Below are 54,424 nucleotides of genomic sequence, written 5' to 3'. Positions count from 1 at the left end.
TATTGCCGTGGTAGCCGCCGTGGAAGCTGTCATGAAAATCCTCCAGAATGTCCTCAACGCCCCTCGTTCCCTGGGACGGCGAGATGACCCGGCTATTCTCGGTGATGCCGCGGGCAATGAGATAAACGCCGTTGAGGAAATCTTCGTATTCGTCGAGTGCCTCTTTCTCCCTTTTGAGCATGGGCAGGTTGACGCTTTGCCATTCGCTGGCGTTGTCGATGCGCTCGGCAAAGCGGCGTCGCGTCTTCTTCCTATCGCCTTTACGTTCGAAGTAATCCCCGGCACCGCGGTCGGCCTCCGGCGTATTGTACTCGATGTAGTAGGTGGCCAGGCCGATGACGCCTTTGGTGTCGTGGTGGATGACGGGGCTGCCGCTGTTGCCTTCCACGAATTTGGCGTCGATTTCCACTCGAACCGGGCCAACGCCGTTGACTTCTCCGCTTAGTTGGGTGACCACGGACGCACCGGCTTCGTTGCCATAAACGGTAACGGCGTCGCCAATTTTAATGTCGTCGAAATTCTCCGGAAGCTTCAGGTATTCGCCTTCATGATTGATCGGAAACAGGGCCAGGTCACGGTCCTTGCAGGCGAAAAATGCTCTGGGTAAATACAGCTCGTGTCCATTGCTGGTCTTGGCCGTCAGGTAGTCTGCGCCGGTAACGACGTGGGAATTGGTCACCATGAACGTGCGGCCTTTCATCTCCATGAGAAAGCCGGTGCCGGAGCCCTTGTCTGACTGAATGATGACGATGGAACCGTAGGATATATCGGGGGCTTTCGAGAGCACCTTTGATTTGGTTTCCGCTTCCGGAGTGGGTTGCGGCCTGGAGGCACCGGCGATGCGGTCTTTGGTTTCCGGCTCGTCATCGGCCTCGAAGACTTCTTCATCCGTCTCTTTGATGCCCCCTTGCTTGGCCTCGATGTATTCGCGAGTGCGGTTGGGGGTGATCTGCTCGTACAAGGTTTTGCCCTCGTAGATTATTTTTAGTTGTACGGCGGACAAATACACATTGCTGGGGGTGTCATCATTACCATTCAGCTCAAACGGTTCACCAAACAGACGAATCCAGTTAAACGGCGGCATGGTGCTGATTTGGTTGCGGGTTTCCATTCTCAGGACGCTTTCCGCAAAGAGCTGCTTCTCGGAGGTTGGGCCTCTGCTGCCGTTGAGGCTACTTAGCTTGTAGGCGTGCATTCCATTTCCCTGATCTTCGAGGTCGAAGCTGAACCGATAAATCTTGGTGCTGATCTGGAACGCTTCCGGAAAAATAAATGCGGACTGGTTGTCGACGACGATGTCGTATCGTGCCAGCTCACGGCCTTGCCTCATCTCCCGGATGGCGGTGTAGCGGACATTGATGTTTAGCTTACCCTTCTCAATGAGGTCCTGAGTGGCCCATTCGATCAGCTTAAATCGGGTATCGGTAGTCAGCTGCTTCAGTTCGAGAACCTCAGCATCGCCGGATACGAGGTTAAAGAAATGCACCGAATTGCCGACCATTTTATCCACCTCGACATCGATTTCATCCCCGTTTTCCAGTTTCAGCTTCTCCGGTGCCGTAATGTCTCCGGCACTGGCCAGAGCGGACGTGACCAGGAAGAGCAACAGACTGATCAATACACGTGCTTGCATGCTTAATACAATTTATTGACTTGATTGAGTTCGATGCAAGGCAATTGATTGATGTAAATTATTCTGGCTGGATTAACTGGTGGACGAAGCGCAGCTTTTCGACTACGGCGGGCGGTAGCACGAACGGGTAAAGATCGGGCTGGCCCATGCCGCGGTTCAGGCTGTTGACCGCAAAGGTGATCGGCAGGCAGGCGTTGAGAATCGGCTCGAAATCGGGCTGGTTATACGGATCGAAGTCTGCCTGCATCTGCACGGTGGCCGGCGACTTTAGCTGGGCATCGAGGCTCATGCCAAAGGAGTAAGCCGTCTCCATGGTGTCCATTACGTGCAGGTAGTGGGCCCAGGTTTCGGCCCAGTCTTCCCAGGGGTGCATGGTGGCGTAGGCGCTGACAAATGTTTCCGACCAGTTCGCCGCCGGGCCATTCTGGTAATACGCTTCCAGCGCTTTGCCGTAGTCGAGCGTGTTGTCGCCAAACAAAATGCGGAACTTCTCCAGCGCTTGGGGATTATTGGCCACGAGCACATCCCAGTAATAATGGCCCACCTCGTGGCGGAAGTGGCCGATCATCGTGCGGTAGGGCTCATGCATGCTCTTGCGCGTGGCTTCGCGGTGGACAGAGTCCGCCTCGGCAATGTTCAGCGTGATCAGGCCGCCGTCGTGTCCGGTCATTATTGGGTCTTCGCCCTGAACATTGGCCAGGAAGTCGAACTGGAGTCCGCCCTCGGCATCGTCTTTTTTGCTGACGAGGGGCAGTTGCAGGCGCAGCAGGCTGTAGACCAGCCGGTGCTTGGCGTATTCCAGCTTCCGCCAGTCGCGGAGGTTCTCCGGAATGCTGAGATCCGGGATGGTGCTGTTGAGCTCGCACGCACGGCAATACGGGTCTTCGTTTGCTTCCGGCACGAGCCAGTTGCAGACGTCGTGCTCGCGGTTAGCGCAGAACTTATACCGGGCCTTGGGGCTGGCGACGGCCTCCAGTGCGCCGTCTTTTTCGATGACCGCGCTGAGCATATTCTGTCGCCACAGGTAGCCCAGCTGGCTCCCGCAGGAGCCGCAGTGGGTGTTTTCGAAAAAGAGCAGTTGGCCACATTCGTCGCACTGGAAAATCTTCATGCCGCAAATAGTATCGACAGTTTTTGGCCTGAGAAGATTATTCTTGTTACGGTTTAGGGAAAGATTCGTGAGCCACCAAATCATTGACTTCACGCGTGCTGTGTGCGATCTCGTGGGGTTTGCAGATATGGACCAGACCACCGAGCAGACGCACATCGCCGCGCTTTACCACTTCTTCGATTTTCAGGATTTCGAGGCGTGGCAGCCGCGCTTGCAAACCCTCTGCGACGAGGCCGGGCTGCGCGGCATCCTGCTGATCGCCCATGAGGGGGTTAATGGCACCGTCGCCGGGCCCGAGGCTGGCATTGGCCAACTGCTGTCCACGCTTCGCGCGGACGAGCGCATGGCCGGGCTGGTCGCCAAATTTTCCTATGCCGACCAGAATCCTTTTCGCCGGGAGACGGTCCGCGTCCGCCTGAAGAAGGAAATCGTCACCATGGGCGTGCCGGGGATTGACCCGCTGACCCAGGCCGGTGAATACGTGGGCCCCGAGCGCTGGAACGAGTTGCTGGCGGACCCGGAAGTCGTCGTCATCGACACGCGCAACGACTACGAGACGATGCTGGGTAAATTTAAGGGTGCCATCGAGCCCAACACCGAAGACTTTCGCCATTTCCCGGAATGGGTCGCGCAAAACCTGGACCCCAAAAAGCAGCCCAAGGTGGCCATGTATTGCACGGGCGGCATCCGCTGCGAGAAGGCCACGGCGCTCATGAAGCGCGAGGGCTTTGCCGAGGTTTACCACCTGGAAGGCGGCATTTTAAAATACCTGGAAACGACCCCTAAAGAGCAGAGTAAGTGGGAGGGCGAGTGCTTCGTCTTTGACCAGCGCGTGACGGTCGACCACGACCTCAAGCCCGGCAAGTTCGAGCTCAACTATGCCTGCGGCCACCCTCGCCCAGCAGGCGACACCTCGGCTGAGTGTTCCATCTGCGCCAAGCGCACGTAGTCAATTCAGTTGGCCGCCGCCTGCTCTTGGGCAGACCGGATCATCGTGTCAAAATTAGGCATGGCGCTGTCGCGCTTGGAATTGAGCGTCCAGGTGATGACCTGATACATGTTTTCCACTCCGTCCAGGATGTAGCATTTGTAGACGATATTCAGGTCGTCGATCTCGCCGGATAGCTCGGTTTCGAAAACGTCCATGCCGTTGACCTGATATTCTTTGCGCTCGCCGACAACGGGGTCGCCCAGATTGGCCTCCAGTTCGAAAATGGTGTTATCGCTCAACTGGCTCGCATCGATGAAGAAGTCCGACTTCGCATTGGCGTAGGCCATGACGTATTCTTCTTTGTAGAGGTTGCCCATTTGCAGGCTGGGGTCCCCATCCATGAGCTTGAGCATTTTCCAGTGGTCCGGGATTGCGAGCATCAGTGGAGATTCCAGCACCTGTACGACGCGGTCCTTCCCCTCGATCTGCTCTTCGGCGATCGTGTTCTGGACGTTGGTGAAGCCGATATACATGCCATAGCCAAACAGGCCGACGAAGGCCAACAGCGGCAGGCCGCATAGAATCGCCAAGACCAACCAGCCGGCGCTCTTCGTCTTGAAGAACTTGACGATGGAAACCACCATCAGGATCGGCACGGCGAGCAGGATGATGACCATCAGGGCGACGCCGACCATGTAGCCAATGTTGTAGCCGATATCGTAGGCGGAGCTATTGGTGTCGACTTGAGCGAGGAATTGAAGTGCGTTGGCAAGGTTCACGGTTTCAGCCTGCCAGTGCCGCGTGCAGTTGCCAGCATAATATAATGCGTTCTGGCTTTTATTAATGCAGTGATAAAAGCACCGCGAAATTGTAATTTGCAGATGCGCGCAAGTGCGCTATGGTGTGTTTATGTCAAACGCAGGACAAGGATCAACGGGCAACGTGATTGCCGCCGTATGTAGTTTTTTCATTCCCGGTCTGGGGCAGCTCGTCCAGGGCCGCATGATGAAGGCGCTCGTCATGTTTGTGCTTGCCGCCGTGCTGTGGGTCTTCTGGCTGGGCTGGATTATCAACATCTGGTCGATCATCGACGCCGCCATGTTTAAGCCGCAGAACGGCTAGGGGGCTCGCTCGAAAGATTTGTTGTCGTGATGTAGGGCTCACGCTTGCGTGATGCCGCCATTGCCACAACGCCAGCTACGGCATCACGCAAGCGTGAGCCCTACATCACAAACGGGTAAATTTATCTCAAACCGGCCCTTCCGGTAAATGCGTTGGCCTACCCAGCGCGCCTACAGATAATACGCGGCCTGGCGGTCTTCCTCACTGGCACCGCGCAGGCGGTAGCTGAAAAAGTGGTCGTAATGCGCGGCGCGCCATTCGCCGTCGGCTGAGTCGTTGTAGCTCAGGAATATTTGGCGGCGGAAGCCATTGGTGTTGTTCGGTCCGGCCTCGTGCGGGGTGAAGCAGCCAAAGAAAATCACGTCGCCCGGCTCGGCGCAGACGACATCCGGCTCGACGCCGTCGACGACCTTGGGGTCGAGGAACGTTAGCTCGCCGGGTTCGTTGATGAGGCCGTTCTTATGCAGGCCGGGGTAGAGGGTGGTCGCGCCGTTTTCGATGGTGGTATAGTCCACGGCGATGCAGACGGAGATCGCGCTCGTCGGCAGGCCCTGCCACCAGGTGTAGTCCTGGTGCAGCTTGTTGCCGTGGGTGTGTGGCGGCTTGTAGATGAGCTTGTCTTTCATCAGCCGTGGTTCGCGGCCCTCGTAAATGGTGGCCAGCACATCGCAGATACGGCGGTCGCGCGTCAAGCGGCTCCAGAAGGGATGCAGGTCGGTAAAGGGATCGATTTTCCAGATGACTTGGTTTTCGCCCGTGCGCTCGAGGCGGAGATTGTGCGCGCCCTGCAGCTCTTCCATCGCCAGCAGGTCGTCGGCCTGCGCTTGGAGGGAGCCAGCGAGATCCGCCAGCAGGCCCTTTTTCACCAAGTAACCTTGCTCTTGGTATTGGGCGAGCTCGGCGTCGCTCAGGCCGAACTGTAGTGGCTTGCGCGCAGCAGCGCTCGCCGTCCAGGAAAGCTTTTCGTCCAGGCTGCGGGCCGGGGTGTGCATGGTGGGGGTGACGGTGCTAATGGTGTTCATGCCGACCATTATAACATCGCCAGATGACGGTTTCGCGCCAATTATTGCCATAATTGTGTCATTTAATGACTACAACGAGGCCTTGCATGACTGTATCTACGGTGGACCGATCCCGGTGGACGCCCTGCAAGCGTGCCTGGCGCAGGCAGGTTTGGGCTTTCCGGTGCAGACCACGGTCGTGCCGGACACCAACACCACGGCGCGGCTGGATTGCTGGGATTTTCGTCCGGGTGACGGGTTGATCTACCGCACCGCGGCGCGAAAGGGAGCGCTGGGCAAGGATTGGCGAGAGGCCTGTGACGCCGCGCAGTGGCAGCGCAGCCTGCAATTGCGCATCCTCGAACTGCGCCGACGCGCGCTCTCCACGGCACAACCGGTCAACGCCGAGGACGAGGCCCGGCTGCGGCAATTGGCGCTGCATCACTGCCAGGCGCTGCTGCCGGATTGGCGCGAGGCCGTCGACTATTGGGTGGACGCCGTGATTCAGCGCACGCAGGCAAAAATCCACGATGCGCATCGGGCTTGCCTGGCCTTTTTATTAGAGGCGGCCGAGCCGCTGCCGACCATTGGCTTTGCCGGGAGTCGCTACCATCACGCGATGCAGCAGCTGCTGGCGTCGTTTACGGCGGAGGGCATCCGGCATTGGCTGCTGCAGGGGTTGGAGGTCGTGGGCGAGCAGCTCGCCGGAGATCAGCGCCGGCTGGATACCAGCATGCGCCGCGCGCTCAACTATATGGAACAGCGCTTGGCTGAGCCATTTAGCCTGGACGAGATTGCTGTGGCGGTCGGGATGAGCCCGGCGGCGTTTTCGCGGAAATTTAAGGCCTCGCTCGGCCAGACTTTCACCAGCTACGTGCAAGCCCTGCGGCTGGAGCGGGCAATCCCGCTACTGCTGCATTCCGACCGCTCGGTGCTGGATGTCGCGCTCGATGCCGGCTTTGGCTCGGTGGAGCAATTTCACCGCGTCTTTAAGGCCCAACTCGGCGTGACCCCGCTGGCGTATCGCAAGGGGCGGATGGGAAAATGAAAGTGCGTTGGGCGTGATTAACGGCGACGGCGTCGCAGCCAGACACAGCCGGCAAACGCGGCCGTAGCCATGCCCAGAGCGACGGTGGCAGGCTCGGGGACGGCGGTCATTTCCACGACGCCAAGGTAGATGAAGCCGCTGCTGTTGTTGTTCGCGGCATCGGGTGAAATGGTCAGCGTAATGAGGCCGCCCGCCGTCGGTGTGATGTCGCTAACGGTCACCGTGGAGGTGATGTTGCCAGTGGCGTTCAGCGCGGCCGAACCACTGTTCTCCCCCTGTAGCGTGTAGAGCGAGGATCGGTTGTCCGATGGGCCAATACGTGAGGCATAGAGGGTGAAACTGTAGGTCTTGCCAACGTCCAGTCCGGAGAACTCCAGCACGGCCAAGTCGTTGCCGCTGCCGCTGCCCCAGGTGCTGTTGGCATCGTAGAAGGAATTACCCGTCGCCGAGCTGGGGTAGGGGGCTGACGCGGAGGTGGTGCCATTGCCGTTGATGCCATAAAAGGCGTCGGTCGTCTCCAACTGAATGCCGGTGCCAGTGCCGGTGGTGTCTAGGAGGTCGCTACTCAGCACGGCGAGGTCGGTTTCCGAAAAGTTGTTCCACGTCTCGGGCTGCCCCGTGGTGGAGCCACCAAAGTTAATCAGGACGGTTTGCGCCAACAACATGGACGGCGCGACGAGGGTCGAAACGAGCAAAGTTTTAAGGAGCATTTTTGGGTGGAGCTAAAAGTATTAATGGGCACGCGCCCGCGTGCTTTGTGCGGTTATTAGTAACCCATGTGCGTAATGGGTGTCAATGTTATCGGCTCAGTCTGCCGCGACTTTAGGGCCTGGCGCTACTGAGCCGTGCCTGAATTTTCCCAATGCATCGCCGCACCAAAGCACGCCAACCGAAGCACCTGAGCAAAAAAGTGCGTTCCCCTGCTGGGTGTTTTTCAAAAAGCCCTATGCTTCTTTTCCGAAAAGCCTACTGCTTCTTTTTGAAAAAGCCCTATGCTATGTTTTGAAAAAGACGCATGCTGTGTTTAGGAAACAACACTACTGTTGTTGAGGCAACATAGCCACTGTTGTCGTCCCAACAACAGTAGTGGCTTTTTGGAATCTTTCCATGGGGCTTTAAGACATCCTTCGCAAACCACCTCCAACAACCCAGGATGGTCGCGAACTCGTGGTGAAATGGTTTCATGTCTTGCAGGATTATTCGCCTAAATAAAAATCATTGTTAGTTTGAAAATATTTAGGATCGTGCATGAAAGATTGCATGTATAGCTTAAGTTCTGTTCAGAAAATGAATATCCCAAAGGAAAGATACAACACTATCGGTGCATTAATTGCTGTATTGTTCATTTTCTTATCGATGGGAACCTTATCGCACTACCAAGAAAAATTGAGTAGTGAAGTGACAGTCCTTTTGGGTGGTGGAATATTCTTCGGATTCTTCCTCATACATGCCGTCGCTCAAATGTTGAGTGGTTATACATGGAAGAATCTCGTCCCTTGGAACAATGGAGTATCGAGAGAGGATGCTCCTGTTAAGTTCTGGACAGAAATCGCATTGGAGCTCGCCTTTGGCGGGTCAATTTTCGTCTTGTGTATTATATCGGTCGCAAATGGCTGGACGCATTAACCGAGGCAGAACCAGTCGCTAGACTCAATTCCGCTAGCGCTTCATCGAGTCAGCTCAAACGTTAGGAGAAAGAATATGACACACAAGATTTTAACCCTACTTATATTTTTCAGTCTGTTCCTCTTGTTGGGGTGTAACCAAAAAAAAGAGTATTCAGTAGAGGACTTCACACTTGATGATAATGGAGCCCCATCTATGGATCTATCCGGAGATTGGGCAGCCGAATGGATTGATCCTGAAAGAAAAACAAAAGAAACATTTGTGATGTCCATTGAGCAAATGCAAGGAACTCTAAGTGGGCGTGCGGCTTTCAACGATGGAAATGAAACCAAGGCAGACATAACCGGAAGAGTATCAGGTTCTCATCTCTTAATTCAGATGAACCCAAAACCGACTGCTCCATACATCTCATTACCGGAAACAACTTGGACAGGAGAAATCACAGAAAATGGCATTATTGGAGAATGGTTTTTAAACGGAAGACCGTATTCTGGGTATGCGAACACAGGCCCTTGGTCGGCCAAGATCGTAAAATGAGACTATGAATCCCAACCAGACGGGAGATGACAACTCCGAGTAGCACTGTCGCGCTACTTTCCGCGCATTCCCTTTACGGTATCTCAAAGATGAAATGCCCAGTCCACGGAAAGGCTCTGATCATTTAGGCAAAGCCTACAGACTACAAAGATGATTGGAGTCCAAGCGGAGAGGCCGTACGGCTTTGGGGCAGTATTCACGGTCTATAGATTTCGACCATAAGCTCACAAAGGATGAGTGGTACACTCAATAATCAGAAATCTGGTATTGTCCTGAATGCGAACCCCAAGCACGATTGGAAGGTGTATAAGATAACCAGTCAGGATATGTGAAGGAAAACGCTGCGCCTTTTTCGTCCATACCCTTGACGGCGACATTTGCCGCGTTAACTCTTAACATTACTAACATCCATGGAAACCAGCTCTACTGCACACGGTAAAAACACTGCGAAAAACGGCGTCATTTTATTGGTCGTTTCAAATATAGCGCTTTTCTTAATTGTTTTACTTGGAATACAGATTCCGCAAGGGGCTTTCGCGCTACTTGGCGGTCTCTCAACGATAGGTTTGATTATGGTTTTTGTTGCGATTACCAAACATCACTATCGAGCGAAGTGGCTATTTTGGTTTTTGATTGCCTACTCGTTGTTACTGCTGATCAGCCCGCCGATAGGAACGGCCATTGCCCTCGTAGTTTTTATTTTCTTAGCCGTGAAAGGTAAGTCATTTTTCGCGAGGACGGTTTGAGCACGGCACAAAACGCAGCGGCGATTGCGGAGAATCGCCCTCCAGTTTAGAGGTAGGTAATCTAGGCCGTTGCCACTTCGGGGATGCTGCCGTTGATGATCTCCAGGAAGGGTGGGAGGATGCTGCGGGCTTTGCCGGGGCCGATGCCTTTGATCGACATGGCTTCCTCGGCGGTGGCTGGCTTGAGGGCGGCCATTTGCTGGAGGACGGTGTTGGGGAAGATCGTGTAGGCGGGCGGGTTGCCGCGCTTGCGGCGCATCTCGTTGCGCAGTTTGACGAGCTGCTCGTAGAGGGCGTCGTCGGGCTCGGCGTGGGGGGCGGTTTCCAACTCGGGCCAACTGAGACGCGGCATCGTTTCGCCAAACATCACCTTGCTGCCGGTTTCGGTGAGCTCGAGCAGGGGATACTCGCCATCGGTCACGGTCAGGTAGCCGCTGTTCTCCAGCTCGTCGAGCAGCTTGCTGACGAACTCCGTGCCGTGCTTCTTGAGCAGGCCGTGGGTGGAGAGCTTGTCGAGGCCGGGCTCGAGGATCGTCTTGGCTTGGCTGCCGGTGAGGCACTTGACCACGCGGTCGCGGCCGTAGCGCGCGCGCCATTGGTGGCGGCCCTGGCGATCGCTCATGCGGGCCACGCCGCTGAGGGCCTTTTTCACGATGAGGGCCTGTTCGTCGTCGACGGGTTTCACGTCGCCCCCGCGATGGCGGCAGCGGTCGCACTGGCCGCACTCGGCGGCGTCGGCGTCTTCAAAGTATTCGAGAATCCACTGCTGGCGGCAGCTCTTGGCGTAGGCAAATTGGATGAGACGGCGAAGCTTGTCCTCGTCGCGCTGCCGCTTGATGAGCAACGCGCGGGCGTCGAGGCCGAGGTCACCCGCGGTGCGCGCTTGTTTGACGATGCGGGTGCCGCGCAGGCGTGAGCCCGGCACGTCGAAGCGCTCGATAACGCCCGCGCGACGCAGCTGGCTGAGCGCGGAGCTGACGGCCATGCCGTTTACTTTGCCCGGCAAAGTATCGCAGATTTCCTCGATGGAGAGAAACGCTTCGGCTTGTTCGTTGGCGCTCCTTTGCATCACAGAGTAAATGCTGTGGATGAGGCTCAGCGTGGGGTTGGCGCCTTCGATAAAAAACTCCTGCGTGGTCTTGTCGGCATAGCAGAAAAGCATCTCGCAGTAGGCGGGCTTGCCATCGCGCCCGGCGCGGCCGGCCTCCTGATAGTAAGCCTCGATGCTGCCCGGCATTTCGTAGTGGCAGACGAAGCGGATGTCCGCGCGGTCGATGCCCATGCCGAAGGCGTTGGTGGCGACGGCGATGGGGACCGCGCCCCGGACAAAGCGGTCCTGCGCCGCGTCGCGCTCATTGGGCGTCATGCCGCCGTGGTAAATGACGTGCTCGACGAACTCCTCGCGCAGCAGCGACGACACCTCCTCCACGGACTTGCGGCGCGCGCAGTAGATGATGCCCACGCCGTTGTTGTCGATGAGCTGGCGCACGCGCTTGATCTTGTCCTTGCGCTTGTCGATTTGCTTGATCGCAAAGCTGAGGTTGTCGCGGCCAAAACCGGAGACAAACGTCGCCGGTTGGCGGAGTTTTAAATTGGCGGCGATGTCTTCGCGGACCTCTGGCGTGGCCGTTGCGGTAAAGGCGGCGCAGGTTGGGTGGCCGATCTTTTCGAGGGCTTCGCCGAGGCGCTGGTAATCGGGACGGAAGTCGTGGCCCCATTGGGAAATACAGTGCGCCTCGTCGACCGCGAACAGCGAGATCTTTACGCCCTTGAGCGAATCAATAAACGACTGCGCACGGAAGCGCTCGGGGGCGACGTAGACGAGCTTTAGCTCGCCGCGGCGGAGGTCATCCAGGCAGGCGCGCTGCTCATCCCAGCTTTGCGAGCTGTTGATCATGGCCGCCGCGATGCCGCGGTTGTTGAGCGCGTCGACCTGGTCCTTCATCAGCGCGATGAGGGGGGAGATGACGAGCGTCACCCCGGGGAGCATCAGTGCGGGCAGCTGGTAGCAAAGGCTCTTGCCGCCGCCGGTGGGCATGATGACCAACGTATCGCGCCCGCCGAGGATCGAGGCGACGATCTCGTCCTGCGGCTCGCGAAATTGCTCGAAGCCGAAATGTTTTTTAAGTCCTTCTGCGGGCGTCATGACCCTCTAAATAACTGCACGAAATAGCAGTGAGTCGAGGCCCAATTTGGCGGAAGTTTTTTATTCGTTGAGCGACAGGCGTTTGGGAGTGGGGAAAGGCGCGCTCGCAGCCTGGCTGAGCTTGGGATTGACAGCCTTTGTCTGCGTGATAGCATACAGGTAACCATTACCCCAGTTATGATCTCATTGAAACAAACCCTTTGCATTTCTGCGTTCGGCGCACTTGCGGCCACGGCCAGCCACGGCTTGGTCATCATTGATGGCACCGCGCCAGACTATCTGAACAACGGCAGCTTTGAGACGCTCACGAATTGGTGGATCGACAGCTCGCCAACGCCCTTGTCGGCCGACCTGAATCTCGACCAAGGCTTCTTGCAGCGCAACACGATCACCCCGGCCGACGGTAGTTGGTATTCCGTGGTTGGGGCTAATTCCGGTGCCACGGAACTGCGCGGTTTTTACATCGATACCGGCTATGATTTGTCTGAGGGCGATACCTTCGACCTAAGCTTTTTTGTGGGCAATCACCAGAGCGTGGAAAGCTCGGACACCATTGCCTGGCGGCTCTTAACGACGACCACCGACACCGACCAAGGCACGGTGGAAACAATTGTTGCCAGTGGCACGGTATTGGCAACCACCAGCACCACGATGGAGGAACGCTCGCTAACGGGCGTTGGTTCTGTGACGAGTGGCATGTCTGGTGAACGGCTTTTCCTCGCCTTCTCGCCTGGTAATTTAAATGGAGACTACGTGGCGCTGGATGAGGTGAATTTAACGCTCGTCCCCGAGCCGCAAACCTACGCGCTCATGATGGGGGCCGTGGCACTCGGCGGTCTGCTCTGGCGGCGTCGCCAAGCTTAAGTTTCCCGGTAGGCCTCGACGAGGCGCTTGGTTAACGACTCCATTTGCGCGGCATCTTGCGCGGTGATGGTTTGCGCGGTGTAGCAGGCGCGGTAGAAGAGCTCGCTGACGGGCTGGCAGAGTGCGCTTGGCACGTTGCGCTGTGTTTGCAGTTGGCGGGCGATGTCGGCGGGGGTGGTGGCAATGTCGTGCACGAAGCCGAGCTTGATCAACGCCTTGAGCATTGCGTGGTAGCTGTAGATGACTTGCTCGCGGGGCGACTGCCGACCGAGCGCACGTTTGAACTGCTCCGCAATGCGGTGGGCCGGGTGGTCGCCCGACTGGAAGTCCGGCTCAGCGCTGTCCTCCTGTTTGCTGAAAAATCGGGTCAGATACGGCAATAGAAAATACGCGGCGGCTGCGAGGATGACGAAGTCCCACCAGCGAATTTGCAGGCTGCGCGGCTCGGCGGTGCGTTGCATGGCTTGGTAGGGCGGCTCGCTTGGGTTGAGATCGATGCCGATCAGGTGGAGCAAAAAGCCGATGATGACAAACACCGATACCAGCCCGGCGGCCAGCCCCACGATGATTAGCGCCAATTGCCCATGGTCCCGCCACGAGAGGTAGGCGCGCGACTCGGGCGGGTCGTAGCTCATCTGAAGCGCGAGCAGCAGGATGACCGGCACGCACCAGAAAAAGCGAATGCCTGCCAGCCCCCAAAAGGCACCAATCAACGCCAGCAGCACGCCCACACGGAGCAGCACATCGGTCTGCGATTGGGAGCGCAGCGCGGTCAGCCCGATTAGCCCGAAGCCGATACCCATGGCGACGCGGCGGGGCAGTTCCTCGCCCGCCATCAGGTTGGCACCGGCCAATACGATGGCGATGGGCAGGGCAATTTTCCAACGCCCGTCCAGGTATTCCCAGTCGAGATCGCTGACTTTAACGAGGTATTCGTTGAGCGCGATTGCGACCGCGACGCCGAAGAAAATCGTGATCGAAAGACCGAGGGCAGTGCTGGTGGTGAGCGTCCCCCAGCCACCGGACCAGAGAGGCAGAATGCCCAGGCTCGCGATCAGCGCGCCGTGGAAAATGTGCGGGGTTAACGCTCTCACAGCGGGCCGCCTTTCATGGCTTGTTCGAGGCCTTGTTCGAGGTCTACCCACCAGACGGAGTCCACGCGGTCGCCGATTTCGGCGGCGAGGGCGTGGCGGTCCGGTCGTTGAGCGCGCTCCTGCGGTGTGGTTTCGAAGGCGACCATGCCTTCGTCATCAATGATCACCAAAAATACCTGGCAAGGCTTCCAGGCGAAGAGCTCCAGCAGTTCATCGAGCTCGGCAATGGTGAAATTGGTCCGCCGCAAAATCAGCCAGAAGGTCGAGCCGTCGCGGATGATTTCCGGGTGCGCCTGCAACTGTCGGTAAAGCGTTTCGTTGGATGTTTCGCGGACCGGGATCAGCGCGTCGAGAATGCCGACGAGGTGCTGGTGACCGTAGTCCATTTCGATGAAAATCTGTGGCTCGCTGTTGATGAGGACGCCCGCCGGCTGGCCGCCATGGATGGTCTTGGCGGCGAGGCTGGCGACCAACTGCACACCGTATTCCTCGGTGGAGAACTTACCCGTGCCCGCGCGACCGGCCAGCGAAAGGTCGAGCAGCAGGTAAGTATTGGCGGGCGTAATCTGCTCGTACTCGCGCACCATCAGCTCGCCCGCGCGCGCGGTCTGCGGCCAGTGAACGTGGCGGTAGGGATCGCCGGGCACGTATTCGCGCACGCCGAGTTGCAGGTCGCTGTCGCCAGCGCGGGCGCGCGGCAGGCCTTCGGGTATAGCGTCCGGCGTGCCGATGCCGGGCGGGCTCGCGGGCATGTCGTAAACGTGGGGAAACACGGAAAAAGGCTGCCGCACATCGAGCCGCTGCGAGAAGATAAAGATGTCCAGCGGGTCGGCCAGCTGCACGTTGACCGGGCCCAGGGTGTAGCGCCCGCGGTCCAGGTAGCACTCCGCGTTGTAGTGAAACTCCGTGGCCGAGTGGGGCGGGAGCACACCGGGCAGGCTGAAGTATTGCTCAGCCTCCATTTCGGGCTCGAAATGATCTTCCACCAGCAGCCGGAAAATGGGAAACCAATGCCGGTTCTGAATGGTGAGCTTTACCTCGACGCGTTCGCCTTCGCAGGCACCGTCCACGCACACGCGGCGCACGCGGATCAGCTTGCGCTGTTGCATGACGATCAACGCACAGCAAAAGCTGAACGCGGGGATAAAAACACCGGTGAGCAACAGGGCAGCGTTGCCAAAATTCCACCCCATCATAAACAGCATGCCTGAGCCCAACAGCGTCAGACTGCGGTTGATGCGTTGGCGCTTCTGCTCGGTGGCGTTCATGGGTTACTGCGTGATCGGTGCCTCGACGCCTTGCAGGATGTCGTTGATCACGCCCGAGGCGGACTCGACATTGACCACCGAGCGTGTCTTTAAAATTACACGGTGCGCGAGGACGAAGCTAGCGACTTCTTTGACGGTGTCGGGCTTCACGTAGTCGTCGCCTTTGAAGAGGCTCTGTGCCTGGCTGGCGCGCATCAGGGCGAGTGAGCCGCGCGGGCTGGCACCGACGGCGAGGCGCTCGTCGTCGCGCGTGGCGGCCATGATGCGCGCGATGTAGTCGAGGATGTTGGGCTCTATGTGAATCTCGCGCACGGCGGCTTGCGCTTCGCGAACTTCGTTAACCGATATGACCGGCTCCACGTCGAGCACGGGGTGATGCCGCACTTGCATCTGCATGACGCGCGCCTCCTCCTCGACGCTTGGGTAGCCGAGAGAGAGCTTGCCGAAAAAGCGATCCAACTGCGCCTCGGGCAGGGAGAAGGTGCCCTTGAGCTCGATCGGGTTTTGCGTGGCGATCACGAAAAACAACGACGGCAAATCGCGCGTCACGCCGTCGACGGTGACAGTCTTTTCGCCCATGGCTTCGAGCAGGCTGGACTGCGTGCGCGGGGTGGCGCGGTTGATCTCGTCGGCCAGTAGGACGTTGGCGAACACCGGCCCGGCGCGGAACTCAAACTCGTTGCTTTGGCGGTTGAACACCGAGACTCCGGTCACATCCGACGGCAGCAAGTCGGGCGTGAACTGGATGCGCTTGAAGTCGCCGGCGATGGACTTGGCCAGTGTCCGAGCGAGGATCGTTTTGCCGACGCCGGGCATATCTTCGATCAACAGGTGCCCGTCGCAAACGAGGGCGATCAGCACGCCTTGCATGGCACCGGGCTTGCCGACAATGACGGACTCCAGACTCTGGCGCAGCCGGGAAAGTTTGGTAACGATATTTGAATCCATAGCGATCGCGGATAACGGTTGCTACGGATTGATAACGCCGCGCCGGGCAAAGTCAAAGGGGGAGTCGAGGGCGAATAGCGAATGGCGAACGCGGATCCAAGGCGGATCGCGAACTTCCACGTTCGCTTACTATCCAACTGAATTTCAAGTCGTGGAATATATGCGAACGTGGAAGTTCGCGATCCGCCAAGCGCCGGTTCAGCTTCGCCAAGGAATCACCTGTAGGCCATCTACTCGCTCGAAGTGGCGCACGTTGTCTGTGAGTAAATTCAGCCCGAGGGCGATTGCGTGCCCGGCAATGAGCACGTCATAGTCGCCGATTGGCGTGCCTTGGCTCCACAGCTCGGCGCGAACTTTGGCGGCGGAGATTGCGGCGGCTTCATCGAAGGGAAATTGCTCCACGGCTTGAAGAAATTCCTGCACGCATTTGCGTTCCTTGGTGCCGCCGCCGTGAAAGACGCCTGTGTGCAATTCCATTACAACAATGGATGACAAGCCGACTGATTCGTCTGCAAGTGCCAACGGGGCGTCTTCGCCACGGAGCAGCTTGATGACCGCCGAGGTGTCGAGCAGGATCATCCGCCGAAGCCGGGGGGAGGGGTGGTGGTCTGCGGGAACCGCTCGAGTTTAACCGGGCGCTTGGCGCAGCGCTTTGCCAATTCACCCAGGGTGGTCCGGCGGGGGCGAATGTGAATCGTGTCGCCGTCTTGCTCCAGCTCGACTTCTTTGGCGTCACCCAGCCAATCCCGCGGGATGCGGACCGCGAGGCTGCGACCGTTGCTGAATATTTTGGCCGTTTTCATGGGCATATGCTGGCATATGACGTTCGCTGTGGCAAGGATTATTGCCCGCGATTCACCATTGACCCCGGGCGGGAATCCGCATTGCTTAGCCGGTTTCCTTTCAACCCAACCTTATTATGCTGCAAGCAGGCATCGTCGGACTGCCCAACGTGGGCAAGAGCACCCTTTTTAACGCCCTTACGCGCACCCGCAAGGCGGAGGCCGCCAATTACCCATTTTGCACGATCGAGCCCAATGTGGGCGTAGTCGAAGTGCCGGACGAGCGCCTGGAGCCGCTGCGCGCAATCGCCAAGACGCAGGTTATCATCCCGGCGGCGATTGAGTTCGTGGACATTGCGGGCCTCGTGGCTGGCGCCAGCAAGGGCGAAGGCCTGGGCAACAAGTTTCTCGCCAACATCCGCGAGGTGGACGCCATCGTGCACGTGGTGCGCTGCTTTGAGGATGACGACATCATCCACAAGGAAGGCTCCGTCGACCCGATTCGCGACATCGACATCATTAACACCGAGCTCGTGCTCGCTGACCTGGAGTCCGCCGAAAGCCAGCTCGACAAGAACCGCCGCCGCGCGAAGGGACAAGACAAGGAAGCCGTGGCTAACGCCGCGCTGCTGGAAAAAGTCGTCAAGCACCTCAACGACGGCAAGCCCGCCGTGACGATGGACCTGAGCGACGACGAGCGTGAGCTGATGAAGACATTCTGCCTCCTCACCGCCAAGCGCGCTCTTTACGCGTGCAACGTGGCCGAGGCCGACCTCGCCAACGGCGGCAACGACTTTACCAAGAAAGTCGCCGACTGGGCTGCCGAGCACCACGGCGCTGGCTCGTGCGTTATCTGCGCGCGCATCGAGGAAGAGCTTTCCGAGCTGGAGCCCGAAGAGGCCAAGGAATTTCTGGCCGACCTCGGCGTATCCGGCTCCGGTGTTTCCGGGCTGATTCAGGCGGCGTATTCGCTGCTGGGCCTGGCGAGCTACTTCACCGCGGGCGAAAAGGAAGTTCGCGCCTGGACTTTCCATGTCGGCATGAAGGCGCCGCAATGCGCGGGCGTAATTCACACCGACTTCGAGAAGAAATTCATTAAGGCGGAAGTTGTCAGCTACGACGACCTCTTGGCCGCAGGCTCCGTCGCCGCCGCCCGCGACGCCGGTAAATACCGCCTCGAAGGCAAGGAATACCTCTTCAAGGATGGCGACGTGGCGCTGTTCAAGGTGGGCGGCTAGTCGCTTGCATTGATTTAGCTGGCCATCCTCGAAAGCTAAGGCAATTTATCACTGTTATGGTGATGAGAATGCTTTTGGTTATAATGTGTTTGGTGGCTGGCGCTGTGGCGTGGGCGGAGGACTACCGCACATTTACGGATACGCAGGGCCGGACGATGGAGGCCAAAGTATTGTCGGTCAATGGAGACACCGTCACCATTGAGCGCAGTGATGGGCTGCGTTTTCAGCTCGGTCTGGACAAGCTCTCCGAGGGCGACAACGAATACATCGCCGCGTGGGTCAAGGAGATGAACGATCCCTACCGTGGCATTGATGAGCGCGTCCGCCCGGGGAATACTTTTGCTGTTTCTGCGCCGGAGCTGTCCGGCATGAATGGCGGCAACGCGCCGGAAATTGGCGTGCGCATTCCGGAAAATTATGACCCGACCAAGCCTTCGCCGTTGCTGATGTGGTATACCGGTGGTGGTGGTTCCTCGGACCCCAACAAGGCCAATGGCATTGTGGATTTTAAGGAATTCATCGTGCTGGCCATGCCGTATCCCAACAAGAAATTCCCGCGCATTGCGGTGAACGATGGCGACATCGACAAGCACTGGGAAATGCAGCAGCCGCTTTTACAAAAAGTCATCGAGCTGATCCCGAACATCGACCCCAACGTGCGCATCGTGGCGGGCACGAGCAGTGGTGCGCACAACATCGGCTCGGGGCTCGATCAAAAATGGGACGGCTTTTGCGATTACTTCAACGCCTTTGTGCTGCATGAGGGCGGCACCAGCCCGGATATGGAATTTCGCGGCGCCAGTCGCAAGCTGGTTCTCGTCGTTTACGGCGAGAAATCGAAGTCCCGCGAGTGGCAGGAGTATTTCAACGGCAAGATCGAGGAGGCACGCGCGAAGCTGACGATGATCCCCATCGAGAGCGAGGGGCATGGGCTCGGCGGCGAAGGCAAGAAGGCGATCGCCGGCTGGATCAAGGATGTGGCGATCCCCGAATTGAGCGACAGCTAATGGCTGCGCTGCCTTGCGTCATCTGGCCGACGAGCTCGTTGACCGTGTCCGGATATTATCCGATTGTAAGGCCCGGGTTATGCGCTGGTCAGCTCCAGCCGCCAGCGTCCATTGCGTTGCTCAATGTGAATCGGTGCATTGAAGGCGTCGCTGAGGCAGTCGTTGGTCAGGACGTCGATGGTTGGCCCTTGGCGCAGTGCGTGGCCGTCTTTGAGCACGAGGGTGTGCGAGAAACCCGGCACAATTTCCTCAACGTGGTGGGTGACGAGCACGATGTTGGGCGCGTAGTCTTCGCGCATGAGGCTGCTGACGCTGCTCAGGAATTGTTCGCGCATCACGGGGTCGAGCCCGGCGCAAGGTTCGTCGAGGATGAGCAGCACCGGCTGCGTCATCAGGGCGCGGGCAATGAATACCCGCTGCCGCTCGCCCTGGCTGAGGTGCATCCACGGGCGCTCGGCGAGGTGGACGGCGCCCATGCGCTGAAGGCATTCGCGGGCGAGCGTTTCGTTGGTCGTGTCGGCCTCCCGCGTCCAGTAGCCGAGCTGAGCGACGGGCCCGCTGAGCACGGTTTTTAAAGCGATTTCGTCGAGAGGCACTTGCTGTGAAATGCCGGAGCTGACGAGTCCAATACGCTGACGCAGCTTGGGCCAATTGCTTTTGCCGTAGGTCTGCCCGTCGACTTGGATCACGCCGCGGCTCGGGGTCAGGTAGGCGGTCAGCGCCTTGAGCAGCGAGGTTTTGCCTGAGCCGTTGGCTCCCAGAATCGCCCAGTGCTGCCCGCGCTCCACACGCCAATCGACGTCCTGCAAAATCGTGGTGTCGCCACGTTGGACGGTAAGGCTGCTGACGTTGATAAAGGCATCCGAGCAATTCATCGCGTCACGATGATTGCGGCGGCTGGCTTTGACAAGTATGCGTTACCACTGGGCGAGCGGGAGGGGGCGCAAATTCACCGATGGCACGCTGCCGGGCTGGAGGAGAATGCTAAGCGTTTCCCGGGCGTTGGCGGGGATGGTGGCGGTGAGCTCCAGCCGCTTGGCATTCGGGTTCTTTTCGTCGTAATCGTTCGGCGGCGTTTCTATGTCGACAACGGTCATCTGGACCTCGGCGGGAGAGAGCACTTTGAGCGTTAATTGCTCACCTTCCTGGCGAAGCGTCGCTTGGTGATCATTGTCGATTGAAACGTCGGCCCGGGTAATCATGGCCCAGCGAATTTGCACTTCGTGGGCCGGTGCCTGCAACTCATCCTGGATGAACACTGCCCCGCTTTGGTGCAGGCCGACGCCCCGCTGTGCCTGGGCAAGCTGGTCCGTGTAAGCGCTGCTCGTATCGAGGATCGTGTGAGGAAAATCGCCTTCGGACTCGTGCTTCGTGATGGGCGCGGAGCCGGTTACGGAGAGCAACTGGCCATCGACGGTGACAATGCTGTGGCTGTGGTTGTTCAGGCGGAAGACTTTCCAGCGATCTTCACCCCAGAGCTTCACGCCTTTGCTTTCGAGGCTGTGGTAGTCCTGCATGCCCAGATCGATGGCCCAGCGCACGCCGTCGGCCTCCATGACAAAGACGCCGGTATCCATGTGGCCATGCCCCGCGCTCCCCGATCCGCCTTTAATACCGATAAAGACCGCGCGCGGATCTTCCCAACTGCTGCGGTGCATACCGACGGGGACCTCGCCATTGCCGCTCCAGCTGAGTTTCTCTGGTGCAGGTGCCTCGCTCAACTGGCTCGCCCAGATGAGCGTCATGGGGAAAATGCGCATACTGGCACCATCCGGCTTGTGGTTTCCAGCAAGAAATTCCTGTAGCCTAGTGCGCTGAGTCCATAGCAAGGAAGCATCATCGCTTTGCTCAGCAAACCAGAACACCGGTGGGGCAACGCCACCGCGCGTGTTGCAATCGGCGTAGTTAAAATAGTCGCCACTCGGTCCGCTGGCGTGGAGGTAATACTCCGCCGAGTCAAGGAAGCCCGGCGTCGCCGCAAGGTCGAAATCCGTGCCGAGCACGGACTGCAGGGCATCGATTAGAAGCACGTTAAAGCTGGTGCCGTAGCTCCAGTACATCGGGCCTTCGGGGTAATTGCCATCCGGTGCATAGACCTCCATGCCGTGATGAATGTTGTCCAGTGCGCGCTGGATCATCTGCTCGGCCAGCGTAGGTTCCTCTTCATATATGACGAGTGCGCCTATGACCATGCCAGCGTGGCAAACCTGGTTCCAATTATTATGCCCGGTGATCCACCATTTGTTGCCCTCAAGCGATGACTGGAGACCCTTTTCGATGATCGCTTGCCGGATGATTTCGCGCGACTCCGGGCTGAGCGCGGCGTAGCACCAGTCGTAGCCGATGGCGAGCGCGGCAGTCATCTCCGCGGTGTCGAGGTAGTGTGATGGGTTCCAATCGGAAAAGGCCGCTACCGCGAGCATTTGTTCTTCGGCGCTTTGGGCATATTTCGGGTTGCCGGTGAGTTGATAAGCCAGGCCAAGGTAGCACATGCGGCGTAGGCACGTACGGGATACGTCCAGCAGACGCCGGCCTTCCACGATGCGCTCCAGTGGGGGCAGGTTGGTCATTTCATCGGCGAGCTCGATAATGTGGTCGCGCGTTTGACCAAGCAAAGGGTCGGCCTCGATATTGACGTTAATTTCCTCCAGCGTTTTGGCATTGAGGAACAGGCGCGGGTGCGCGGTGGGTGCATTCGCAAGTACGGAATTCACGGTTTCTCCTTGAGCGGGGGTGAGGTGGATCAGCAGCGCCAACAGGGCAGCGAGCAGGTTGGAAATTCTCATCGTTTACTATCACCGCCAATTACGCGCATTGCGTCAATTGGATTAGCTAGCCTCGTTCTCCAGGGGCTTGGGCTCTGTCCCCCTTTTCCGATAACTACTGGGGCTGCGGCCGGTTACCTCCTTAAACTGGCGGGAGAAAAAGTATTCGTTACAGTAACCAAGCTTGAGCGCGATCTGCTTGATAAGCAAGTCTGACTCTCGCAGGAGCAGGCAGGCTTTGTTAATGCGCGCGTAAACTTGATAGCTCTGCGGGCTACAGTGCATGATCTTTTTGAACACGCGGGAAAAGTAATCTGCGCTGTAGCCGCACTGCCGGGCAAGCTCGGCGGTGGTGATTTTGGCGGCCGGATCCTGTTGAATGCCCGTTGCGATGCGCGAGATGAGGCGGCGCTGATAGCGGTCGTGGCTGTCGGAGTTGTTGCCTTTGTTGCGCTGGGCCTGGGCCAGGATTTCCATCAGCAGGCCGCGGAAGAGGGTGTCGGCGGTCAGAATGGAAGGCTGGTCCGCCTTCACCCTGGGCGCGTAAATACTGATCGGCAGCGGGGCAAAGATCAGGTATTGGTAGTGGTCGTTGATGTACTGGAAATACGGATTCGAGCGTAGATTTTCGGCGTCGGGGGAGTCCTTGTAATCCACGTAGCATTGCCAATACAGCTCCACAATGTGGCGGGTAACGGTCTCGGCGAGGTCGGCCTCGACCAAGTCTATATGCACCGGCCAATCGGCGGGCAGCTCCTGCAGGGACTCGCCGTCTTTCTTTAAATTGAAGATGGCGAAGTTTGTGCCTATCGGACGGTCGTGGTCCTGGATGACCTGATACTCCACGCCGGGGCGAAACCAAAACAGCTCGCCCTGATGGATGTCATGCTGCTGGCCATTGGCGAGGATGCGGCAACTGCCACGCCAGAAGAACCATAGCTCCTGGTAGGAGAGTGTGCGGGGTGTTTTCCACGGCGTATTGTTGTCTACGCCACTGTGCCAATCCGAACGACCGACATGCTGCACATCGACTTCGATGCCCTGCAAAACCGGACCCTGGGGTTGGCTGGCGGCCATGGCTTAGCCGTTCTTGTTGCGCTTGATCGCGGCCGCAATGAAGGCGGCAAAGAGCGGGTGCGCGTGGTTGGGCTTGGACTTGAATTCCGGGTGGAACTGCACGCCCACCATCCACGGATGGTCGAAGACTTCAGCGATTTCCACCAGGTCGCGCTCGGGGTTGACGCCCGCAATGCGCAGACCGCAGCGCTCCAGGATTTCGCGGAAATCGTTGTTAAACTCGAAGCGGTGGCGGTGGCGTTCGTGGATGATGAAGTCGCCGCCGTCCTTGGGGGCGTCAAACACGTTGGCGTAGGCCGCCCAGGAATGGGTGTCAGGCGTCAGCTTGCACGGGTAGGCACCCAGGCGCATGGTGGCACCCTTGTCGGTCACGTTGACCTGGTCGGCCATGATGTTGATCACGGCGCTGTCGCAGGATGGGTCAAACTCCAGGCTGTTCGCCTTGGGGTAGCCGGCCACGTGGCGGGCATACTCGATCACGAGAATCTGCATGCCCAGGCACAGCCCAAAGTAGGGGATCATCTTTTCGCGAGCGTAGGCGGCGGCGGCGATTTTCCCTTCGATACCGCGATCACCAAAACCACCGGGGACGAGGATGCCGCCCAGGCCCTTGAGGTGTGCCTCGGCACCGTCTTCTTCGATGGCTTCGGAATCAATGCGGACAATGTTCACGCCGCAATCGTTGGAAACACCGGCATGGGTGAGGCTTTCGTAAACGCTCTTATATGCGTCCTGCAGCTCGATGTATTTGCCGACGACGCCGACGTCCACGCGGTTGGCGGGGAACTTCAGGCGGCGCACGACAGACATCCACTCGGCCATGTCGCTGTCGGGCGCATTGAGGCGCAGGTGGTCGACCACGAGGTCGTCCAGGCTTTCCTTGGCCAGGCAAATGGGCAGCTCGTAAATGGAGGTTTCGACGTCCATCTCTTCGATGACCGCCTTGACCGGGATGTTGCAAAACAGGCTCAGCTTTTGGCGGATATCCAGGCTGATCGGCTGCTCCGTGCGGCACACCAGGATGTCCGGCTGAATGCCGATCTCGCGCAGCTTGGCGACGGATTGCTGGCTGGGCTTGGTCTTCAGCTCACCCGCGGCTTTGAGGAACGGAATCAGCGTAACGTGGATAAACAGCACGTTGTCGCGGCCTAATTCGAGCGCAAACTGGCGCATGGCTTCCAGGAAGGGCAGACCCTCGATGTCGCCCACGGTGCCACCAATCTCGGTGATGAGCACGTCGACTCTTTCGTCGCCCTCGCCGGCACCGCCGTAGATGTGCTTCTTGATTTCGTCGGTGACGTGGGGGATCACCTGCACGGTCTTGCCGAGGAAGTCGCCACGGCGCTCCTTCTGGATGATCTCTTCGTAAATTTGGCCGGAGGTCAGGTTGTTATTGCTGGAAAGCGTGCCGCTGGTGAAGCGCTCGTAGTGGCCGAGGTCCAGGTCGGTCTCCGCGCCGTCGTCGAGCACATACACCTCACCATGTTGGAAGGGGCTCATCGTGCCGGGATCGACGTTCAGATACGGGTCGAACTTTTGCAGACGGCAGGTCAGCCCGCGCTGTTCGAGCAGCGCGCCCAGCGCGCCCGCGGTCAGCCCCTTACCCAGGGACGACACCACGCCGCCGGTGATGAAAATGTACTTCGTGTTGGAGGTTTCCGCTTGGTCAGCCATGAGACAAATTTCGTCGTCTAAAAATGAAAAACGGGCGGCGGAGACGACCGCTACCCGGGTCTCAATAAAAAGGCGGACGCATGCATCAGCGCAACCCGTTTTTGGCCCCATCCGCGAATTTTCTGCCCCAGCTTGCGCAAGCCGTTGATAAAGAGCGGGAAAATCCGGCGTTGATTTGGGTTGGGCGAGTCCTAAACTCCCACACCATGCCCGATATCGAGGAACTGGCCCAGGAACAAGCAGGCGACGACAAATCGCAATACATGCCATGGCTCAACGCCCTGTCCGAAGGCGCTTTCCTGCAGGGAGAGGCCCATTTGGGTGAGCGCGCCTTTATCCAGACGGCTCGCGCCTGCGCCACGCCAAAGCAATTTTCCCTGCTCGTGGAAGCCTTTGATGAGCACGCCAAGGAGCACCCCTACGCGCCCACGGGCTTCAATCTGCTCGCCGACCATGTGGACGATTCCCCCGACTCGCTGGAAGACTGGATCGCCGCGATTGAGTATTTTTACGACTGGCTCGCGCAGAACAATCGCAAGTCCCCGGGCCTGGCCCAGATGCTGGAATATCTCAGCTGTTGCGTCGAGGCCCAGAAAAGCCTCCCCCACAAAGAAGCGCTGATCCACGTGCTGACGGATATGCTGGATCAGTATGGATTTGAAGGCTGAAAGCTAAAGGTAGGGCGCAGTCCCGCTCAGCGGGACAAGCCGCCAGCATCCTGCTGGACCGATAGATTTGCCATGGCAAATGCCACTCAACTGTGGCGGCTTGTCTGGAGACTGCGCCCTACCTTTTTTAGTTTGATGGGCCATTTGCCCAATGGGCAAATCTATGGATGCAACGGCACGTTGCTATTTTGCAAAATACTGCGCGAAATGGTCCACGAGGTCCTTGGGCGGCTTGATGGGGCGGCCTTCGCGGGACATGAATGCGTGCCGCGATGTCCCGGTGACGAGCAGGTCCTCGCCGCGGCGGACCTCATAGCTGAAGTTTATCCGCAGGCTGGGCAGCTCGTCGAGGAACGCCGTCACCGTCACCCGGTCGTCGAAATAGGCAGGCTTTTTATAGCTGGCGGAGACGTCGAGCACCGGCAGCAGGTAGCCGCGGGACTCGATCTCGCGGTAGGACAGGCCGATGCCTTCGAGCATTTCCACCCGGCTCAGCTCGAACCACACAAAGTAATTCGAGTGGTAAACAATGCCCATGCCGTCGGTCTCGGCGTAGCGCACGCGAATATTGCTCGTCCATGAGATCACGCGAGGCAGGATGGACGGCTGTGGCCGTTTGCCAAGCATTTTGACTTGGCGCGGGCAACTTCCGGCGCGAACATGTTGGTTTTGCTTCATGAGTAGCGGTTCAAAACTTCCCGGCTTCGTGCGCTGGCCCCTGCGGTTCCTCGCCATCTTTTTCAGCATCGTGCTGTTTCTGGCGGTGACGGGGGCGGTGGTGTTTATCATCGTCGGCGCGCTGACCAACCCCGATAAGGCCATCCTCGACCGCATGCTGCACGGCTTCCGCCTCGGAGCGGAGCTGGCCGCCAAGGTCTGGGCACCGGCCATCAGCTTTGTCCTTTGCGTGATGTGGGCGCACCGTGAGCACGAAAAGCGCAAGGAGGCGCAACCCGGCAATGAAGTTTAAGCAGCGACTCATTATTTTTGCCTTTGGCGCGCTGATGGGGGCCGTGATGGTCTCGATTATCAAGGCTAAGCGCGCCCGTGAACACGATGCGCCGGACCCCGCCATCGAGGCCCCGATGACCGATACGGAAATCCAGCGCGAGGCAGTGCCCGGAATTTTACAGGCCTACGCCGAGCGTCTCGTGCCGATGGAGTCCGACTTCATCAAGGCGACGAAGCTCTACGAACATCCGGCGGAGAGAACTTACTGCCGCGTGCTCATTCTCGAAGGCGAGCTGCCCGAGCAACTATTGCGCATCGAGGAAACGATCGTCAAAAAGCCGCGCGGCCCGATGGTCGACAGCGTCCGCGTCATGGCGGCAGACAAGTTGGTCGTAACGGTGGAGCCCGGCACCGCCAGCAATGAACTCGCCGACGCGATTCGCCCCTTCGGCTACCGCATTCGCGAGCGGGCAGACGCTCCCGATGCCTACATCGTAACCCTCGGTGCCAAGGCCCCCGAGACGGTCCCCGACGCCATGGAGCAAGTCAGCGCGGTCGAGAACGTGGTCAGCGCGCAGCCTTTGTATTTGGATGAGGTCATCGCGTCTGAATAAAAAAGAGGTAGCGCGGAGCGTCTCCGCTCCGCAAGCGGTGCCCGAACGCAACATCAGTTCGTTAAAAGCGGTTTAGCGCAAGGTGCGTTACGCGAACCTATCGATCCATTGCACCAATCCTTGCGGAGCGGAGACGCTCCGCGCTACCTTCTTTAGTCAGTTTGCAACCGACCTACGACAAAAAACCGGACGCCTCACGACGCCCGGTTGAAAACTTTTTCCTTTAATTTTTAATCTTTAATCTTCGTTCGAGTTAAAACTCGAACGAGCACGCATCGAGGCGGTTCTTGATTTCGTCGACGGTCTTTTGCTCAGCTTCCTTGCCCTTGGCGGCGAAGGTTACGGAGAAGCGGACGAAGGTGCCAGCGTCGTCCCACGGCACGGTGCTGATGAGCAGCTCGCGGATCAGGAATTGTGAGAAGTCTTCGGCGGTCTTGAATTCGACCTTCTTGCCCTCTGGCGTTTCGGCGCTTTGCGGAATGGCGGTGTAGAGGAAGAAGCTGCCCTTGGGCTTTTTCACGCTGAAGCCGGCCTCGGTCAGTGTCTTGACCAGCATGTCCATGCGGCGCGAATACTTGGCAGCGATTTCTTCAGTGATCTGTGGGTTGTCGAGTGCGGTCGCGGCGGCCTTTTGGATCGCCAGGAACTGGCCGGAGTCGCTGTTGTCCTTCACGTCGGAGTAGGCCTTGACCATGAGCGGGTTGCCGCAGACCCAGCCGATGCGCCAGCCGGTCATGTTGTAGCTCTTGGAGAGGGAGTGCAGCTCGATGGCCACATCCTTACCGCCGGGAACCTGCAGGATCGACATCGGCTTGACGCCCTCGAACACCAAGGCAGCGTAGGCGGCGTCTTGCAACACGACGATATTGTTGGCCTTGGCAAAGGCGATGACCTCCTCGAAAAACGCCACCGTGGCCGAAGCGCCGGTCGGGTTGTTCGGGTAATTGATCACGAGGACCTTGGCCTTCTCCAGAACGTCCGCGGGGATGCTCTTCAGGTCGGGCAGGAAGTTGTTCTCGGCGGTCAGCGGGAGGTTGTGCACCTTGCCACCGTAATACTTGGCATGCGTGCCAAACACCGGGTAGCCCGGTGTGGTCATCAGCACGTAGTCGCCCGGGTTGATGAAGCATGCTGGGATCAGCGACAGTGCGGTCTTGGAGCCGATGGAGTGGCAAACTTCGGTCGCCGCATCGATTTCGACGCCGTAAACCTTCTTCATGTGGCGGGCGACGGCTTGCTTGAAGTCTGCACCACCGTTGTCAGCGTAGCCGCGGTTCTCGGGCTTGCCGGCTTCGGTTATGAGGGCGGAAACGACTTCGGGGAAAGCCATTTCGTCGGGCTCGCCAACGCCCATGTCGATCAGCTCGACGTCGGGCTTTTCCTTCTTGGCGGCTTGCTTGGCGCGCTTGATCTTCTCGAACTTATAGATGGCGTCGTCCTTGCCGTATTGGGCACCGCCGATGCGTTCTGCGAAAAGTTGCTGGATGTAGGGATCTTCAGACATGGTATTACGAAAAGCGAATTACGAAAGCCGCCAACCCGCCCGCGGGCAAGACTATTCGGGCAATGTGGCTGGGTCTAATCAATCAGCTTTGGTAGCGCGGAGCGTCTCGCTCCGCAAGCTGTGGCAATATACTGATTCAGTTCGTGAAAGGCTCAATGGCGTAATCAGGATTAGCGAACTGATTGAATTGTTCCCTCAATCCTTGCGGACCGAGACGGTCCGCGCTACCTTCCGATCCAACTCAAGGCACCCGCTCCACACGATATTTCGCGCCGCTGGCGTCCTGATAATAATCGCCATCCAGCTTCGTCAGCACGAGTTCGCCGTTCCCCGTTTTCGGTTTCGCGAACGCAGGCGCGACCGGCACTTCGGCCACTGGCTTCGCCAGCTTCATCAGCACGGGGATGACGAGCGTCACCAGGACCACAATGATCGACACGACGATCATGACGCGGTAGTAGCCCTCGTTGTCGACCTCTCCCCAGAAGGCGGCAATGATCATCGCCGCGAGGCCTGCGATGCAGCCGCCTGCCACCGGTTGCACCCAGTCGTGACCTTCATCCAGCCGGGGCAGTTGCAAGAGCAGCGCGTGCGCGAAGCCTAGCCCGAGCACGATCATGGTCAGCGTAGCCTTCCAGAAATACTCACTATCGATCTCTGCCCACATGCCCGCGAGCAGCAGTGCCTCACCCACGAAGCAAATGCCCAACCCCGTCCAGCCGAGCGCGACGGGGCTGCGCTTTTCAATAAACGCCGCGCAGGACATCGCACAGATGCTCGCCGCGGAGATGGAAAACGTCGTCGCCATCACCTTGAGCTGCAGCTCCCCGAAGTCCCCCATCAGCACCGACACAATGCCGGTCAATGCGGTTAGGATCAGAAAGCCGATAAAGGTTTTGAGCAACAGGCTGCGGGCTTGGTGAGTGGTCATTTGGATAGTCGTGATGCGAGATGATTTATATGCTCAGGCCCCAATTTAAGCAATGCAAACAGCTTCGCATGAACTTGTTCGGCTTTAACAGTTCTTACCCTATTATGCTGAATCTCTTCCAATCGGTGTTCGATTGTTTGACGCCACTCTTGGCATGGCCTGGCGTGGTCATCGTCCATAGATATAACCGTGCATTGGTCTTAATGATTAGTCAATTGCCGGAATGTTCCCCAAAGTTACCTTCGGCCAGGAAGCGGTGGGTCAGCTCCAGGGTTTTCGGGTGGTTCATGATCAGGTAGTGGTTGGAGGGGACGATGGCGAAGTCCCGCATGCCGTCGAGGCGCGCGCTTTCCACCGAGACCTTGCCGTCGTGCGGGCCGTTAAACATCCACGCGAACCACGGGTCCAGCGACTTGCAGCCGGCGATGACGCCGGCCTCGTAGTTGGCCGGGCCGATGCGGTTGGGCAGGGAGCTGGCGTCGGTGACGAGTTGCTGGCCGGCTTTGCCAAAGCGTGAGCGAAACAGCGGCACCTTCTTCAGCCAGTCGGCGACTTCGCTGCCGTGGTTGGGCGGGGCGATGTGGACGACGCGATGCAGATTATCTGGCTGGTGGTGCTTCAAATACTGACGCGCCATGATCCCGCCCATCGAAAAGGTGACAAAGTGCAACGGCTGGTCGGCGTCGATCCCAGCGCCAGCGATCGCGGGTGCGAGCTCATCATCGACGAGGGCTTCGATCGTGTTGCGCGTGCTCGGGTAATCGATCAACAGCACGCGGCGTTTGGGCGCGGCAAGGGTGTTGATCATCTTATCAAGATGCCGGAACTTCGGGCCAATGCCATCGAGCAGCACGACGGTTTCACCGCCATCGCGTATGCCGTATTCGTGGACTTGGGTTTTGCTGGGTGACCACATGGGAATAGTAAATTGGTGTGTTTATATACCTTGTGCTTGAGCTGGAGGGCGATGCTTTGTCATCGCCGCCACGTTGGTTGGAGCATGCTACGGCGATGACGAAGCATCGCCCTCCAGTTTAACTTGGGCTAATGTCGCGCGCTCTCGCCTACGCCTCTTCCGCGAGCTTCTTCAACCCCTTGAGGTCGAGCTTGCCTGTCGGGAGCATGGGGATGACCTCGACTTTGCGAACGATTTTGGGCGTCCAGAGGTTGGCGAGGCCGGCGTCTTTGGCTTTGTCGCGCACGGTGGCCTCGTCGATGTCGAGCGTGGTAAAGAGCACCAGCGCTTCACCCTTGGCGTCGTCGTTCCGGGCGGAAACGGCCATTTGCGGCGTCTCGCTTTCGGCGACGTCGAACGCCTTGGCGAGCGTGGTTTCCACGGTGCCGTGGGGGACCATTTCACCGCCAATTTTGGAGAACCGGCTCAGGCGGCCCTCGATGTAAAGGAAGCCATCTGAGTCGCAACGCGCGAGGTCGCCCGTGCGGAACCAGCCCTCGTCATCGATCACGTCCTTGGTGCGCTCGGGGTCGCCGAGGTAGCCGTCAAAAATATTCACGCCGCGCAAACAGAGAATGCCGACTTGGTCGATGGGCAGTTCCTGTCCACTGTCCGGGCATTCGATGCGCGCGGCCATGCCCTTGAAGAGCTTGCCCACGGAGCCACGGCGCTTGCGAATAGTGGCCGGTGCCTGACCGTCGCTGGGGACGTCGGGCACGTTGCAAGAGACGACGGGTGTCGTTTCCGTGAGGCCGTAGCCCTCCAGGTAATGCGAGCCCGGGAAGCGTTCTTCCCACGCGTCGTGGAAACCGGCAGGTGTCTTTTCCGCGCCAGCGACCACGATCTTCAGCGTCTTGAGCTTCTCGGGTTCGACGCGTTTCAGATACGGGCGGAAGAAGGTCGGTGTCCCCAGCAGAATGGTGCACTGCTCTTGCTCGATCGCGTCGGCGGCTTTCTTGAAGTCGAGCGGGGAGGGCGTGGCGACGACTTTTACGCCGACGCCGAGCGCGGTCCAGATTTGCACCGTGAAACCAAAACTGTGGAAAATGGGCAAGTTCGCCATGAGCGTTTCGCCTTTGGGCAGCACGCCGCATTCGGTGACCTGTAGGGCGTTGCCGATGATGTTGCGGTGCGTTAGGACGACGCCCTTCGGATCGCCATCGCTGCCACTGGTGAAGAGCAGCGCGGCCTCGGCATTGTCGCCGCGCTCGGGCACGTCGAAACGGCGGCGCGCGGCCTTGGAGCCGGTCAGCTTGAGGCCGATCAGGGTCTTGATAATTTTCCACTTCGGCAGCGCTTCGAGCATCTCCTTGACGTCGAGCGTGTGCTCCGGCCAGGGGAAGCCCGGCATCCGGCCATCGATCTGCGTGCGCACGGCGGCGGCCGAAATAACGGTCCGTAGCTCGGCCTTTTCGAAACAACGCTCTAGCGCCGCCTTGCCGAGGGTGAAGTTTAGATTGACCGGCGTCTTGCCGGCCAGCGACACGGCCAGGTTCGCAATGATGCCGCCCAGGCCGGGGGGCAGGACGATGCCCACGCGCTTTTCCGGGCAGTGCTCGCGGATCGATTGGGACAGGTTCAGCGCGACAGCGCACAGCACGCCGGCCTTCATTTCCTTGCGCCCCATGGCGTGGTCGACGACGGCGATGTCGTCCAGGCGCTCGCTGAGGCGGTCGATGACCCACCCGCCCAAATGGCCGGTCAGTTCGGGCTTTTCCTGGAAGGCGTCGGCCCCGTGATCGAGGACGGTTTGGCGAGCTTCGGCAGCAGACATGTCGGTAGAGATGGGATTGCCGACGACGATGCGAATCTGCGGTCGTCCCCGGCGCGGCAGCTTCCAGAAGAAGCGGCCACCCTCAAAACTGAAAATGGAGCCCCACAATCCGTCAAGGTAAACCGGCAGCACGGGGGCATTTGCCTTGCGGGCGATCAGGCGGAAACCGTCCTGAAACGGTGCCACGAGGCCATCGCGCGTCAGGTGGCCTTCGGGGAAAATCACCACCGCCTCGCCCTCATCGAGCTTTTCCACGGCGGTGCGGATCGCTGCCCGCGCCTTGGTCGGGCTAACGGGCACCACACCGGCCAGGCGGAGCATCGGGCCGAGTATCGGCTTGGTTTGCAGCGTGTCATTGCTCAAAAAGCGCAGCTTGCGCGGCAGGCAGACGCCCAGCACGACGGCGTCCATGTAGGAAACGTGGTTGCTGATGACGAGCACCTTGCCCTCGCGCGGCATGTTTTCCAGCCCCTCGATGTTGACGCGGTAGCGCAGCTTGACCAGGAGCCACATCGGCCAGTAGGCGAGGCCCTGTGCAAACGTCAGCTCCAGCGCCTTGCGGTGACGTCGCATGCGGAAGATGCCGTAAACCGCACCGCTAAAGGCCAGCCCCAGCAGCATGAGCCCGATGCCAGTCGTCGACCCGAACCGCAGCCCAAACCACAGCGCAAACACCGCGACCAGCGAGATGATCAGAAATTGATAGGCAGAGTTGTGTTTTTCAGAGGTGTCCATGCCCGCTATAGATGCGCGGGCCGTGCCAAGTGGACTTTCGGGCGACTCGCTTTGTTGGTAAGTCGTTGCTAATTAGTAAAATAGCAAATTAATCGAAGTATGCCTGATTGTGTCGAATCGGTGCGCCTCAGGGCAACGAATGCACTTGCTGTTCATTTAATGCACAGCGAGCATGCAAAAGGTAGCGCGGACCGTCTCGGTCCGCAAGGATTGGCGACTAGTACCCATCGGTTCGTGAATAACGGGTTGCGCCATGGCACCATTTCACGAACTGATACCGCTCTCGGGCCCAGCTTGCGGCGCGGAGACGCGCCGCGCTACCTTGCATTACACTGCAATGCCGCCCCGACAGTGACCCAGAATCCAGCACTATGTTGCCCTGAATCCAGCCGTGTTTCGATGCAACATCCACGACAGTGTTGGACTTTACGTCCATGGACGTAGCCCATCTACGTCCCGGGACGTAACTCGCCTTCGCTCATGGGCGTAAGCCCTTTACGCCCGTGGCCGTAGGGAGCATCACAGCCGGTGGCAATGGAGCAACACACGCCTGGATTCAGGACCACAAGCGCCCGGCTTTGACGCTGCATCCGTGCTTCACTTTGGCTATGGTGTCTCGGATCTAGCAAAAATCACCCGATATTCGGCCAAGTCCAACGCGCGCTTCCGAATGCGGCGCATGAATTCGAGCTTCGAGAGAACCTCACCTTCCCGCCCGATCTTTAATCGCAGATCTGGGTCGGCGAAGAAAAACTGCCGGTCCGTTTCGTAAGCCAATTCCCACGCCTTTTGCGAAATTTCCAGACGTCGCGCATCCGCATATTCGAGTGAAGCGACTAGTTCTTGGTAGGTTGCTTCCATCTGCGCCCACCAATCGGTGGATGCTTCGCCAATGCTAATTTCCATCACGTAATTTCCTTCGAGGAAATCCAACTTGCCGGCGTATTTTTGATCGAGTCGATGAGGCGATTTGTCGCCTTCACCTTCAACAAAATATTGGGCGTGGGCGAAGTTGGTGATGCAAACTAGCAGGATGAGGATTTGGTGGCGCGTCATACTTTTTTCAGCTCCATTTTGTAATTGATCAAATCGACGCCGCGTATGTTCACATTGTTTTCGTAAAGGACTCGAAAGCCCTGCTTCTCAAAAACGGGCTTCGCGCAAATGGAGGCCTCGACATGCAGGCGGTCGAGTCCGCGGGCAAAGGCCGTGGCGACCGCATGCTGGATGAGAGCCGTTCCCACGCCACTGCGCGCGGCCTTCGGGTGGACGTAGCAGCAATCGATATGACCATCGGGCTCCAGCTCCAGAAAGCCGACTACTTCTCCGTCGCGCTCATAAATAAATGGCTGTTTCTGCTCACAGCGTTGCCGCCAATGATCGGGGTTGGGCTTCGTTTCCGACCACGCGTGGCATTGTTCGGGGGTGTAAACCGCGCACGCTATCTCGTGCACGGCCCGCGGGAAAATCTCCGCAATGGCAAGGTAGTCGTCGGGCTGGTAAGGGCGAATCATGGGGGGAGATTTATTCGATTTACTATGCTGAGTGCATTTCCGCTATAAGAAATCCTAGGATCCTAGTGAGATTTACTTCAACTTTATCTACGTGCCCTGAAGTTAACGGTTGGCCATCATAGCTGCTTAGACTTTGAAAACCGACTTTTCGTCCCTGCTCATCCTTTTCTATGACTACGTCTTGAAATCTTTTAGATTGATCCATGTGGGCAACATATCCGCTGCGCCATTCTAATACTAACTTATGAATTTCTTTTTCACTATCCGTGAATCCTATTCGTTCGACATCAAGCTTATGTTTCCACCCTCTATCATGTTCGTAAGCTCGATCAGATCCTAGAAAAGGCTTTGAGTAATAAACGGCGATGAGTTCTAAAAGTGAGTCTTTGACATCAGCACGATCAATGCTTCTGTGCTGAGCAATTATTGTTAAGGTTTTCTCAACTACTTTTCTTGCATCTAAAACAAACCCCAAATCGAATTCTTCTTTTTCCATATGCAATTAGTATATTGGACTATTTGATTTGGCCACCTGCTTATAATTCTGCAGGTAGGTCACGTTGCTGTGGGTCCAGGGCTCGGGGGTGACTTCGAGCCAGTCCTGGCAGCGCTCCCGGAGTTGTGCGGGCTCTACCCAGATTTGCGCTTCGAGGTAGCGATACCAGTTGAGGCGTTGGTGCATTTGCTCCAGGTGGGCGGCGATGCCGAGGGAGTGATAGCCGGCGCAGAGCTCTTCGTAGGTGAGGAGCTTGCCGAAGTAGGGATACTTTTCGGCGGTGTAATCGCTGGGTAGTTGGTAGCCGAAGTGTTGTTTGGCCGGGATTTGGTTCAGGGTGACCAGGTGAAAGTGATCCGGGCACATAAAGGTCAGCTCGCCGTCGGCGAAGTGCTCGATCGGGATATGGATTTTATACGGATCGCGATACAGGCCACCTACGACGTCCGCATCGCCCAGGACCGCGTAAAAAGGGCGTCGCGGTGCGGGGCGTTGAAACCGCTCGGTGTAGAGCTCCATCGTCAGGTCGTCGGCGAGGCGGCGATAATCAAAGAACGCCTTACCTTCGGCGAAGCGGTTAAATCCGGTTGGGGCATGACGCTCCTGCTCGATGATTCGTTGGGTGTCGGCCTCGTCCAGGTCGCAAATGCTGAGCAGCGGTCCCTTGTCGTGCTCGAAGTAATGACTGATGTGGCGCGGGAGACTCATGGCGCTCCCTACAGCTGCGCTTCGCGGAGGATTTCGCGTTCGGGGGGGAGCAGCTCCTCGGGGTCGACGTCGCGGATCATGTCCTGGGCTTCGCGCTTGTGGCCGTTGGCGGCGAGGATGGCGGCGTAGATGGCGCGGTCGCGGGGGCGGGTCTCGCTCCAGTTGATGGCCAGCGGGTAGAGCTGGTCCAGCGCCAGTTGCTTTTCGCCGCCCAGATAGAGCGCGAGCGCGTGGGTAATGATGTTGGCCAGAAAGGGCTGGCTGCTCTCGCGCAGCAGGCGGACGGCGGTGTCGTAGGAGCCCTGGATGTCCTCGCCTTGGAGCAGGTTGACATAGGCCAGGTCGTTGGCCACGTCGTTGTCGTGCGGGTATTTCTCCGCCATGCGGCGCAGGGCGCTTTGCAGGGCGAGCACGTCGCCCGAACGCTGGTTGAGCTTGAGCATTTCCTCGAAGGCCTTGCGCTGGGTGGCGGGTATTTTAACGAGCTTTTCGAGCACTTCGTTGGCGCGCTCGCTCCAGCCCATTTTCAGGGCGTAGTCGTAGGCAAACTCCAGCTTGCTGATGCTGTCGTCGGCAGTGAGCAGCGCGCGGCCCCAGATGAGGTTGCTCACTCGGTCGTTGCCCAGCTCCTGCTGGATGCGGGAGCGAAACAGGACGATGGTAAACGGGTCCAGCGGCAGGCGCGGGCGGTCGACGACTTTATCCAGCTCGGCCCATTGCTGGGTGATCGCCATGGAGTCGATCCAGACCAGGAACAAGTCGCGGCGGGAAATGGCGGTGTCGAAATCGACGAGCTCCAGGAAGTCTGCTGAGCGGCCCTGCTGGTTGAGCCAGCGGCCCAGCTCGACGAGCTCGCCCGGGTCTTCGAGCGCGAAAAGGCTCTGCGCTTCGGCCAAAAGCTCGTCCATGGACTGCTCGCCGGTTTGGCGGCGGATGACGATCTCCGCGAGGCGGTCTTCGCGGGTGGCCATGGGGTGCTGCGCCAGCTTTTCGGCGTAGCTGAGCAACTGCTCCCGGGAGAGGCCGGGCATTGTCAGCAGCGAGCGGGCGGCCTGCAGTCCGATGTCGTCCGGGCGCTGCGCCATTTGCTTCAGCCAGTCAATGCCGGCACTGCGGATGGCCTCATTTTCGCTGCGCTGGCTGAGCTTTACGTAGCCAAATTGCACGTCCGCAGTGGCATCGGGATGCTGCGCGGCGGTGCGGAGCAGGTTGATCGCCTGATCGAGCTGGTTGTTAAAGAGTGCACTCTGTGCGCGGCGTTGCAGGGCGTCGGGTGAGTTGGGGAAGTCCTTGGCGAGCCGCTCGGAGAGCCGGCGCAGGGCAGACATGTTTTGCATGCGCAGCTCGCTGTCGAACCACGCGAGCAGGTCGGCCTCGTCGCCGGTGAGCGCGTAAACTTTTTCCCAAAGCGCGGGTGCCTCGTCGGGCTGGGCCTCGTTGAGAATACCGGCCAGCGTGCGCGCGACTTCGGGGTTGTCTGGATCGAGCGCATAGGCGGCCTTGGCAGACTCCCACGCGGCACCGTAGTTTTCGTCTTCGATCTGTTTCAGGGCGTCGGCCGCGAGATCGGCGGCGCGGGTTTCCTTGATCTTTTGCCAGGCAAACGGTGTAGCCGCGACGAGCAACAGCAGCAGGACGCTGCTGATGATAAGGTTTCGCTTTGCTGTGGGACTAAGCGCCATGGATACTTACTAATAGACGGCGGTCGGTGCGCCAAGTTAAACCTCGGCCTCCAAAATACGCCCGCCCACGGCATCCGCCAGCATGCGGCCTTCGTCGGTCAGGCGGAGGGTGTCGCCTTGCCGTTCGACCAGGCTTTCCGCGAGCAGTTCCGCCCAAAGCGCGTCGTAGCTGGCCCAGTCGGCGGAAGGAAAACGCGCCCGCAGCGCCGCGAGGTCCACGCCCTCATTGAGGCGCAGGCCGAAGATCAGCGCATCGGCGGCGAGCAGCTCGGGCGAGAGTGGTACGACGTCTACCGCGGTTTCGGGCAAGGTCTCGGGCGTGCGTTGGTCGAGCCCATCGAGCCATCGGTTGAGGTCGCTGGGGTTGCTCCAGCGCCAGTTGCGCCATTGGCTGGCGGCCGAGGGGCCCACGCCGCGCCATTGGCCCATATGCCAGGTGCTAACGTTGTGCGCGCAAGCGTAACCTGGGCGCGCGAAGTTCGACACCTCGTATTGCGGATAACCGGCGGCACCGAGCGTCTCCCAGGTGAACTGATACAGCTCGGCTTCCTGCGCGACGTCGCGCTTGAACTCGCCCTTGGACAGCTTGACCCATAGCTTGGTGTCCTCCTCGAAGGTCAGGCAATAGGTGGACAGGTGCTCGGGTTGCAGCTCGATGGCGCGTCGCATGTCCTCAGCCCACTGAGCGCGGGTCTGGCCCGGCACGGCGAAGATCAGGTCGAGGTTGACGTTGTCACAACCGCCCGCGCGGAGCGTTTCGTAGGCCTGCTGGACTTGTTTGGGGCTGTGACGGCGGCCGAGCTTTTCCAGCAGCGATTCGTCAAAACTCTGCACGCCCATGGAAATTCGGTTCACGCCGGCCTCGCGCATCGCGGCGACTTTGTCCGCCTTGACCGTGGAAGGTGCCATCTCGACGGTCCACTCCGCAATGGGCCCCGGCGCGCGCTCGCGCACGGCTTGGCAAAGGCGGGCGAGGTCTGGCGCGGCGAGGAGCCCCGGGGTGCCGCCGCCGAAAAAGACCGTGAGCCCGGCCTGGGCGTCAAGGGCTGGTAAAAAATCGCTGCGGGCATCCCACTCGGCACGCCATTGGTCGAGCTCGCGCTCGATGCCGTCGAGATAGCGCAGCAAGTCGGCGCGGCGGGGTGCCTCTTGGTAAAACGCGCAAAAGTCACAAGTCGTGGCGCAAAAGGGCACGTGCAAATACAGCCCGGGGCGAATTATGGCTCTGGCGTGGTTATTTACGGGTTTTGCTTGCGAACATTGCATGTTCGTTGTTTGTCTATCATCAACCTAGGATGAAAGCAAAATTTTACCTGATTCTCATTGCGGCAGCTGGTTTACTAACTGGTTGCGGCCCATCGATCAACAACCTGACCAGCACTCGTGTGCCGCAAAACGCTTCGGGGATCTACACCCTGAGCATGTCGGTATCCAGTGACGACGGTGCCATCTCCAGCAGCTCTTACCAGCCTAAGGTCGTCGTCGACGGCGTCGAGCGCAACATGGTGCAGAGTGATGTCGGCAAAAATATTTTCGAATACGACTACGCGATCCCTGAAGGTCGCAGCGAGGCAAAGTATTATTACTTCCTCGATTACCAGCGCGAAAACGACCACTCGGAGATCACCAAAATTTACAAACTCGAGATCACCGACCGCTACGTGACGGCGATTGAATCCGTGCGTGGCCCCGTGGGCGCGGAAATCCCGGTCGTTGGCCGCGGCTTCACCGATTTCGACAAGATCGTGATTGGCGGTTTCGAGGCGGACACCACCTACCAGTCGCCGACTTCACTGACCTTTAATGTTCCGGCGCTTGCGCCCAACCAGTCCTACCGCGCCGAGCTCGTGAGCGGTAATGGTGTGACCGACCTTGGCCGCTTCCATGTCGACGCTTCGAAGCTGACCGTCGTCCCCGCGCAGATCAAGCTCCGCCCCGGCGAGCGCACCTCGGTTGCCTTTGCCGTCGAATTCCCGACCTCCAACGTTGGCCTGCCGATCAGCGTGATGACCAACGTGCCCAATAGCGTGGTGATGCCCGAGGTGGCCATCCCCGCCGGTGCCCGTTCGGTCAATGTCCCGATCGAAGGCGGCAAGCCCGGCACTGGCCTCCTTTTTGTTTCCGCCCCCGGCTACAACGAGTTGCAGGTCCCGGTCATCGTCAGCAGCCCCTCGGGCTCGGACAACAAGTGGTCTTACCCGCCCTCCGGCAGCTCGGCCCAAGGCCAGCCGCGCGAAGTGATCGTCAAAGAACAAGAAGTCGAGATCATCGAAGTCTTCGAATAGGCAGGCAACGTGCCGTTGCATCCAGAGATTTGCGCGTTGCGCAAATGGGCTATGATTTTGAAAGCGGCACCCAGCAATGGGTGCCGCTTTTTTATGAAGGTAGGGCTTGTCCCGCTGAGCGGGACAAGCCGCCACATCGGAGTGGCGTGGGCGGTTGGCTTTAGCCATCCGCCTTTTCGATTGGGCCTATGCGTGGAAATAAGTTTCGCGAACTCTCATCCACTTTGAGGTAGCGCAGGCGCGTCTCGCGCCGCACCCCATGCTGAAGGTTGCGAGTGAATTTGTATAACGATAGTTTAGAGAACCGCTTTATTTCAACAGCTACCGAGAGACAGATGAAAACCATCGCCACTCCAATGGGGTGCGGCGTGAGACGCGCCTGCGCTACCCGCTGATTGGTTGGCTAAGTCGGTTTTGGGACGGATAATCTGCACGGCTAATACCATATGTCGGCCACTAAAGTGACCGACCTACGCTACTCCACCGCTAAATCCACGTAAATCAGGCGATGGTCGCTGGCTTGGCTGGTCTCGGGTTGGCCGTCGTAGATGACGGATGTGCCGTCCGCGATTGCGGGAAATAGCGCCGGTGAGGCCAGGATGAAATCGACGCGCTCGTATTTGTCCTCGGCGCGGTAGTGAAAGGTCCAGGCTTCGCCGCGCGAGTCGCCAGCGTCGAGCAGCTGGGTCAGCTCGGTGTCGCCGACGCTGAGAAAGCGCCGGACCGGGGCCGCGCGTTTGGAGTCGTTGAAGTCGCCTACGACGAGGTAACGCGGCTCCGTTTCCGGTGGATACTTGTCGCGAATAAAGTCCCGGGCCGCCTGTGCTTCACCGGTCCGGCGTTGGCCGGACTGTGGGTCATCGTCGCGGTCAGTCCAGCGGCTTTTCAAATGGACAACGAACAAGGTCCACGCCGCGTCGCCCTCGCCAAACTGCACCTCCAGCAGGCCGCGCTTGATGACCTCGCGCCCGTCGAAATACTTGAAATCGAGCGCGGTGTGGCCGGTGGCGGTGAAGGGGATTTTCGACAGCACGGCGATGCGGCGGTCTTCGTCCGGGCCGATCAAGCACTCGGCGTAGGGGTAGTCGAGGCCGTCTTTTTTCAGGTCCTGCCGGAGTTCCTCGAGGTGGAGCGGGCCGCCGATTTCCTGTAGGGCGAGGATGTCCGCATTGGCGGCGACGATCACCTTGCGCGCGGCGACTTTGTCGGCCTCTGGCTTAGGGTAGTCCATACGGTAATGGCCATCCACCCAGCGGTTGGTATCGAGGTAGTTGTAAAGATTGTAACTGGCGACACGGACGGTTTCTGCGCAGGCACAATGGGCAAGCAGGAACGCAATTAGTAGCAGAAAGCGGCGAAGATAATCCGTGTTCATCGGCGCTATCCGTAGTTAAAAACTATCCGGCTTTCAAGGCTGCTTCGCGCTCCTTCAGATTGGGGTGCGAATAGTAGAACCAGCTAAAGGTCGGATGCGGGGTCAGGTTGCTGAGGTTTTTCTCATACATCTTGTGCAAGCTGGTGACGAGCGGCATTGGGTCGTCGTTCATCATCTGGCGCGCGTAGGCGTCGGCCTCGTACTCGTTTTTGCGGGAGAAGCGGTTGGAGAGCGGCGTGAACCAGAACGTGAACAACCCGCTGATCAGCATGAAGAGTAGCAGCACCGGAGCCATACCGGAGGCCGGGTCGAACCCGAAGCTCGTGTAAAATAAATCCTGGGTGGCCAGCCAGCCCATGACGCCGAAGAAGAACAGCCCCACGAAGAACGCGCCAACGAGAAACTTCGGGATGTGACCTTTTTTGTAGTGGCCGATTTCGTGGGCGAGGACTGCTTCCAACTCGACGGGTTCCAACTGCTCGATGAGGGTGTCGAAGAGCACGATTTTGCGAAACTTGCCAAAGCCGGTGAAGAATGCATTGGAGTGGCCGGAGCGCTTGCTGCCGTCCATCACGAGGATGGTCTTAGCGTTGAATCCCGTGCGTTCGCCGAGGGCCAGCAGGCGGTCGCGCAGCGGGCCTTCCTCCATGGGTGTCAGCTTGTTGAAGAGCGGTATGATCACGCGCGGGGCGAGCACCATCACGATCAACTGATAGCAGAAAAGGACAATAAAGCCCCAGAACCACCAGCTTTTTGGCAACCAGTTGAAAATGCTCAGCAGCAGCGCCAGCGCCGGGATGCCGAGCACCGCGCCGATCGCAAAGCCCTTTAGCTTGTCGCTGATCCACAGACCGACGGTGGACTTGTTAAAGCCGAACTTGGCCTCCAGCTTAAAGGTGCTCAGGTAGTCTGAGGGCAGACTCGGCAGACCAATGATGATCAACGTTAAAAACAATACCACGGCCTGGCCCCAGACGCCTTCGCCGATCGCGCCGGTTAGCGCATTATACAGCCACGCGAGGAAACCGGTGGCGACGATCAGCGCCAGCACTACGGCGTCATAGATCAGCTCTTTGCGGCCAAAGGCGTTCTTCTCCAGCGTGTAGTCGACGGACTTGCGGTAGGTCTCCTCGTCCACGACATCGCGGTAGGCCTCGGGGATGCGGTCCTTGTTCGCGAGCACTTCCTTGCGATTCAGCGACGACAGGCGAAACTCCATCGCGGTCTTGGCGATGAGCAAAACGAGAAAAGCAACAATGATCCAATTCACGCCGCCATTGCTTGGCAGACCTTCGCCCGAGGCAACAAAAAACGCCGGTTGGCAACCGGCGCTTCGTTTAAAAGAATGTAGGTTATCCTAACGGCGGCGGCGCAGCCAGACGACGCCCAGAAGCGCAACAGCGCCCGCGATCATGGCGTAGTGGGACGGCTCGGGAACGGTTCCCAGCGTGATGACCCACTTGTCCACCGGGTCTAAGTCCGGGCCAAAAACCGTGGAGTTCAAATCGACGCCCCATTCGCCATAGCGGTCGGCATACGGGCTGCCGTAGATAGAGTAACCAGCCAGCTCCGAAATAGTCGCCAGGAACGGATCGTAATAAGCTTCGGTGAGCGCTGATGGCGTGCCCTGCAATTGCTCGAAATATAGCCCGGGGTCGGTGGTGGCGTTGCCCGCATTTTGCATAAACCACTCCAGGGACTCTTGGAAGCGAAACTCATTCAAGGGTGGAGTTGCGCCGCTGCCGGGGAAATCCGTTTTGCTGTTGACCGCGCCCGTGATGAAAGAAGCCGAAAGGGAGGCGACCAACGTGTCGAGTAAGCCTGAGTCGATGATGGCTTGGCTCACCGTGCCCATGTTATCATTCCAAGTGCCGGTGTAGATTAGCGTGGACAGCGGCGTGTTGCCCGCCTCGTCAGGGTTGACCACGATACTGCCGCTGACCGGTGTGGGCGTCGTGTTGGTGTTGGAGACGACGTTGTCAATGGTGATGCCGTACGTCTCGCTGCCGGGTTCGCCGTGCTGGGTCACAGTCACGTCAGCGGAGTAGCCGCCGTTGCCACTGTAGGTGAGCGTGGTTGTGGTTGGGTTGGTGGCCGCTTGCTGGTTGGCATACACTTGGCCAAGGTAGCCTTGAAAGGTATGGTAGGGGCCAGTGCTAAACTGTGTGGTGCTGCCGTTTTGGAAATAGTAGGCGGCTGGCCCGAGGATGCGCACGGTTTGGCTGTTGCTGTTTTGGATGACTGGATTGTAGCCACTGGGCGTCGGCGAGGCGAAGGTCTGCATCAACTGAGCGTAGGAGGCCTGACGGGTGTTGGTACCAAAGCCGGAGCTTTGAAATGGCGTGTTCGGGACGCCATTCTTCGTGCCGTAGGTCTGCACATTGATTGGAAAGCTGTAGTAATTGACCGCGGTTAAATCGCCCTGGTCGCCCTGATTGCCTTGAAAGGTCATCTCCACTTCTTCGTAGGCGTAGGTTGCCGTTTGGGGCGATGGCGCGGCGCTCAAATTAAACGGGTTGCCGCCGCCAGTCTCATCCAGGCCAAAGTAGAGGATGCCGCTGTTGACGTTGCTCAGGTTCATGCTTTTCACGTCGCTTAGTTGAATGGGCGTGGTGAGCTGGTTGCTGAAGTGATCCCGCGTTAAATTAATGACTTGGTTGCTTTGATTGGTGTAGGAGACCGAGAACGTGCCGCCGGTCTGCTGCCACATCAGCCAGACATTGTCCGAGCTGAGGTTTCCCAAGTTGTTTTTAAACTCGAAATCGAGTGCACTGAGCGATGCCGAGGAGAGGCTGGCCGCAAGTAGGATAATAACGTGTTTCATAAGCAGTGGTTTGGGCAGGCTTGGTGAGTTTTCATGATAGCCTTCAGACCGCACATGTAAAGCTTTGTTAAAGGGTAAGCTTCATTTCACAGGCAGAAACAGGCTAATTTCGGTTTCGGTGACTTCTTTATGCTGCGAGTAAATAAGCACAATTCGCACGCAAAGTGCGTTGGCCTGGGTTTTGACCATCTAAGACCCCATCACCCCCGCAAAAACTCCGCGATCACACCTCTGGCCTCAGCGCCGGCGTCTTCGAGGACGTAGTGGTCGCAGTCGGGGTAGAGCTGGACTTGGGCGTCAGGGAAGCGGGCGCGCCATTCGGCGAGGAAGTGGTTGTTGAAGCAGAAGTCTTTTTGGCCCCACAGGATGAGCATCGGGCGGTCTTTGAACTGCGCGAGGCCCTCTTCCACGCGCTGGAGCGTGGCGTAGCTGGGGTGTGAGGCGTCCAGCGGGATGTCCGCCACGAAGCGGTGGGTTGCGATGCGGTTGGCCCAGTTGTTGTAGGGGAAAATGAAGCCGGCTTTGACATCGGCGGAGAGGCCCTTGGACGAGGCCATGGTCAGCGCCGGCGCGGCAAAGGCGTTGAACCCGCGCACGATCCATTCGCCGAAGCCGGGGACCTTGCACAGGGCGATGCGCTTGGGGATGCGCTGCGAGCGGAAGGCTGCGGTGTTGAGCACGACGATCCGCTTGACCTTGTCGGGCATGGCTTCGGCGAGGCCCATGCCGATCGCGCCGCCCCAGTCGTGGACGATCAGCGAAAACGACTCCAGCCCGAGCTCGTTGACGAGCGCCTTGACGTTGTCGATGTGGTCCTGCAGACGGTAGGTCCACTGCTGTGGTTTGTCCGAGAGACCACAGCCGATGTGGTCGGGCGCGATGCAGCGGTGGGTCGCGGACAGGTCTTTAATGACGTCGCGGTAAAAGAAGGACCATGTCGGGTTGCCGTGGAGCATGATCACGGGGTCGCCCGCGCCCTCGTCGACGTAGTGCAGGCGGCCGGCCGGCGTTTCCAGCCAGTGGGACGCAAAAGGATACAGCGCGCGGATGTTGGCGGGAAGTTCCATGGCTAGCATTCCAGGGCGAGCATCGCGCAGACGAGGCCGCTGCCGATGCCGAGCAGCGCGGCCTTGGAGCCGGTGGTCAGCGCGCCGGTTTCGCGGGCCTTGGCGAGGGTGAGCGGCAGGGAGACGGAGCCGACGTTGCCCCATTCCTCAAAGGTGGAAAAATCCTTGTCGAGTGCGAGGCCGAGGCCTTCAAAAAGCGCACGCTGGTGGCGTCGGCCGACCTGGTGGCAGATCACGCGGTCGGGCGTATCGGTTGTCCAACCGGTGTGGTCCTGGAAGCGCGTCCAGGTTTGTTGGGCAAGGCCCACGCCCGCTGCGAGCAGCGCCTCGGAGTCGGTTTGCATATCCAGCTCGCCGCCGGCTGAGTCGCCCTGGCAAAGTTGGTTCGCGGTGGAGTCGCTGCCCGTCACGCCGCCGATGATGCGGGGGCAGGGGGCGTCGGTCTCCTCGGCGCGGCAGAGGACCGCAGCCACGGCGCCGGCACCGATGGTGAGGTTCGCAAAATACGGCTTCACGCTCTTGCGCGTGTGCTCGCCCTCCAGCAGGACGCGGAGCGTGCGCTCGATCAGCGGGCGCCCGTTTTCGCCGGAAACGAGGAGCACGCGGCGGACTTGCCCGCTCTCAATCAGGCCGCCCGCGACCATGAGGCCGTTGATGAAGCCCAGGCAGGCGTTGGATAAATCAAAGAGCTGGCAGTGCTGGCCGAGGCCGAGTTCGTGGTGGACGGCGGCTGCGGTGGCGGGCTCTAGGCGGTCGCGGCAAACGGCGCAGTGGATGACGAGGTCGATGTCGCCCGGGCCAAACTTAGACTGCGCGAGCGCCTTCTTGCCGGCTTCAGCGGAGGCGGCGGACGGGCGGTGACCCAGCGGCCAGAAGCGGCGCTCGCGAATGCCGGTCATCAGCTCAAGGCGACCGGCGGGCAGCTTGAGCCGCTCATACAGTGGGGCCAGGCGCGCCTCGATATCGTCCGAAGTCCAGACTTCGGGCGGCTCGGCGTAGGCGAGGCTCTCAATAGCCAGTTGGGAAAAGCTAAACATGCGAAACGCGCAGTTCTGGGCAATAACCCCCGCTGGGGCAAGCGCATATCGTGGGTGGGGCAGTCGGTGGCGGTTGGTCGGTTATTAATGCTGGCGGAACGCGAAGCTCTGTCTTCGCTTATAATCCGTCACTTCAAGGCAGCGCTGGCGGATCGCGAACTTACACGTTCGCTTATAAACTGTCACTTTTGAGACGCAGCTGTGCTGCCATTGGAGCGGTTTATTGAAGAGCGGTAGTATGCGAACGTGGAAGTTCGCGATCCACTGCCCCCCACATTTCCTCGCAGAAAAGACTTTATCGCCGCGCCGCCCGGTGCATGATGCAGAGCGTGGACCCCGAAATTGAGCAGCTTTTGATCTTACAGGACCGCGACTCGCGGCTCTACAACATTGAGCAATCGCTCAAGACCATTCCGCTCGAGTTGGCGAAGTATCAGGCCAAGATCGCCGAGGAGGAAGCCGCCATTGCCGCCGCTCACAAGGAGCTCCAGCAACTCGAAGTGCGCCGCAAGGACCTCGACAACGACGTGAAGTCCGCCGAGGAGCAGATCGTGAAATACAAAAACCAGCAACTGCAGGTTAAGAAAAACGACGAATACCAGGCGCTGACGCACGAGATCGAGCTGACCGAAAACAAGGTAAATGAGCTGGAAGAAGCCGAGATCGGCCTGATGCTCGAGATCGACGAGGGGAACGAACAATTTGCCAAAGCCAAGGCCGAGAGTGACGAGCGCTTGCAGCTGTTTCGCGACGAGATCGAGACGCTGCAAGACCGCGAGCAAACGCTCAAGGGTGAGATCGAAGCGGCCAAGGCCGATGTCGCCAAGGAAATGTCTGCGTGCAATGCCAGGTATTTGCAGTCCTATGAGCGCGTGAAAAGGCGTCGGCCGAAGCCGCCATTTGTGTCGGCGATTGAGGATCATAAATGCGGCGGCTGCCACCTTAAGGTATCCAGCGAAACCGAGTCCGCTACGCGCCAGAAAAGCGAGCCCGTCCACTGCGAAAACTGCGGGCGCATCGTTTACTGGGAGCTTTAATGGGCCAGGCTTGGTTGTTCCTTTTTCTGGCCGGTCTCTGTGAAATCGGCTGGCCAATTGGGCTCAAAATTTCTCAGACGACGAACAAGGTCGCCCTGGGGATTATCATCGCAATCGTATCGATGGCAATCAGCGGCTATTTCCTCTGGATGGCGCAAAAGCAGATCCCCATCGGCACGGCTTACGCGGTGTGGACGGGCATTGGCGCGGCTGGCACGTTTGTCGTCGGGGTGCTGGTGTTTGGCGATGCCTCCAGCGTGCTGCGTTGGCTCGGCGTCGCGCTGATTATCGGCGGCGTGGTGACGCTCAAGCTGGCAGGGAATCATTGATCGATGTAGCATAGGCGTCCCGCCTGTGCGCTTACTCCACCACTTATCCAACGTTTCGAAATCTTTGAATAGTGCACAGGCGGGACGCCTATGCTACGCAGATGCAACGTTTCGAAATCATTGATTCGGGCACAGGCGGGATGTCTATGCCACGGCTTACCGCAGGTCCACCATGCGCTCGTTGGTGATGATGATGTCCACGGGGATGTCGTGCGGCTCGTCGGGGACTTGCTCGACCATTTGGCGGTCGTAGGCGAGGCCGATTTTGAGGGCATCGACGTTGTTGAGCAGGCGGTCGTAATAGCCCTTGCCGTAGCCGATGCGGTGGCCGCGCAGATCGAAGGCGGCCCCGGGCACGATGATAATATCCACCTTCGCTGGGTCGAGCACGGGCAGCGAGGCATCGGGCTCAAGGATGCCGTAAGCGCCGGGTTTTAAATCGTCGAGAGACGTCAGCTCGTGCAGGTGCAGGTTGTCGCCGTCCACGCGGGGTGCCAGCACGGTTTTGCCGCCAAAGCTGCGGTTCATCATGTCGTGCGTGTCGACTTCGCTGCCGAACGATACATAGAACAGCACGCAACCGGCCGAGGTAAAATCCTTCAGCGACAGCAGCCGCTGCATGATTTTAAAATCGCGCTCCTCGCGCTCCTCCGGGTGTAAGGCGCTGCGACGAGCGAGCGCGAGGTGGCGGAGAGCAGCTTTGGAGGACATGTAGCGGAAAGGTCTTGAGCGTGGTGCCGTTTTAGGCGTTGATGCGGGTAGTATGAAAGCTGAACGCATTAAAGCAAGCATTCGCACGATTAAGGGTTGGCCGAAAGAGGGGATCAACTTCCGCGACGTGACCACGCTTTTTGAAGACCCCGCGGCCTTTCGCGCGGTGCTCAACCGCATTGCGGGCTGGGCCACCGATGAGGAATTTGACGCCATCGTCGGCATTGACGCCCGCGGGTTTATCCTGGCCGGCGCGCTAGCCTACCAGCAGCACAAGCCGCTCGTGCTCGTCCGCAAAAAGGGCAAGCTGCCGTTTAAGACGATCAGCGAGGACTACGCCCTCGAATATGGCGAGGCCACCATCGAAACGCATGACACGCCGCTCATCGAGGGCAAGCGCGTGCTGATTGTGGACGACCTCCTGGCCACCGGCGGCACCGCGCTCGCCGCCGCCCGCCTGATGAAGCGCCTTGGTGCCGCGCACATCGCCTTTGCCGCGATCATCGACCTGGTCGAACTCCCCGGCCGCAAAGCACTCGCCAAGGAAGGCATCGACGCTTACACGGTGATCGACTTTACCGAAGACGAATAACTCAACTCATCTTTAATACATCCCGCAGAGGCGCGGAGACGCTGAGAGAATTCAGCAAAAAAATTCTACGCCCACCGCGCGATAAATCAGATTATGTCTGACCAAAAACAACCGGCCTGGTGCTGGCTAGACCTTGAAATGACCGGACTCGATCCGGCCAGTGACCGCATCTTGGAGGCGGCGGTGATTGTCACCTCGCCCGATTTTAGTGAGACCATTGCCGAGTGGGAAACTGCTGTTTTTCAGACGCCCGATGTGCTCGCCGAGATGAACGAATGGTGCCAGAAAACGCATCGCGAAAGTGGCCTGGTGGACCGCGTGCCTGGCGGCGTGACTGAGCCTGCGCTCGACGAAATGCTGGTCAAAACTGTAGAGCCGCACTGGGGCGAGGCACCGGTGATTTTGTGCGGTAACTCGATTGGGCAGGACCGCAAATTTGTCGACCGCTACCTGCCGAAGTTCGCGGGTAAGTTGCATTACCGCATGCTCGACGTGAGCAGCTTTAAGGTCGTCTTCCAGGAACGCTATGATTTGAGCTTCCCCAAGAAGGGCACCCACCGCGCGCTGGACGACATCCGCGAGTCGATTGCCGAGCTGCAGTTTTATCTGGAGCGGGTGCAGGCGTAGTTGAGGCAGGGTAGGCTAGTGAGGCGTATTTTTTAGCCGCGGATGGACGCGGATTGAACGCGGATGCCTAAAGGAACGCGACGCTCTGTCGTCGCTTACTGTCGATGATTCTGAGGTGGCGTCTATGGCGTTACCACCTCTGAATGGCTATGCTCTTTTGATTTAAACTGTTTCAATATTACATCAAACAGTGCGGGATCTATGTCGCTATATCCCAAGTAATGGAAAATGAGCGCACCTTCTCTCCATTCGAATGAGATTCCCCTAAGGTAGCTATCCTTTCCTTCAGAGGCACGAATAGAAAGTCTATAGTATATAGCGTCCTCTTTTACACTTTCTTCTTTTTCGCCTATCGTTTCTCCCTGCTCAGCCGCTTTTGCTGCCGATATGCCCAAGAACGAATTCTTTAAAATCTCCGGTCCGTGTTTTCTAATATCAGGGTTGACCGGGTCCAGATAGCATATGACTAGGTTATTATAGGTATCCTTATGCTTTAAAACTAAGGCATGGATAGTGCCAACGCCTGCAATCTCATGTTCGTAGGCTCCGTCTGACTCCCAAACATCTGGAAGCGAGCATGTCACATATTCTTTTATGTTAAAAACATTCTGTGCTCCGTTTACAGCGCAGACCAAGGAAAGCTGGAGAAGGATTATTTGGTAGAAGAAATTCATATGCAGAACAGATGGAATGAAGGCGACGACAGAGCGTCGCGTTCCGCCACTCCACCGCCATTTATTCGCCGTTACTGATCCATCTCTCAGCCCGCAGTCTTTTCCGCGATTTCGCGGATGACGGCGCCGACGTTGTCGGGAATGGCGATGGGGATGTTTTGCTGGGCGAAGGTGTCGCGGACGTGTTCGTCGAAGTTCTTTAGGTAGGGGACGCAGAGGACGACGGCGTCGATTTGTGGCATGCTGTTGAGGATGATCGCCTGGCCGAGGGTGACGGTGTAGCGGCCGCGGAGGTTGTGCTTGCACTCCAGGGCGATGCGGACGGTGCGGTCGGTCTTTTCGTCGACGTGCTGGATCAGGAAGTCTGTGCGCAGGTTGCCGATGGCGGAGTAGCGCGTGTAGCAGATGTCGTCGGCGCGGAGAATTTCCTCGATGTCGTCCTCGAAGTCGATGGAGGCGGCCTTGGCGGCGGAGTAGTCGCTGCCGGCGTCGATGGCCGATTGTAAATTAACCTCGTCGCGGGCCGAAGCAGTGGCGGGCGGCATTGGGGCGGGCACGCCGGGCTGGGAAAGGAGCTGCGAGGGGTGGCCGCTCAGCTCGGCTTCCACGCAGAGCGTGACGTAGCGGCTGAAGGAGAGGCCCAGGGCGCGGGAACGCTCGCTGGCGCGTTCGCGGAGGTCGGGGTGGAACGAAACGCCGACTGTTTTGTGCTTTTGATCGTCTGCGGGCATGGTTTTTTCCGGTTTTTGAGGGCTGCTTATCAATTGCGTTGTGTAAATCTTTGATACTCAAGGCAGGATAATAGCCAATAATAAAATAAACAAAAATAGTAAATTAGTGTTGCCTGAGGCGGATAAATTTCTGAGAATACGTTCACTATGAAAGCACTGAACAAAAGCACTGTCAATGTTTCGATCACACTGCCACCGAGCCTTCATTTGGCGGCTCGTCAAGCGGCTTCGGAGGACCAGCGATCCCTTTCAGGCCTGATTGCATCACTGCTCAAGGACCACCTATGCGCGGAGGGCTATGTGTCGCCCACGCTGGAGCGCCTGGAGCGTCCCTACAGTCGGCGGAGAGCTTAGGCTGTTGTCCGTCAACTACCACCACTGTACACTATTTGCTAATCTTTACACCTTGCCTAGCCGTCATGAAAAAATCTTCCGCCGCGACTCACTTTGAAGTTCTGCTGCCCGAGGGGCAGAAATGGTTTACCACGCGCGAAGTCGCAGACATGCTGGGGCGCACGCCTCAGTTTGTCCGCGATTGTTATGAGAGCGGTCGCCTGCCGGGCCACCGTTTTACCAGCTACGTGAAGGGGCGCACCCGCTACACGTATCAATTTCACCGTGACACGATGCTGCTCTTTCTGTTGGAGACGGCAAACTACGAGCCCGAGGATTTTGCGGACCGGCTGGTGGCACTGTTGACCAACCGCAGCACGGCGGAATCTCAGGCGATTTTCCGGAAGGCGGGTGTGCTCGTGGCCCCTAAGACTCAGCCTGATTCGGGGCGTGGGGGGCGCTTGCGGGCGACAGGAACTTGTTGATCACGGTGCGGACCTGCGCGACAGTGGCCGGCTTGGGCAGGAAGAAATTTGCCCCGGCGGTGAGGCAGCGATCGGCGTCGGCCTGGTCGGCATAGCCGGAGATGACGACGATAGGGATGTCTCGCGTGCGCCAGTTGAGGCGGAGCAGGCGAAGGTCGGTGTAGCCGTCGATATCGGGCATGAGGATGTCGAGCAGGATCAGGTCGGGTCGGTTTTTCTTCGCCTCGTCGAAGGCGTCTTTACCGTTGTCGACCTGGATGGTGCGATGCCCAAGCTTGCGCGCCGCTGCATTGAGAAAGGTGCGTGTTGCCTGATCATCGTCGGCGATCAGGATGAGCTTCGCATTGGGATCGACATCACTCATTCCGATAGCTTGTCGTAGAGGAGATGCCCTGAATTGTGAAGATGAAAATGTTACAACGACGGATTTGGAACGCCAGTGTCACGTTTTAGCGTGTCATTCGCGGGCCGACCGTTACAAACGTCCTTATGCAAATCATACGCTCAGTCGAGGAAATGCAATCCCATGTGACGCGCTTGCGGGGCAAGGGCCAGTTGATCGGCCTGGCACCGACGATGGGTGCTCTGCATGACGGCCACCTGTCGCTGATCGATATTGTGCGCGAAAAGGCGGATGTGGTCATCGTCTCGATCTTCGTTAACCCGACTCAGTTCGGGCCCAATGAAGACTACGACCGCTATCCGCGCCAGATGGACGAAGATCTCGCCGCCTGTGAAGCGCGCGGGGCGGACATCATTTTTATGCCCGAGCGCGAGGACATCCTGCCACCGTCGTTCTCCACCTACGTCGAGGAGACCAAGTATTCGCAGGGGCTGTGTGGCATTTCCCGGCCGGGGCATTTCCGCGGCGTATCGACGATTGTGGCGGCGCTTTTTAACATCTGCCGCCCGGATTTCGCGGTCTTTGGTCAAAAGGATGCCCAGCAGGCCGCCGTGATCAAAAAGATGGTTAAGGACCTCTTTTTCCCGGTGGAGGTGATCATTGCGCCAATCGTCCGCGAAGCCGATGGCCTGGCCATGAGTTCACGCAATCGCTACCTCGAGCCTGGCGAGCGCGCCGATGCCGTGCGCATTTCGCAGGCGCTCAAGATTGGGCAGGACATCGTAACCAAGGGCAACCTGAGCGTGGACCGCATTAAGGCCGAGGTGACGCATCACCTGAGCCAAAGCCGTCGCATTCGGATTATTTACGTGGAGATCGTTGACCGCGACACCATGAAGCCCGAGCGCGAGGTACACCGTGGTCAAAGCCTCTTGACCGTAGCCGTCTGGTTGGATCAGACTCGCTTAATCGATAATATTTCACTCTAACTTTCTTACATGCCAAAATATCTCCTTACCCTGGCCGCTCTGATGGCCGCTCTGTTCCTCGCTGGTTGCGGGGATGACGATACCGTGAAGTCCAAGCGTTTCTACATTGAGTCTGCTGCGGGCGGCTCCAGTGGCGATATCGGCCGCACCATCACGCTACCGCAAAGCGGCTTGAGCTACAATGTGCGCGGCGAGCCGCTCTTTACGGAGGCGGACATCACCAATGTTCAGTTGGTCAAGGTGGCTTCCGGCGATCATGCCTTGCTCTTCCACCTGAACGAGCCAGCCGCGCGCAAGCTTTACCGCCAGTCGGTTTCGAATAACGGCCGTGTGGTTATTTTTGAATACGGTGGTAAGCCCGTTGGTGCCCGCCAGCTCGATGGTGCCATCAGTGATGGCCGCTACTTCACCTTTGTCGAAGTGCCTTACCCGGAGCTGGAACAAATGGTGCTGGAAATGCAGGGCGAGACCAAGATCATGAATGAGAAGGTCCGCGAAGCCCGTTTCTAACTATATGCTCTTCCGCCAGCGTCGCGTCACCGCCTTCCTCATCTGCCTGCTGGCCCTGTGGCCAGGGATCATCCAGGCGGCGCCGCCTCTTTATTGGCCCACGCCGAACCCGGCCTTCTTCGAAGGGGCGGAGTGGGATGAGGTCACCCAGCCCACGGCGTCCGGTCGGCCGGAGTCCGCACTTTTTGGCTGCGTGCGCAACGGGGGCTCGCGCTTCCATGAAGGGCTGGACCTGAAGCCGATTGGCCGCGATCGCAACCACGAGGCGACCGACGCCATCTACGCTGCCATGCCCGGCCGCGTGATGTATATTAACAAGGTCGCCGGCAATAGCAGCTACGGCCGCTACATTGTGCTGGAGCACCCCGAGGCCGATGTGCCCGTTTACACGCTTTATGCGCACCTGGCTAATATCGAGACCGGCCTGCGCGAGGGAGACTTCGTGACCGGAGGCCAGCGCATCGGCACGATGGGCCGCTCCGCTGGCGGTTACTCAATTCCGCGTCAACGCGCGCACCTGCACTTCGAGATCGGCCTGCGCAAGACCAGCCACTTCGACCGCTGGTATAAGGAAGCCGGCTACACGGGAAAAAATCATCATGGCGACTACAGCGGGTTGAATTTGATTGGTGCCGACCCCGTTGATTTCTGGGACGACGTGCGCACGCAGGAGTTCAAGGACTTCAAGAGCTACTTCCACGGCTTGCCCACGGCGTTCACGCTGCGAGTCGGCACGAATACGGTGCCGGAGTTTATTAACCGCTATCCGGGCCTGCTAACCAAGTCCATTCCCGTGGATGGCGTGAGCGGCTGGGACATCGAATACACCTGGTATGGTCTGCCGAAAAAGTGGACGCCGCTCGGCCCCGAAGCCTTCCCCTATGGCGCGAAAGAGGGCGACCTTGCCCTGGTGGAATTCAACCCCGAGGCCTTCGCCGGGCAATGCCGCGATACGCTGGAGTTCTCGTCGTCCAACCCCGAAGGCACCGCCAAGCCGGGTAAGAATTTAAAGAGCGATTTAAAGATGCTCTTTGGGTTTTAGTCTCTACTGGAGGGCGATGCTTCGTCATCGCCGCCAGCATACTGCCCCGGGCTGAGCTTGTCGAAGCCTGGACCGATAGATTTGCCCATTGGGCAAATGCTGACTCCAACGTGGCGGCGATGACGAAGCATCGCCCTTGTGTTTTCCTTTTTTGACACTATTTAGGAAAATGATGCTTCCGAGAATGGTAGAACTAACACGTCGCAGAAGCGTCATTTTCCGAAGCCGGGCTGGCTCGCCACCGCCCTGGAGCGCATCTGCTGCTCGACTGGAGCCCGGGCGG

57 protein-coding genes (1 of these 57 cut by a window edge) are annotated in these 54,424 nt (G+C 58.7%); 22 read left to right on the top strand and 35 right to left on the bottom strand.

What is annotated here, in order from left to right:
• Positions 1-1,633, bottom strand: the 5' portion of a protein-coding gene (locus O3S85_RS20270; RefSeq protein ID WP_269542990.1) for a S1 family peptidase. Its footprint begins 167 nt before the window's first position; only the first 1,633 of its 1,800 coding nucleotides appear in the window; the start codon lies at positions 1,631-1,633; the stop codon falls past the left edge of the window.
• Between the two features lie 58 nt (positions 1,634-1,691).
• Positions 1,692-2,744: a zinc-binding metallopeptidase family protein gene (locus O3S85_RS20265; protein WP_269542988.1), complete on the bottom strand. Its 1,053-nt coding sequence runs from the start codon at positions 2,742-2,744 to the stop codon at positions 1,692-1,694.
• A gap of 67 nt (positions 2,745-2,811) precedes the next feature.
• Between O3S85_RS20265 and trhO the strand changes: the two genes are divergently transcribed.
• A complete protein-coding gene (gene trhO, locus O3S85_RS20260) occupies positions 2,812-3,693 on the top strand; it encodes an oxygen-dependent tRNA uridine(34) hydroxylase TrhO (protein WP_269542986.1) in 882 nt (293 codons plus the stop codon).
• A gap of 5 nt (positions 3,694-3,698) precedes the next feature.
• On the opposite strand, the gene O3S85_RS20255 is transcribed toward trhO, so the two are convergent.
• Positions 3,699-4,454: a hypothetical protein gene (locus tag O3S85_RS20255; protein WP_269542984.1), complete on the bottom strand. Its 756-nt coding sequence runs from the start codon at positions 4,452-4,454 to the stop codon at positions 3,699-3,701.
• 130 nt (positions 4,455-4,584) lie between these two features.
• Here O3S85_RS20255 and O3S85_RS20250 point away from each other — a divergent pair, with 130 nt between their 5' ends.
• Positions 4,585-4,797 (top strand): hypothetical protein, encoded by a 213-nt coding sequence (locus tag O3S85_RS20250; RefSeq protein WP_269542982.1) that lies wholly within the window; start codon positions 4,585-4,587, stop codon positions 4,795-4,797.
• 170 nt (positions 4,798-4,967) lie between these two features.
• Here the strand turns inward: O3S85_RS20250 and O3S85_RS20245 are convergent, their stop codons facing one another.
• On the bottom strand, positions 4,968-5,819 hold the full coding sequence (locus tag O3S85_RS20245; protein ID WP_269542981.1) for a phytanoyl-CoA dioxygenase family protein: 852 nt from the start codon (positions 5,817-5,819) through the stop codon (positions 4,968-4,970).
• 55 nt (positions 5,820-5,874) lie between these two features.
• Here O3S85_RS20245 and O3S85_RS20240 point away from each other — a divergent pair, with 55 nt between their 5' ends.
• On the top strand, positions 5,875-6,846 hold the full coding sequence (locus O3S85_RS20240) for an AraC family transcriptional regulator (RefSeq protein ID WP_269542979.1): 972 nt from the start codon (positions 5,875-5,877) through the stop codon (positions 6,844-6,846).
• A gap of 17 nt (positions 6,847-6,863) precedes the next feature.
• Here the strand turns inward: O3S85_RS20240 and O3S85_RS20235 are convergent, their stop codons facing one another.
• Positions 6,864-7,556 carry a PEP-CTERM sorting domain-containing protein gene (locus O3S85_RS20235; protein WP_269542978.1) on the bottom strand — a complete coding sequence of 231 codons (693 nt, stop codon included), beginning with the start codon at positions 7,554-7,556 and terminating at the stop codon, positions 6,864-6,866.
• 577 nt (positions 7,557-8,133) lie between these two features.
• Between O3S85_RS20235 and O3S85_RS20230 the strand changes: the two genes are divergently transcribed.
• The 3 genes from O3S85_RS20230 to O3S85_RS20220 all read left to right on the top strand — a co-directional run bounded on the left by O3S85_RS20230 (position 8,134) and on the right by O3S85_RS20220 (position 9,755).
• Positions 8,134-8,472, top strand: coding sequence for a hypothetical protein (locus O3S85_RS20230; protein WP_269542977.1), 339 nt, complete (start codon positions 8,134-8,136; stop codon positions 8,470-8,472).
• 75 nt (positions 8,473-8,547) lie between these two features.
• The gene (locus tag O3S85_RS20225; RefSeq protein WP_269542976.1) at positions 8,548-9,009 is read left to right on the top strand and encodes a hypothetical protein; all 462 of its coding nucleotides are present in this window, start codon (positions 8,548-8,550) and stop codon (positions 9,007-9,009) included.
• Positions 9,010-9,419: 410 nt separating this feature from the next.
• Positions 9,420-9,755, top strand: coding sequence for a hypothetical protein (locus O3S85_RS20220; protein ID WP_269542975.1), 336 nt, complete (start codon positions 9,420-9,422; stop codon positions 9,753-9,755).
• A 61-nt stretch (positions 9,756-9,816) separates the two neighbouring features.
• On the opposite strand, the gene O3S85_RS20215 is transcribed toward O3S85_RS20220, so the two are convergent.
• A complete protein-coding gene (locus O3S85_RS20215; RefSeq protein WP_269542973.1) occupies positions 9,817-11,901 on the bottom strand; it encodes a RecQ family ATP-dependent DNA helicase in 2,085 nt (694 codons plus the stop codon).
• 177 nt (positions 11,902-12,078) lie between these two features.
• On the opposite strand from O3S85_RS20215, the gene O3S85_RS20210 reads away from it, so the two are divergent.
• Positions 12,079-12,765, top strand: a complete 687-nt coding sequence (locus O3S85_RS20210) for a PEP-CTERM sorting domain-containing protein (protein ID WP_269542971.1) — start codon at positions 12,079-12,081, stop codon at positions 12,763-12,765.
• Here O3S85_RS20210 and O3S85_RS20205 read toward each other — a convergent pair.
• The 5 genes from O3S85_RS20205 to O3S85_RS20185 all read right to left on the bottom strand — a co-directional run bounded on the left by O3S85_RS20205 (position 12,762) and on the right by O3S85_RS20185 (position 16,878).
• Positions 12,762-13,859, bottom strand: coding sequence for a DUF4129 domain-containing protein (locus O3S85_RS20205; protein WP_269542970.1), 1,098 nt, complete (start codon positions 13,857-13,859; stop codon positions 12,762-12,764). The genes O3S85_RS20210 and O3S85_RS20205 overlap by 4 nt on opposite strands.
• Positions 13,856-15,127: a DUF58 domain-containing protein gene (locus O3S85_RS20200; protein ID WP_269542969.1), complete on the bottom strand. Its 1,272-nt coding sequence runs from the start codon at positions 15,125-15,127 to the stop codon at positions 13,856-13,858. The genes O3S85_RS20205 and O3S85_RS20200 overlap by 4 nt, the downstream gene beginning before the upstream one ends.
• A 3-nt stretch (positions 15,128-15,130) precedes the next feature.
• Positions 15,131-16,075, bottom strand: coding sequence for an AAA family ATPase (locus tag O3S85_RS20195; RefSeq protein ID WP_269542967.1), 945 nt, complete (start codon positions 16,073-16,075; stop codon positions 15,131-15,133).
• 198 nt (positions 16,076-16,273) lie between these two features.
• Positions 16,274-16,654: a PIN domain-containing protein gene (locus O3S85_RS20190; RefSeq protein ID WP_269542966.1), complete on the bottom strand. Its 381-nt coding sequence runs from the start codon at positions 16,652-16,654 to the stop codon at positions 16,274-16,276.
• Positions 16,651-16,878 carry an antitoxin gene (locus O3S85_RS20185; RefSeq protein ID WP_269542964.1) on the bottom strand — a complete coding sequence of 76 codons (228 nt, stop codon included), beginning with the start codon at positions 16,876-16,878 and terminating at the stop codon, positions 16,651-16,653. Before O3S85_RS20185 ends, O3S85_RS20190 begins: the two co-directional genes overlap by 4 nt.
• 116 nt (positions 16,879-16,994) lie before the next feature.
• Here O3S85_RS20185 and ychF point away from each other — a divergent pair, with 116 nt between their 5' ends.
• Positions 16,995-18,095 carry a redox-regulated ATPase YchF gene (ychF, locus tag O3S85_RS20180; protein WP_332107564.1) on the top strand — a complete coding sequence of 367 codons (1,101 nt, stop codon included), beginning with the start codon at positions 16,995-16,997 and terminating at the stop codon, positions 18,093-18,095.
• 68 nt (positions 18,096-18,163) lie between these two features.
• A complete protein-coding gene (locus O3S85_RS20175; RefSeq protein ID WP_269542963.1) occupies positions 18,164-19,102 on the top strand; it encodes a hypothetical protein in 939 nt (312 codons plus the stop codon).
• Between the two features lie 77 nt (positions 19,103-19,179).
• On the opposite strand, the gene O3S85_RS20170 is transcribed toward O3S85_RS20175, so the two are convergent.
• The 4 genes from O3S85_RS20170 to pyrG are packed head-to-tail and all read right to left on the bottom strand — an operon-like array spanning position 19,180 to position 24,618.
• Entirely contained in the window at positions 19,180-19,977 is a 798-nt protein-coding gene (locus O3S85_RS20170; protein WP_269542962.1) for an ABC transporter ATP-binding protein, read from the bottom strand.
• 42 nt (positions 19,978-20,019) lie between these two features.
• The gene (locus O3S85_RS20165) at positions 20,020-21,888 is read right to left on the bottom strand and encodes a heparinase II/III domain-containing protein (RefSeq protein ID WP_269542960.1); all 1,869 of its coding nucleotides are present in this window, start codon (positions 21,886-21,888) and stop codon (positions 20,020-20,022) included.
• A 42-nt stretch (positions 21,889-21,930) separates the two neighbouring features.
• Complete coding sequence (locus O3S85_RS20160; RefSeq protein ID WP_269542959.1) at positions 21,931-22,944, bottom strand: AraC family transcriptional regulator; 1,014 nt, start codon at positions 22,942-22,944, stop codon at positions 21,931-21,933.
• A gap of 3 nt (positions 22,945-22,947) precedes the next feature.
• Positions 22,948-24,618: a CTP synthase gene (gene pyrG / locus O3S85_RS20155; protein WP_269542958.1), complete on the bottom strand. Its 1,671-nt coding sequence runs from the start codon at positions 24,616-24,618 to the stop codon at positions 22,948-22,950.
• 206 nt (positions 24,619-24,824) lie between these two features.
• Between pyrG and O3S85_RS20150 the strand changes: the two genes are divergently transcribed.
• The gene (locus O3S85_RS20150; RefSeq protein WP_269542957.1) at positions 24,825-25,286 is read left to right on the top strand and encodes a hypothetical protein; all 462 of its coding nucleotides are present in this window, start codon (positions 24,825-24,827) and stop codon (positions 25,284-25,286) included.
• A gap of 183 nt (positions 25,287-25,469) precedes the next feature.
• On the opposite strand, the gene O3S85_RS20145 is transcribed toward O3S85_RS20150, so the two are convergent.
• The gene (locus O3S85_RS20145; RefSeq protein ID WP_269542956.1) at positions 25,470-25,964 is read right to left on the bottom strand and encodes an acyl-CoA thioesterase; all 495 of its coding nucleotides are present in this window, start codon (positions 25,962-25,964) and stop codon (positions 25,470-25,472) included.
• Here O3S85_RS20145 and O3S85_RS20140 point away from each other — a divergent pair.
• Positions 25,963-26,256 (top strand): hypothetical protein, encoded by a 294-nt coding sequence (locus tag O3S85_RS20140; RefSeq protein ID WP_269542955.1) that lies wholly within the window; start codon positions 25,963-25,965, stop codon positions 26,254-26,256. The two genes, O3S85_RS20145 and O3S85_RS20140, sit on opposite strands and share 2 nt — an antisense overlap.
• Complete coding sequence (locus tag O3S85_RS20135; protein WP_269542954.1) at positions 26,246-26,851, top strand: hypothetical protein; 606 nt, start codon at positions 26,246-26,248, stop codon at positions 26,849-26,851. Before O3S85_RS20140 ends, O3S85_RS20135 begins: the two co-directional genes overlap by 11 nt.
• Before the next feature lie 253 nt (positions 26,852-27,104).
• Here the strand turns inward: O3S85_RS20135 and O3S85_RS20130 are convergent, their stop codons facing one another.
• The 10 genes from O3S85_RS20130 to hemW form a co-directional block, all read right to left on the bottom strand.
• A complete protein-coding gene (locus tag O3S85_RS20130; RefSeq protein ID WP_269542953.1) occupies positions 27,105-28,355 on the bottom strand; it encodes an LL-diaminopimelate aminotransferase in 1,251 nt (416 codons plus the stop codon).
• 241 nt (positions 28,356-28,596) lie between these two features.
• Positions 28,597-29,286 (bottom strand): hypothetical protein, encoded by a 690-nt coding sequence (locus O3S85_RS20125; protein ID WP_269542952.1) that lies wholly within the window; start codon positions 29,284-29,286, stop codon positions 28,597-28,599.
• 211 nt (positions 29,287-29,497) lie between these two features.
• Positions 29,498-30,202, bottom strand: a complete 705-nt coding sequence (locus O3S85_RS20120) for an esterase/lipase family protein (RefSeq protein WP_269542951.1) — start codon at positions 30,200-30,202, stop codon at positions 29,498-29,500.
• 148 nt (positions 30,203-30,350) lie between these two features.
• Complete coding sequence (locus O3S85_RS20115; RefSeq protein WP_269542950.1) at positions 30,351-32,750, bottom strand: AMP-binding protein; 2,400 nt, start codon at positions 32,748-32,750, stop codon at positions 30,351-30,353.
• Positions 32,751-33,356: 606 nt separating this feature from the next.
• On the bottom strand, positions 33,357-33,806 hold the full coding sequence (locus O3S85_RS20110; RefSeq protein WP_269542949.1) for a hypothetical protein: 450 nt from the start codon (positions 33,804-33,806) through the stop codon (positions 33,357-33,359).
• Positions 33,803-34,264, bottom strand: a complete 462-nt coding sequence (locus O3S85_RS20105; protein ID WP_269542947.1) for a GNAT family N-acetyltransferase — start codon at positions 34,262-34,264, stop codon at positions 33,803-33,805. Before O3S85_RS20105 ends, O3S85_RS20110 begins: the two co-directional genes overlap by 4 nt.
• A 22-nt stretch (positions 34,265-34,286) precedes the next feature.
• Complete coding sequence (locus tag O3S85_RS20100; RefSeq protein ID WP_269542946.1) at positions 34,287-34,760, bottom strand: hypothetical protein; 474 nt, start codon at positions 34,758-34,760, stop codon at positions 34,287-34,289.
• 6 nt (positions 34,761-34,766) lie between these two features.
• The gene (locus O3S85_RS20095) at positions 34,767-35,468 is read right to left on the bottom strand and encodes a hypothetical protein (RefSeq protein WP_269542945.1); all 702 of its coding nucleotides are present in this window, start codon (positions 35,466-35,468) and stop codon (positions 34,767-34,769) included.
• Positions 35,469-35,476: 8 nt separating this feature from the next.
• Positions 35,477-37,150 (bottom strand): tetratricopeptide repeat protein, encoded by a 1,674-nt coding sequence (locus O3S85_RS20090; protein WP_269542944.1) that lies wholly within the window; start codon positions 37,148-37,150, stop codon positions 35,477-35,479.
• Between the two features lie 36 nt (positions 37,151-37,186).
• Entirely contained in the window at positions 37,187-38,344 is a 1,158-nt protein-coding gene (gene hemW, locus O3S85_RS20085; protein WP_269542943.1) for a radical SAM family heme chaperone HemW, read from the bottom strand.
• A 101-nt stretch (positions 38,345-38,445) separates the two neighbouring features.
• On the opposite strand from hemW, the gene O3S85_RS20080 reads away from it, so the two are divergent.
• A complete protein-coding gene (locus tag O3S85_RS20080) occupies positions 38,446-39,435 on the top strand; it encodes an IPT/TIG domain-containing protein (RefSeq protein WP_269542942.1) in 990 nt (329 codons plus the stop codon).
• 475 nt (positions 39,436-39,910) lie between these two features.
• Here O3S85_RS20080 and O3S85_RS20075 read toward each other — a convergent pair whose 3' ends face one another.
• The 5 genes from O3S85_RS20075 to O3S85_RS20055 all read right to left on the bottom strand — a co-directional run bounded on the left by O3S85_RS20075 (position 39,911) and on the right by O3S85_RS20055 (position 45,738).
• The gene (locus O3S85_RS20075; protein ID WP_269542941.1) at positions 39,911-40,810 is read right to left on the bottom strand and encodes an endonuclease/exonuclease/phosphatase family protein; all 900 of its coding nucleotides are present in this window, start codon (positions 40,808-40,810) and stop codon (positions 39,911-39,913) included.
• A gap of 22 nt (positions 40,811-40,832) precedes the next feature.
• Positions 40,833-42,080: a M48 family metallopeptidase gene (locus O3S85_RS20070; RefSeq protein ID WP_269542940.1), complete on the bottom strand. Its 1,248-nt coding sequence runs from the start codon at positions 42,078-42,080 to the stop codon at positions 40,833-40,835.
• Between the two features lie 87 nt (positions 42,081-42,167).
• Positions 42,168-43,634: a PEP-CTERM sorting domain-containing protein gene (locus O3S85_RS20065; RefSeq protein ID WP_269542939.1), complete on the bottom strand. Its 1,467-nt coding sequence runs from the start codon at positions 43,632-43,634 to the stop codon at positions 42,168-42,170.
• 200 nt (positions 43,635-43,834) lie between these two features.
• Entirely contained in the window at positions 43,835-44,701 is an 867-nt protein-coding gene (locus O3S85_RS20060) for an alpha/beta fold hydrolase (RefSeq protein WP_269542938.1), read from the bottom strand.
• 2 nt (positions 44,702-44,703) lie between these two features.
• The gene (locus tag O3S85_RS20055; protein WP_269542937.1) at positions 44,704-45,738 is read right to left on the bottom strand and encodes a 3-oxoacyl-ACP synthase III; all 1,035 of its coding nucleotides are present in this window, start codon (positions 45,736-45,738) and stop codon (positions 44,704-44,706) included.
• A 317-nt stretch (positions 45,739-46,055) separates the two neighbouring features.
• Between O3S85_RS20055 and O3S85_RS20050 the strand changes: the two genes are divergently transcribed.
• Complete coding sequence (locus O3S85_RS20050; RefSeq protein WP_269542936.1) at positions 46,056-46,775, top strand: zinc ribbon domain-containing protein; 720 nt, start codon at positions 46,056-46,058, stop codon at positions 46,773-46,775.
• A complete protein-coding gene (locus O3S85_RS20045; protein ID WP_269542935.1) occupies positions 46,775-47,104 on the top strand; it encodes a DMT family transporter in 330 nt (109 codons plus the stop codon). Before O3S85_RS20050 ends, O3S85_RS20045 begins: the two co-directional genes overlap by 1 nt.
• Positions 47,105-47,260: 156 nt before the next feature.
• Here O3S85_RS20045 and O3S85_RS20040 read toward each other — a convergent pair whose 3' ends face one another.
• On the bottom strand, positions 47,261-47,815 hold the full coding sequence (locus tag O3S85_RS20040; protein ID WP_269542934.1) for a 5-formyltetrahydrofolate cyclo-ligase: 555 nt from the start codon (positions 47,813-47,815) through the stop codon (positions 47,261-47,263).
• 52 nt (positions 47,816-47,867) lie between these two features.
• Here O3S85_RS20040 and O3S85_RS20035 point away from each other — a divergent pair, with 52 nt between their 5' ends.
• Both O3S85_RS20035 and orn read left to right on the top strand, forming a co-directional pair.
• A complete protein-coding gene (locus tag O3S85_RS20035) occupies positions 47,868-48,407 on the top strand; it encodes an adenine phosphoribosyltransferase (protein ID WP_269542933.1) in 540 nt (179 codons plus the stop codon).
• A gap of 93 nt (positions 48,408-48,500) precedes the next feature.
• Positions 48,501-49,034: an oligoribonuclease gene (gene orn, locus O3S85_RS20030; protein ID WP_269542932.1), complete on the top strand. Its 534-nt coding sequence runs from the start codon at positions 48,501-48,503 to the stop codon at positions 49,032-49,034.
• Positions 49,035-49,156: 122 nt separating this feature from the next.
• On the opposite strand, the gene O3S85_RS20025 is transcribed toward orn, so the two are convergent.
• Together O3S85_RS20025 and O3S85_RS20020 are read right to left on the bottom strand one after the other, a co-directional pair.
• Positions 49,157-49,708, bottom strand: coding sequence for a hypothetical protein (locus O3S85_RS20025; RefSeq protein ID WP_269542931.1), 552 nt, complete (start codon positions 49,706-49,708; stop codon positions 49,157-49,159).
• 86 nt (positions 49,709-49,794) lie between these two features.
• Positions 49,795-50,439, bottom strand: a complete 645-nt coding sequence (locus O3S85_RS20020; RefSeq protein ID WP_269542930.1) for a hypothetical protein — start codon at positions 50,437-50,439, stop codon at positions 49,795-49,797.
• Positions 50,440-50,586: 147 nt separating this feature from the next.
• Between O3S85_RS20020 and O3S85_RS20015 the strand changes: the two genes are divergently transcribed.
• Positions 50,587-50,793 carry a hypothetical protein gene (locus tag O3S85_RS20015; RefSeq protein WP_269542929.1) on the top strand — a complete coding sequence of 69 codons (207 nt, stop codon included), beginning with the start codon at positions 50,587-50,589 and terminating at the stop codon, positions 50,791-50,793.
• Positions 50,794-50,858: 65 nt separating this feature from the next.
• On the top strand, positions 50,859-51,257 hold the full coding sequence (locus O3S85_RS20010) for a hypothetical protein (RefSeq protein ID WP_269542927.1): 399 nt from the start codon (positions 50,859-50,861) through the stop codon (positions 51,255-51,257).
• On the opposite strand, the gene O3S85_RS20005 is transcribed toward O3S85_RS20010, so the two are convergent.
• Positions 51,199-51,621, bottom strand: a complete 423-nt coding sequence (locus O3S85_RS20005) for a response regulator (protein WP_269542926.1) — start codon at positions 51,619-51,621, stop codon at positions 51,199-51,201. The two genes, O3S85_RS20010 and O3S85_RS20005, sit on opposite strands and share 59 nt — an antisense overlap.
• Positions 51,622-51,746: 125 nt before the next feature.
• Here O3S85_RS20005 and panC point away from each other — a divergent pair, with 125 nt between their 5' ends.
• Genes panC through O3S85_RS19990 form a run of 3 tightly spaced genes read left to right on the top strand, consistent with a single transcriptional unit; the run spans position 51,747 to position 54,141 of the window.
• Positions 51,747-52,589: a pantoate--beta-alanine ligase gene (panC, locus tag O3S85_RS20000; RefSeq protein ID WP_269542924.1), complete on the top strand. Its 843-nt coding sequence runs from the start codon at positions 51,747-51,749 to the stop codon at positions 52,587-52,589.
• Positions 52,590-52,598: 9 nt separating this feature from the next.
• Positions 52,599-53,099 carry a hypothetical protein gene (locus O3S85_RS19995; protein WP_269542923.1) on the top strand — a complete coding sequence of 167 codons (501 nt, stop codon included), beginning with the start codon at positions 52,599-52,601 and terminating at the stop codon, positions 53,097-53,099.
• A 4-nt stretch (positions 53,100-53,103) separates the two neighbouring features.
• A complete protein-coding gene (locus O3S85_RS19990; protein ID WP_269542922.1) occupies positions 53,104-54,141 on the top strand; it encodes a M23 family metallopeptidase in 1,038 nt (345 codons plus the stop codon).
• Positions 54,142-54,424 lie beyond the last annotated feature (283 nt).

This window comes from Cerasicoccus sp. TK19100 (assembly GCF_027257155.1).
Lineage (GTDB): Bacteria > Verrucomicrobiota > Verrucomicrobiia > Opitutales > Cerasicoccaceae > Cerasicoccus > Cerasicoccus fimbriatus.
The sequence above is the reverse complement of the archived record's forward strand: the minus strand, read 5'-3'. Positions and strand labels throughout refer to the sequence as shown.

Excerpts from the sequence above, each read along its gene's own strand:
- O3S85_RS20265 (WP_269542988.1), bottom strand. The coding sequence starts at position 2,744 with ATGAAGATTTTCCAGTGCGACGAATGTGGCCAACTGCTCTTTTTCGAA.
- O3S85_RS20250 (WP_269542982.1), top strand. The coding sequence starts at position 4,585 with ATGTCAAACGCAGGACAAGGATCAACGGGCAACGTGATTGCCGCCGTA.
- O3S85_RS20245 (WP_269542981.1), bottom strand. The coding sequence starts at position 5,819 with ATGAACACCATTAGCACCGTCACCCCCACCATGCACACCCCGGCCCGC.
- O3S85_RS20235 (WP_269542978.1), bottom strand. The coding sequence starts at position 7,556 with ATGCTCCTTAAAACTTTGCTCGTTTCGACCCTCGTCGCGCCGTCCATG.
- O3S85_RS20230 (WP_269542977.1), top strand. The coding sequence starts at position 8,134 with ATGAATATCCCAAAGGAAAGATACAACACTATCGGTGCATTAATTGCT.
- O3S85_RS20225 (WP_269542976.1), top strand. The coding sequence starts at position 8,548 with ATGACACACAAGATTTTAACCCTACTTATATTTTTCAGTCTGTTCCTC.
- O3S85_RS20220 (WP_269542975.1), top strand. The coding sequence starts at position 9,420 with ATGGAAACCAGCTCTACTGCACACGGTAAAAACACTGCGAAAAACGGC.
- O3S85_RS20215 (WP_269542973.1), bottom strand. The coding sequence starts at position 11,901 with ATGACGCCCGCAGAAGGACTTAAAAAACATTTCGGCTTCGAGCAATTT.
- O3S85_RS20210 (WP_269542971.1), top strand. The coding sequence starts at position 12,079 with ATGATCTCATTGAAACAAACCCTTTGCATTTCTGCGTTCGGCGCACTT.
- O3S85_RS20200 (WP_269542969.1), bottom strand. The coding sequence starts at position 15,127 with ATGAACGCCACCGAGCAGAAGCGCCAACGCATCAACCGCAGTCTGACG.
- O3S85_RS20195 (WP_269542967.1), bottom strand. The coding sequence starts at position 16,075 with ATGGATTCAAATATCGTTACCAAACTTTCCCGGCTGCGCCAGAGTCTG.
- O3S85_RS20190 (WP_269542966.1), bottom strand. The coding sequence starts at position 16,654 with ATGATCCTGCTCGACACCTCGGCGGTCATCAAGCTGCTCCGTGGCGAA.
- O3S85_RS20185 (WP_269542964.1), bottom strand. The coding sequence starts at position 16,878 with ATGAAAACGGCCAAAATATTCAGCAACGGTCGCAGCCTCGCGGTCCGC.
- ychF (WP_332107564.1), top strand. The coding sequence starts at position 16,995 with ATGCTGCAAGCAGGCATCGTCGGACTGCCCAACGTGGGCAAGAGCACC.
- O3S85_RS20175 (WP_269542963.1), top strand. The coding sequence starts at position 18,164 with ATGCTTTTGGTTATAATGTGTTTGGTGGCTGGCGCTGTGGCGTGGGCG.
- O3S85_RS20170 (WP_269542962.1), bottom strand. The coding sequence starts at position 19,977 with ATGAATTGCTCGGATGCCTTTATCAACGTCAGCAGCCTTACCGTCCAA.
- O3S85_RS20165 (WP_269542960.1), bottom strand. The coding sequence starts at position 21,888 with ATGAGAATTTCCAACCTGCTCGCTGCCCTGTTGGCGCTGCTGATCCAC.
- O3S85_RS20160 (WP_269542959.1), bottom strand. The coding sequence starts at position 22,944 with ATGGCCGCCAGCCAACCCCAGGGTCCGGTTTTGCAGGGCATCGAAGTC.
- pyrG (WP_269542958.1), bottom strand. The coding sequence starts at position 24,618 with ATGGCTGACCAAGCGGAAACCTCCAACACGAAGTACATTTTCATCACC.
- O3S85_RS20150 (WP_269542957.1), top strand. The coding sequence starts at position 24,825 with ATGCCCGATATCGAGGAACTGGCCCAGGAACAAGCAGGCGACGACAAA.
- O3S85_RS20140 (WP_269542955.1), top strand. The coding sequence starts at position 25,963 with ATGAGTAGCGGTTCAAAACTTCCCGGCTTCGTGCGCTGGCCCCTGCGG.
- O3S85_RS20145 (WP_269542956.1), bottom strand. The coding sequence starts at position 25,964 with ATGAAGCAAAACCAACATGTTCGCGCCGGAAGTTGCCCGCGCCAAGTC.
- O3S85_RS20135 (WP_269542954.1), top strand. The coding sequence starts at position 26,246 with ATGAAGTTTAAGCAGCGACTCATTATTTTTGCCTTTGGCGCGCTGATG.
- O3S85_RS20130 (WP_269542953.1), bottom strand. The coding sequence starts at position 28,355 with ATGTCTGAAGATCCCTACATCCAGCAACTTTTCGCAGAACGCATCGGC.
- O3S85_RS20125 (WP_269542952.1), bottom strand. The coding sequence starts at position 29,286 with ATGACCACTCACCAAGCCCGCAGCCTGTTGCTCAAAACCTTTATCGGC.
- O3S85_RS20120 (WP_269542951.1), bottom strand. The coding sequence starts at position 30,202 with ATGTGGTCACCCAGCAAAACCCAAGTCCACGAATACGGCATACGCGAT.
- O3S85_RS20115 (WP_269542950.1), bottom strand. The coding sequence starts at position 32,750 with ATGGACACCTCTGAAAAACACAACTCTGCCTATCAATTTCTGATCATC.
- O3S85_RS20110 (WP_269542949.1), bottom strand. The coding sequence starts at position 33,806 with ATGACGCGCCACCAAATCCTCATCCTGCTAGTTTGCATCACCAACTTC.
- O3S85_RS20105 (WP_269542947.1), bottom strand. The coding sequence starts at position 34,264 with ATGATTCGCCCTTACCAGCCCGACGACTACCTTGCCATTGCGGAGATT.
- O3S85_RS20100 (WP_269542946.1), bottom strand. The coding sequence starts at position 34,760 with ATGGAAAAAGAAGAATTCGATTTGGGGTTTGTTTTAGATGCAAGAAAA.
- O3S85_RS20095 (WP_269542945.1), bottom strand. The coding sequence starts at position 35,468 with ATGAGTCTCCCGCGCCACATCAGTCATTACTTCGAGCACGACAAGGGA.
- O3S85_RS20090 (WP_269542944.1), bottom strand. The coding sequence starts at position 37,150 with ATGGCGCTTAGTCCCACAGCAAAGCGAAACCTTATCATCAGCAGCGTC.
- O3S85_RS20080 (WP_269542942.1), top strand. The coding sequence starts at position 38,446 with ATGAAAGCAAAATTTTACCTGATTCTCATTGCGGCAGCTGGTTTACTA.
- O3S85_RS20075 (WP_269542941.1), bottom strand. The coding sequence starts at position 40,810 with ATGAACACGGATTATCTTCGCCGCTTTCTGCTACTAATTGCGTTCCTG.
- O3S85_RS20065 (WP_269542939.1), bottom strand. The coding sequence starts at position 43,634 with ATGAAACACGTTATTATCCTACTTGCGGCCAGCCTCTCCTCGGCATCG.
- O3S85_RS20060 (WP_269542938.1), bottom strand. The coding sequence starts at position 44,701 with ATGGAACTTCCCGCCAACATCCGCGCGCTGTATCCTTTTGCGTCCCAC.
- O3S85_RS20055 (WP_269542937.1), bottom strand. The coding sequence starts at position 45,738 with ATGTTTAGCTTTTCCCAACTGGCTATTGAGAGCCTCGCCTACGCCGAG.
- O3S85_RS20050 (WP_269542936.1), top strand. The coding sequence starts at position 46,056 with ATGATGCAGAGCGTGGACCCCGAAATTGAGCAGCTTTTGATCTTACAG.
- O3S85_RS20045 (WP_269542935.1), top strand. The coding sequence starts at position 46,775 with ATGGGCCAGGCTTGGTTGTTCCTTTTTCTGGCCGGTCTCTGTGAAATC.
- O3S85_RS20040 (WP_269542934.1), bottom strand. The coding sequence starts at position 47,815 with ATGTCCTCCAAAGCTGCTCTCCGCCACCTCGCGCTCGCTCGTCGCAGC.
- O3S85_RS20035 (WP_269542933.1), top strand. The coding sequence starts at position 47,868 with ATGAAAGCTGAACGCATTAAAGCAAGCATTCGCACGATTAAGGGTTGG.
- orn (WP_269542932.1), top strand. The coding sequence starts at position 48,501 with ATGTCTGACCAAAAACAACCGGCCTGGTGCTGGCTAGACCTTGAAATG.
- O3S85_RS20025 (WP_269542931.1), bottom strand. The coding sequence starts at position 49,708 with ATGAATTTCTTCTACCAAATAATCCTTCTCCAGCTTTCCTTGGTCTGC.
- O3S85_RS20020 (WP_269542930.1), bottom strand. The coding sequence starts at position 50,439 with ATGCCCGCAGACGATCAAAAGCACAAAACAGTCGGCGTTTCGTTCCAC.
- O3S85_RS20015 (WP_269542929.1), top strand. The coding sequence starts at position 50,587 with ATGAAAGCACTGAACAAAAGCACTGTCAATGTTTCGATCACACTGCCA.
- O3S85_RS20010 (WP_269542927.1), top strand. The coding sequence starts at position 50,859 with ATGAAAAAATCTTCCGCCGCGACTCACTTTGAAGTTCTGCTGCCCGAG.
- O3S85_RS20005 (WP_269542926.1), bottom strand. The coding sequence starts at position 51,621 with ATGAGTGATGTCGATCCCAATGCGAAGCTCATCCTGATCGCCGACGAT.
- panC (WP_269542924.1), top strand. The coding sequence starts at position 51,747 with ATGCAAATCATACGCTCAGTCGAGGAAATGCAATCCCATGTGACGCGC.
- O3S85_RS19995 (WP_269542923.1), top strand. The coding sequence starts at position 52,599 with ATGCCAAAATATCTCCTTACCCTGGCCGCTCTGATGGCCGCTCTGTTC.
- O3S85_RS19990 (WP_269542922.1), top strand. The coding sequence starts at position 53,104 with ATGCTCTTCCGCCAGCGTCGCGTCACCGCCTTCCTCATCTGCCTGCTG.